Raw genomic sequence first — 55,004 nt, 5'->3', positions numbered from 1 at the left:
GTTAAAACACGTACTGCTCCAATCCGCCGGCTGGCTGTTGTTTTTGAGCCTGCTGATGGGACTCGCCCTGCTGTTACCGGCGAGTACGTTCGACTCCGAGTCGAAGAATTTTATTTTCCTGATTGGCGCCGTCGGTATCTGGCGCTACTCGATGGGTGCTACGCATTTCTTTCGCGGCATGCTGTTCCTGTACGTGGTCTACCCACACCTGCGCCGCAAAGTGCGCAAGCTGGGCAAAGCCGCCGACCCATCCCATGTATTCCTGATGGTCACAAGCTTTCGTATCGACGCGCTGACAACCGCCCAGGTGTACAGCTCGGTGATTCGCGAGGCCATCGAATGCGGCTTCCCGACCACCGTGGTCTGCTCGTTGGTGGAAATGAGCGATGAGCTGCTGGTGAAAAGCCTGTGGGAACGCATGAACCCGCCGGACCATGTGAAGCTTGATTTTGTGCGCATCGCCGGCACCGGCAAGCGCGACGGTCTGGCCTTTGGCTTTCGCGCCATCTCCCGCCACCTGCCGGATGACCGTGCCGTGGTTGCGGTGATCGATGGCGACACCGTGCTCGCCGAAGGCGTGGTTCGCAAGACCGTGCCGTGGTTCCAGCTGTTCGGCAATGTCGGCGGCCTGACCACCAACGAGTTCTGCGAAGTGCGCGGCGGCTACATCATGAGCGAATGGCACAAGCTGCGCTTCGCCCAACGCCACATCAACATGTGCTCCATGGCCCTGTCCAAGCGCGTGCTGACCATGACCGGGCGCATGTCGGTGTTCCGTGCCAGCGTGGTCACCGACCCGGGCTTTATCGCCGACGTGGAAAGCGACTCGCTGCAACACTGGCGCCTGGGCCGTTTCAAGTTTTTGACCGGCGATGACAAATCCAGCTGGTTCAGCCTGATGCGCCTGGGCTACGACACGTTCTACGTGCCGGACGCTGCCATCAACACCGTGGAACACCCGCCGGAAAAGAGCTTTATCAAAGCCAGCCGCAAACTGATGTTCCGCTGGTACGGCAACAACCTGCGCCAGAACTCGCGTGCCCTGGGCCTGGGCGTACGCCGGCTCGGCCTGTTCACCAGCGTGGTGCTGTTCGACCAGCGTGTGTCGATGTGGACCTCCCTGCTCGGCCTGACCGTGGCAATCATCGCCACCTTCAAATACGGCGGCGCATTCATCCTCGCGTACCTGCTGTGGATCGGCATCACCCGCCTGATTCTGACCCTGCTGCTGTCGTGCTCCGGTCACAAGATCGGCCCGGCCTACCCGGTGATTCTCTATTACAACCAGATCATGGGCGCGCTGGTGAAGATCTACGTGTTCTTCCGCCTTGATCAACAGTCCTGGACCCGCCAGGACACCAAACTGACCCGCGATTTGGCCAGCTTTCAACGTTGGTTCAACACCTGGTCGTCTCGGACCATGACCTTCTCCGCCGGCAGCATTTTCGTCGCCGTGTTGCTGATGATGGTCTGACCCTGCCAAGCCTGAATTAACTAGGAACTACACACCATGAATAGCCAAGTAAACGCCAACGTTGTCCACGAATCCGAAGCCCAGCGCCAACATGCCCGGGTGAAAATCCCGGCCAAGCTGCGCTTTTTCAACACCGACCGCACCCAGACCGAAGCACGGGTGATCGACCTGTCCGCCGGCGGCCTGGCGTTCACCGCTACCCAGCCGTTGACCGTCGGTGAAGTGCACAAGGGCCGCCTGCAATTTGTCATCGATAACCTCGGCCTGGCGATGGACGTAGAGCTGCAGATTCGCTCCTACGACCGCCAGACCGGCCGCACCGGTTGCCAGTTCCAGAACCTGGACGCCCAGGATATTTCCACCCTGCGCCACCTGATCACCTCGCACTTGTCCGGCGACATCGTGACCATGGGCGACGTGCTGGCGACCCTGCAGCGCGACAACTTCACCAAGGCGCGCAAGGTCAAGGACGGCGGCAGCAACATGAGCGCCGCGGGCCGCCTGCGCGCCGTGGTGTTCAGCGCAGGTATCTTCATCGTCGGCCTGGCAGCGTTCGGTTTCGTCCTCAAATCCATTTACGGCATGTACTTCGTCAGCCACGCTCAGGCTGGCCTCGTCAGCGTGCCAGGCATGAACGTGACCATGCCGCGCGACGGCACCGTGCAAAGCCTGCTCAAAGGTGACGCGGTTGCCGCCAAAGGCGCGCCACTGGCGACCTTCAGCACCAGCATGCTCGATGTGCTCAAGGGCCATCTGGACGAAGACCAACTGCAACCGGCCAAGGTCGAAGAGCTGTTCGGCAAGCAAATGACCGGCACCCTGACCTCGCCTTGCGATTGCGTGGTGGCCCAGCAACTGGTCGCCGACGGTCAGTACGCCAGCAAAGGCGATGTGATCTTCCAACTGGTGCCACGCGGCAGCCTGGCCAATGTGGAAGCGCGCTTCACCTACCGCCAGTTCGCCGACGTTCGCCCAGGCACACCAGTAAGCTTCCAGGTTGCCGACGAAGAACAGATCCGCACCGGCACCATCGTCAGCAGCACCAGCCTGAACAGCGCCGACTTGTCCTCCGACATCCGCGTGCAGATCAAGCCGGATGCGCCGCTGGACAGCACCTACGCCGGTCGCCCGGTAGAAGTGACCAGCGACCGTGGCCCATCGCTGAACTGGCTGATCGATAAAGCCATGGCTCACGGCCTGTAAGCGAGGACATGCCTGTGAACCCTATTTCAAAAACAGCATTGACCCATGTGGGAGCCGGGCTCGCCCGCGATGCAGGCGACTCGGTTTTTCAGATGCACCGAGGTGACGCCATCGCAGGCAAACCAGCTCCCACACAAAGCAGATTTCACTCTGCCTCTGCGCTCTGCGCGCTGGCATTGGCGGTGAGCCTGGCCGGTTGCGCCGGCCTGCCCGACCAGCGCTTGGCCAACGAAGCCTTGAAACGTGGCGACACGGTGACCGCCCAGCAGAACTATCAGCAGCTGGCAGACCTGGGTTACAGCGAGGCCCAAGTGGGCCTGGCCGATATCCAGGTGACCACCCGTGACCCCGAGCAAATCCGCCAGGCCGAAGCCACCTACCGCGCGGCCGCCGATACCTCGCCACGCGCCCAGGCCCGCCTGGGTCGCCTGCTGGTGGCCAAGCCCGGTGCCACAGAGGCCGAGCAACACGAGGCCGAAGGCCTGCTGAAAAAAGCCTTTGCCAATGGCGAAGGCAATACCCTGATTCCGCTGGCGATGCTGTACCTGCAGTACCCGCACAGCTTCCCCAACGTGAATGCTCAACAGCAGATCAGCAAATGGCAGGCCGCGGGTTACCCGGAAGCAGGTCTGGCCCAAGTGCTGCTGTATCGCACCCAGGACACCTACGACCAGCATCTGGATGACGTGGAGCGCATCTGCAAAGCCGCGCTGAACACCACCGACATCTGCTACGTCGAGCTGGCCACGGTCTACCAGAAAAAAGCCGAGCCGGAAAAACAGGCCGAACTGCTCAAGCAGATGGAAGCCGGCTACAGCCGTGGCACCGTCACCGCGCAGCGTGTCGACAGCGTGGCCCGCGTGTTGGGCGATGCGACTTTGGGCAAGACCGACGAAAAAACCGCGCAAGCCCTGCTGGAAAAAATCGCCCCCGGCTACCCGGCATCCTGGGTCAGCCTGGCGCAACTGCTCTACGACTTCCCCGAACTGGGCGACGTCGATCAGATGATGAAGTACCTGGACAACGGCCGCGCCGCCGACCAGCCGCGCGCCGAGCTGTTGCTGGGCAAGCTCTATTACGAAGGCAAGTGGGTCCCGGCAGATGCCAAGGCCGCCGAAGCGCATTTCGAGAAAGCCGTGGGCAAGGAAGTGGCCGCCGATTACTACCTCGGCCAGATCTACCGCCGTGGCTACCTGGGCAAGGTCTATTCGCAAAAAGCCCTCGACCATTTGCTGACGGCTGCGCGCAACGGCCAGAACAGCGCCGACTTCGCCATCGCGCAATTGTTTTCCCAAGGCAAGGGCACCAAGCCCGACCCATTGAACGCCTACGTCTTCAGCCAGTTGGCTAAAGCCCAGGACACGCCAGAGGCCAATGACTTGGCCACGCAGCTCGAAGCCCCGCTCACGCCAGAGCAACGCGCCGAAGGCCAACGCCTGGTGCAACAGGAACTGGCCGCGCGCGGCACCCTGGCCCAGAGCACGCTGCAACTGCACGCCCTGCAAGAAGAAGACGGCGAGGAATCCCTATGAAGCTCAATCCATTCGTCAAGGCCGGCATCGGCCTGACCTTCGCCCTGCTGTGGTCGTGCCCGACCCTGGCCGCGCTGACCGAAGCAAAGAACTTCGGCCTGGAAGTCAAAGCCACCGCGCAATCGGAAGATGACCGCGACCTCGGCACGCAGAAAGGCGGCGACGTCAACGGCATCGGCCTTGACCTGCGCCCGTGGATCTACGGCGAAAGCGGCGCGTGGAGCGCCTACGCCATGGGCCAGGCGGTCGTGTCGAGCGACATCATCGAGACCGACACGCTGCAACAGTCCTCCGATGACACAACCGAACAATCGAGCAATGACGACCGCAAGGCCAAGAAGAACTACCTGGCCCTGCGCGAGTTCTGGGTCGGCTACAGCGGCTTTACGCCCTACCCCGGCGAGATCCTCAAGTTCGGCCGCCAGCGCCTGCGCAATGACGACGGCCAATGGCGCGACACCAACATCGAAGCGCTGAACTGGACCTTCGACACCACGTTGCTCAAGGCCAACGTCGGCGCTGCCGAACGCTTCAGCGAATACCGCACCGACCTCAAGGAACTGTCGCCCAAGGACAAGGACCGCCAGCACTTCTACGCTGACGCCGCCTACCAGTGGACGCCGGGGCAGTGGATCGGCCTGCGCGGTCACCACACCCATGACGACGGCAAGCTCGACTACGCCGAACCGGGCGTGGCCACCGACCCGTTGGACAAACGCGAGAATGGCGACCTGACCTGGCTCGGCATCGAAGCCAACAGCGACGCCTACAACTGGCGCAACACCAACACTGTCAACTACTGGGCCAGCGTCACCGGCATGAAAGGCGACCGCGACACGGTCAACGCCCTAAACAAAGACGGGACCCGCCCAACCGAAGCCAAGCGCAGCGATGACGTGAGTGGCTGGGCCACGGACCTGGGTGTGCGCCTGCGTCTGGACCCGCAATGGCAAGTCGGCGCGGCCTACTCCCGCGCGAGTGCCAACTACGAGCAGAACGGCCTGCAAAGCAACCGTTCGAACTGGACCGGCACCCAGTCCCGCGTGCACCGCTTCGGCGAGGCGTTTCGTGGCGAGATGAACAACATGCAGTCCATGAGCCTGTTCGGTTCCTGGCAGCTGCGCGAGGACTATGACGCCAGCCTGGTCTATCACAAATTCTGGCGCGTGGACGGTAACAAGCCGGTGGGCAGCAACGGCATCGATGCCGTGCAGAACAACACCGATGACGTGACCGGCGCGATCCTGTCCAGCACTTCCCTGCCGCTTGAAGACGGCAAGAAAGACCTGGGCCAGGAGATGGACCTGGTGGTCACCAAGTACTTCAAGAAAGGCCTGCTGCCGGCCGCGCTCAGTCAGTCGATCGACGAACCGTCGGCGCTGGTGCGCTTGCGTGCCGGCGTGTTCAAGCCGGGTGATGCCTATGGCAGCCAGGTCGACTCGTACATGCATCGCGCCTTTGTCGACGTGATCTGGAAGTTCTGATGGGAGCCTGCGCAATGATTCCTCAAAAATTGCTGGTTGCCGCGATGCTGATGGCCAGTGCCACAGCCTTCGCCGACACCCCGCAGCAGGGCAAGGCGCCGACTATCGCCAAAGAACTGCAACAGGCCAAGACCTACACCATCTCCAGCCCGCCGACCGCGCCGCTGGAAATGGCCAAGCCTGCCCTGCCGGACCTGTCGGGCTACACCGCCGCGGCGATGGAAAAGAAGATCGTCAGAAGCAAGCCCGGCAAAATCAGCATCCGCCGCATGATGCAGGAAGACGCGCTCAAGGACTTTATCGGCGGCGATAACAAGATGGCCGAATGGGTGGTGCGCCAGCACGGCATTCCCCAGGCGATCTTTGTCGACGACGGCTACCTGAACCTCAAGGACCTGCTCGGCAAAGTGCCCAAGCAGTACTTCAGCGAAACCTCACCGGGTGTGTTTCTGGCCAAGCTGCCAATCGTGGTCGGGCGCAAGGGCATTCTGGAAATCGACAAGAAGACCCAGGAGCTGCGCCTGTCCCAGCAAGCCGGTTCGTTCCTGATCAACGACGGTCAGCTGTTTGTGCGTGACACCAAGATCACCGGTTGGAACGAAAAGACCAATGGCCCGGCGCTGTTTCAGTCGCCCAAGGAGTTCCGCCCGTTCCTGCTGGCCTGGGGCGGCACCGAGACTTACGTCGCCAACAGCAAGATGGCCAGCTTCGGCTACGCCAACAGTAAGTCGTACGGGGTGAGTATTTCCCAGTACACGCCGAACATGGCCAAGGTGCTCAAGCGCCCTGAGCCGACCGGCTGGATCGTCGATTCCGAGTTCTCGGACATGTGGTACGGCTTCTACTGCTACGAAACCACCGGCTTTGTGCTCAAGGGCAATACCTACAAAGACAACATCGTCTACGGCATTGACCCGCACGACCGTTCCCACGGCCTGATCATTGCGGACAACACCGTCTACGGCACCAAGAAGAAGCACGGCATCATCATTTCCCGGGAAGTGAACGACAGCTTCATCTTCAACAACCGCAGCTACGACAACAAGCTGTCGGGCCTGGTGATCGACCGTAACAGCGTCAACAACCTGATCGCCGACAACGAGATCTACCGCAACCACACCGACGGCATCACGCTCTATGAGAGCGCTGACAACCTGCTGTGGGGCAACAAGGTGATCAGCAACCGTCGCCACGGCATTCGCATCCGTAACAGCGTGAACATCCGCCTGTACGAGAACACCTCGATGGCCAACGGGCTGACCGGCGTGTACGGCCACATCAAGGATTTGACCGACACCGACCGTGACATCGCCCTCGACCCGTTCGACGCCAAGGTCTCGCTGATCGTGGTCGGCGGTGAATTGGCGGGTAACGGCAGCGGGCCGCTGTCCATTGACTCGCCCTTGAGTGTCGAGCTGTACCGCGTGTCGATGCTGGCGCCGACCAAATCCAGCGGCATCAGCTTCAACGGCGTGCTGGGTGATCGGCAGGAAGAAATTCTCGACCTGTTGGTGCGCCAACAGAAAGCCGTGCTGATCGACCCTGTCGAACGCCAGACCGAAATGCAGGACTGAGGATGACCCTTATGCACCCACACATGATCAAACTGCTGAGCCTCTCGGGTCTGACCCTCGGCCTGCTGGCGGCCAGCCAAGGCGTACGCGCCGATGACGTCAAGGCGCCGACCTTTACCGCCGAACCGTGCTGCAGCCTGTGCCCCGCGGCCCATGACGCGAAGAACTACACCACGCGCTATCAGCAGAACTTCACCACCCTGATACAAGCCCAGGGCGACTGGCTGTTCCGTACCCAGGAAGACCTGCGCACCGAATTTGACACCAGCCCCGCCGGCTACAAACGCATGCAACAGCTGCACGATGCGTTCAAGGCCAAGGGTGTGGAATTGGTGGTGGTCTACCAGCCGACCCGTGGCCTGGTGAACCGCAACAAGCTCAACCCCGAAGAGAAAGCCAAGTTCGATTTCGACAAGGCACTGGGCAACTACAAAACCATGCTCGGCCGTTTTGCCAAGATGGGCTACGTGGTGCCGGACTTGTCGCCGCTGACCAACGAGCAACTGCCGGATGAACTGCCGGCCCACGATTTCTACTTCCGCGGCGACCAACACTGGACGCCCTACGGTGCCCAGCGCACCGCGAAAATCGTCGGTGCCAAAGTGCGTGCGATGCCTGAGTTTGCGGATATTCCCAAGCGCGAATTCGAAACCAAGCGCTCCGGACGCATGGGTAAGACCGGCACCCTGCACAACATGGCCGGGCAACTGTGCGGCACCAGCTACGCGATCCAGTACATGGACCAGTTCACTACCGAGCCCAAAGGCGAAGCCGGTGACGGCGACCTGTTCGGCGATTCGGGCAACCCGCAGATCACCCTGGTCGGCACCAGCCACAGCGGCAAGAACTACAACTTCGCCGGCTTCCTCGAGCAGGAAATCGGCGCCGACATCCTCAACGTCGCTTTCCCCGGCGGTGGCCTCGAAGGCTCGATGATCCAGTACCTGGGCAGCGATGAATTCCAGAAAACCCCGCCGAAAATTCTGATCTGGGAATTCTCGCCGCTGTACCGCCTCGACCAGGAGACCATCTACCGCCAGATGATGTCGCTGCTCGACAACGGCTGCGAAGGCAAGACCGCGCAGATGAGCGCCAGCACCACGCTCAAACCCGGCAAGAACGAATTGCTGGTCAACAGTTCGAACAAAGACCTGCGTAACAGCAGTCACCAGGTCGACATCCGCTTCGCCGACCCGTCGGTGAAAACCCTGCAAGCCACCCTCTGGTACATGAACGGGCGCCACGAGGACATCAAGATCGAGAAACCCGAAACATCCGATACAGACGGGCGTTTCGCCTTTGAACTGCGCACCGATGAAGACTGGGCCTCGCAGAACTTGCTGGCCGTGGAAGTGCAGGGTCCCGAAGCGGGCGCTGCTGCGCAGAAAGTCGAAGCGAAAATTTGCACACGCAACGTATTCCCTAGCGGCGGTCAGAAGACTGCTTCGCTGCCGTGAAGTAAGTGCGCAATGAGGTTACCTATGCAGAAGTTATTGATTCCAACGCTGCTTGGCCTGGCGATGTTCGCCGGTTCAGTCAACGCCGCCGCGCCACTGCGTCCACCTCGGGGCTATTTCGCCCCGGTGGAAGCGTTCAAGACCGGCGACTTCAAGAATGACTGCGACGCCATGCCGGCGCCGTACACCGGCTCGCTGCAATTTCGCAGCAAGTACGAAGGTTCGGACAAAGCCCGTTCCACCTTGAATGTGCAGTCCGAAAAAGCCTTTCGCGACAGCACGGCCGACATCACCAAGCTGGAAAAAGACACCAGCAAGCGCGTGATGCAGTTCATGCGCGACGGTCGTCCGCAGCAGCTGGAATGCACGCTCAACTGGCTGACCAGCTGGGCCAAGGCGGATGCGTTGATGTCCAAGGACTTCAACCACACCGGCAAGTCCATGCGCAAATGGGCGCTGGGCAGCATGGCCTCGGCCTATGTGCGCCTGAAGTTCTCCGACTCCCACCCGTTGGCCAACCACCAGCAGGAGTCGCAGGTGATCGAAGCCTGGTTCAACAAGCTGGCCGATCAGGTGGTGAGCGATTGGGACAACCTGCCGCTGGAAAAAACCAACAACCACTCCTACTGGGCCGCCTGGTCGGTGATGGCAACCTCCGTCGCCACCAACCGTCGCGACCTGTTTGATTGGGCCGTGAAGGAATACAAAGTCGGCGCCAACCAGGTCGATGACCAGGGCTTTTTGCCCAACGAATTGAAGCGCCAGCAGCGGGCTCTGTCGTACCACAACTACGCATTGCCGCCGCTGTCGATGATCGCAAGCTTTGCCTTGGTCAACGGCGTGGATCTGCGCCAGGAAAACAACGGCGCGCTCAAACGCCTGGGCGACAAAGTGCTGGCCGGGGTGAAAGACCCGGAGATCTTCGAGAAGAAGAACGGCAAAGAGCAGGACATGAAGGACCTCAAGGAAGACATGAAATTTGCCTGGCTTGAACCCTTCTGCACCCTCTACACCTGCGCCCCGGATGTGCTCGAACGCAAGCATGGCATGCAGCCGTTCAAGACCTTCCGACTCGGCGGTGACCTGACCAAGGTCTACGACCCGACGCATGAAAAGGGCAACAAAGGAATCTGACGCAACGCGGTTGGAAAGGTGGGAGGGGCAAGCCCCCTCCCACAGTTTGAGCCGGTTTCGTCAGTAGGAATGTTGTACGGCCTCCCCCGAAATCGTGGGGGGGTTTGGGGGGGCTCTGGCCCTTGACTGTCTGTTAAACATGGAGAGATCGGGATGGTTTTCTCGTCCAATGTGTTCCTGTTTCTGTTCTTGCCGATCTTTCTCGGCTTGTACTACTTGAGCGGGCAACGCTATCGCAACCTGCTGCTGCTGATTGCCAGCTACGTGTTCTACGCCTGGTGGCGAGTGGACTTCCTGGCGCTGTTTGCCGCTGTAACGCTGTGGAATTACTGGATCGGCCTCAAGGTCGGTGCGGCAGGCGTACGCACCAAGCCGGCCCAGCGCTGGCTGCTGTTGGGCGTGGCGGTCGACCTGTGCATCCTCGGCTACTTCAAGTACGCCAACTTCGGTGTCGACAGCATCAACGTGATGATGAAGTCGGTGGGTCTGGAGCCGTTCATCCTTACCCACGTGTTGTTGCCGATCGGCATCTCGTTCTACATCTTCGAGTCCATCAGCTACATCATCGACGTGTACCGCGGCGACACCCCGGCCACCCGCAACCTCATCGACTTTGCGGCGTTCGTGGCGATCTTCCCGCACCTGATTGCCGGCCCGGTGTTGCGCTTTCGCGACCTGGCCGACCAGTTCAACAACCGCACGCACACCCTCGACAAGTTCTCCGAGGGCTGCACGCGGTTCATGCAGGGTTTCATCAAGAAGGTCTTTATCGCCGACACCCTGGCGGTGGTCGCCGACCATTGCTTCGCCCTGCAAAACCCCACCACGGGCGATGCCTGGCTGGGTGCGCTGGCGTACACCGCGCAGCTGTACTTCGACTTCTCCGGCTACAGCGACATGGCCATCGGCCTGGGCTTGATGATGGGTTTTCGCTTCATGGAAAACTTCAAGCAGCCGTACATCAGCCAGTCGATCACCGAGTTCTGGCGTCGCTGGCACATCAGCCTGTCCACCTGGCTGCGTGACTACCTGTACATCACCCTGGGCGGCAACCGTAAAGGCACGCTGATCACCTACCGCAACCTGTTCCTGACCATGCTGCTCGGTGGCCTGTGGCACGGCGCGAACATCACCTACATCGTGTGGGGTGCCTGGCACGGCATGTGGCTGGCGATTGAAAAAGCCATCGGCCTCAACACCGCGCCGCGCAGCTTCAACGTGGTGCGCTGGGCCTTCACCTTCCTGCTGGTAGTGATGGGCTGGGTGATCTTCCGCTCAGAGAACCTGCACGTCGCCGGCCGTATGTACGGCGCAATGTTCAGCTTTGGCGAATGGTCGCTGTCGGAACTCAACCGCGCCAGCCTCACCGGCCTGCAAGTGGCAACCCTGGTGGTGGCGTACGCAACGTTGGCGTTCTTCGGCCTGCGCGATTTCTACACCAACCGCCCTGCCGAGAAAGCCAAGCCGGCCGACCCGAGCCTGATCAAGGCCGTGCCGGGCGACAACCCGGGCAGCATCCACCAGCCAGGTTTCACCGTCGGCCAGGACGCCGCCGTGCAGCCGGCCTACTGGACCGCTGACTGGCCACGCTACGCCATGCGCGGCGCTGTACTGCTGCTGTTCGTGGCGTCAATCCTGAAACTGTCGGCGCAGAGTTTCTCGCCGTTCCTTTACTTCCAATTCTGAGGGGAGCCGACCATGACCCGTTCATTCCGCGTCCTCTATATCGCGCTGTTCCTGCTGGTGCTGCTGGCCCTGGGCGCCTGGTCGATGCGCAGCTTCTTCGGCTTCAGCACCAACGCCGACGCGACCGTGCTTAACGGCCGCTGGACCAAGGCCGTCGAAACACACTACGACGACCAGTTCCCGATCAAGCGCATCGGCACCAACCTGTGGGCCGCGCTGGACTACAAGCTGTTCAACGAAGGCCGCCCTGGCGTAGTGCTGGGCCGTGATCACTGGTTGTACAGCGACGAGGAGTTCAACCCCATCGTCAACGAAGACCAGAACCTTGAGGGCAACTACGCGCTGGTCGAAGGCGTGCGCCAGAAGCTCAAGGCTCAGGGCATTCAATTGGTCATGGCGATTGTGCCGGCCAAGGTGCGCCTGTACCCGGAACACCTGGGCGAAGTGAAACCGGCGAGCATCCACGCCAACCTGTATCAGGACTTCCATGCCCGTGTCGCCGCCGACAAGATCATCGCGCCCGACCTGCTAGGCCCGCTGCAACAGGCCAAGCTGGGCGGCACGCAAGTGTTCCTGCGCACCGACACCCACTGGACCCCGGACGGCGCTGAAATTGCCGCCAAGCAACTGGCCAAGGTGATCAGCGAAAAGGCTCCGCTCAGCGGTGAGCCGCAGCGCTTCGTCACCGAAGCGGAAAAAACCGAGCCGCACAAAGGCGACCTGCGTCTGTTCCTGCCGCTGGACCCGCTGTTCGAAAACCTGATGCCGCCCAAAGAGCCGCTGCAAAAACGCGTGACGCACCTGGCTGAAAACAAAGGCGACGACGGCCTGTTCAGCGACAGCGAAACCCCAGTGGCACTGGTCGGCACCAGCTACAGCGCCAACCCCAACTGGAACTTCGTCGGCGCCCTCAAGCAAGCCTTGCACAGCGACGTCATCAACTACTCCGAAGACGGCCACGGCCCGATTCTGCCGATGCTCAGCTACCTCAAAAGCGACGACTTCAAGAACAGCCCGCCACAGGTGCTGATCTGGGAGTTCCCTGAACGTTATCTGCCCGTCAACAACGAAATCGGTGATGCCGACCCGCAGTGGGTTGCGCAGCTTAAACAAGCCGGTTCGCGCCAACAGAACATGGCACTGAACACCCCAGCTAAAACCCAAAAATCCGAGACGCCCGACCGGGCGCAAAACTGAAAGAGAGGTAACTCACATGACTTTCACTACTACTCCGCGTCGTCTCGCCAAGACCCTGGCCATTGCTGCCGGCTTGAGCTTCGTATCGATGTCCGCCTTCGCCGGGGGCGACGCCGCCCTTTACGGCCCAACTGCGCCGAAAGGCTCAAGCTTTGTACGTGTGTACAACGCCAGCAACCAGGAAGTCAGCGCCACCGTCGGCGCCACCAACCTGAGCGACGTTGCGCCGCTGGCCAGCAGTGACTTCAGCTTCATGCCGGGCGGCGACTACAGCGCCAAGGTCGGCAGCCAGACCGTGCCGGTCAAACTCGCCGCCGACCACTACTACACCCTGGTCAACAGCGGCAGCGGCCAGCCCCAACTGATCGAAGAACCGCCGTTCAAGAACAAGCAGAAATCCCTGGTGCGCGTGCAGAACCTCAGCGACAAGGCCCTGACCCTGAAAACCGCCGACGGCAAGACCGACGTGGTCAAGTCGGTGGCCGCCAAAGGCCGTGGCGAGCGTGAAATCAACCCGGTGAAGGTGAGCCTGGCCCTGTATGACGGCGACAAAAAGGTCGGCGACGTGAAACCAGTGGCCCTGGAGCGCGGTGAAGCGGCGGTGCTGTATGTGACCGGTTCCGGTTCGAGCATTTCGCCAGTCTGGGTAAAACGCCCGGTATCGACCCGCTGATTAGATTCTTGAACTGACCCATGCCCCCTGTGGGAGCCGGGCTTGCCCGCGATGGCATCACTGCGGTGTAACTAAAACACCGAGTCGTCTGCATCGCAGGCAAGCCAGCTCCCACAAGGACCAGGGTGTCAGTTCAGACCGAGACAAAAACAAGAGTGAAACGACAAACCTTCGTAGCTCTGACCCAAATTGATTCAAGGAGAAACACATGATCCCAGTAATCCTTTCCGGTGGTAGCGGCTCACGTCTTTGGCCGCTTTCCCGCAAACAGTTCCCTAAGCAATTCCTGGCCCTGACCGGCGAGCACACGCTGTTCCAGCAAACCCTGGAGCGTCTGGTGTTCGAAGGCATGGACTCACCGATCGTGGTCTGCAATAAGGACCACCGTTTTATCGTCAACGAGCAACTGAGCACGCGTAAGCTCGAATGCCAGCGCATCCTGATGGAGCCGTTCGGTCGCAACACTGCGCCGGCCGTGGCCCTGACGGCGATGATGCTGGTCAACGAAGGCCGCGACGAGCTGATGCTGGTGCTGCCGGCCGACCACGTGATCGACGACCAGAAAGCCCTGCAACGCGCCCTGGCCCTGGCCACCGTGGCGGCCGAGCGTGGCGAGATGGTGCTGTTCGGCGTACCGGCCACCCGTCCGGAAACCGGTTATGGCTACATCAAGTCCACCAACGATTCGCTGCTGCCCGAAGGCGTGAGCCGCGTTGAACAGTTCGTCGAAAAACCCAATGAAAAACGCGCGGTCGAGTTCGTCAAAAGCGGCGGTTACTTCTGGAACAGCGGCATGTTTCTGTTCCGCGCCAGCCGCTTCCTCGAAGAGCTGAAAAAACACGATCCGGACATCTACGACACCTGCCTGTTGACCCTGGAACGTAGCGAGCAGACCGCAGACACCGTGACCTTCGACGAAGCCACCTTCGCCTGCTGCCCGGACAATTCCATCGACTACGCCGTGATGGAAAAAACCCAGCGCGCGTGCGTGGTACCGCTGAGTGCCGGCTGGAGCGACGTGGGTTGCTGGGCCTCGCTGTGGGCGGTCAACGATAAAGACATCCACGGTAACGTCAGCAAAGGCGACGTGGTGATCCAGGACAGCCGCAACTGCATGATTCACGGCAACGGCAAGCTGGTGTCGGTGATCGGCCTGGACAACATCGTGGTGGTGGAAACCAAGGACGCGATGATGATTGCCCACAAGGACAAGGTCCAGGGCGTCAAGCAGATGGTCAGCACCCTCAACGACCAGGGCCGCAGCGAAACCCAGAACCACTGCGAAGTCTATCGTCCGTGGGGCTCTTACGACTCGGTGGACATGGGCGGTCGCTTCCAGGTCAAGCACATCTCGGTCAAGCCGGGCGCGTGCCTGTCCCTGCAAATGCACCACCACCGCGCCGAGCACTGGATCGTGGTCAGCGGCACGGCCGAAGTCACCTGTGACGAGAACGTGTTCCTGCTCTGCGAGAACCAGTCCACCTACATCCCGATCGCCTCGGTGCACCGCCTGCGCAACCCGGGCAAGATCCCGTTGGAAATCATCGAAGTGCAATCGGGCAGCTACCTGGGCGAAGACGATATCGAGCGCTTCGAAGATATCTACGGGCGCTCCACGCCGGTTGAACGTGGCGTGTCGGTGAAAACTATCGCGCAGTAATACAGTCGTAGAAAGAAGCCCTCACCCAGCCCATTGCGTCCCCTATCCGCAGTGGGTTGGGTGGGGGCTTTTTTTGTGGGGTTTTGGGTGTTGCTGAAGGCCTCTTCGCAGGCAAGCCAGCTCCCACAGTTGACCGCATTCCAACGGATGTACCCGGTTAACTGTGGGAGCTGGCTTGCCTGCGATGGGCCGAGACCAGTTTGGTCTTGGTCGAGAGGCTTGCATCGAAGGGTTGCAGGCGGATTCTTCTGCTCAGTAAGTCAGTCATCGGGGGCAAGCCCCCCTCCCACCTTTTGATTTGTGAATGCAGTCGAAGGTGGGAGCTGGCTTGCCTGCGATGGCGTCCGCCCAGTCAACACTTATCTCAAGCTCGCCAATCCCACCTACGCTTAAGTTAGGATGCTCGTTCCCTATTCGAGGTGGTCTCCATGTTCTTCGGCGTTCTCCTGATCATCACCTGGCTGATCCTGCTGCTGCGCTACCCGGCCAAGGCGTTGCCGGTGTCGCTGGCCGCCGCTGTCGGCCTGGGCTGTGTGGCGATTTGGGTGGTGTGGCTGGACAGCCGCGAAGCCTCGCAACTGTCGCGCCTGGAACTGCGCATCAGCTATGCGCCGCAGGAATGCCCGCCAGACCGGCCGCTGAAACTGGTCCTGAGCAACGGCAACGACGTACCGCTGACCGAACTGCGCTGGCGCGTTGCAGCGTATGCACCGGGCGACTCCGTCAACCTGGCCGACAATGTCTACGCCGCTCCACGCTATCGCGGCCCCGGCGAGTTGCAGGCCGGCGCCACCTGGGACGACTGCCTGCCCACACCACCGCTGCGCCCCGGCTACCGCCCGCAAACCCTGGAATTTCGCGCCGAGCACCTGCAAGGCAGTTTCTCGGACTGACAAAGGATTGATTCATGCCCACTGTACTGATCACCGGCTGCTCCAGCGGCATCGGCCGCGCCCTGGCCGATGCCTTCAAAACCGCAGGCCATGAAGTGTGGGCCAGCGCCCGCCAGCCTGATGATGTGAGCGCCCTGGCTGCCGCCGGTTTCAAGGCCGTGCAACTGGACGTCAACGACGCCATGGCGCTCAAGGCGCTCGCCGAACAGATCGGCGGGCTGGACGTGCTGATCAACAATGCCGGCTACGGCGCCATGGGCCCGCTGCTCGACGGCGGCACCGAGGCCATGCAACGCCAGTTCGAAACCAATGTGTTTTCCATCGTCGGCGTGACCCAGGCGCTGTTTCCTGCCCTGCGCCGAGCCAAAGGCCTGGTGGTGAACATCGGCAGCGTCTCCGGCGTATTGGTGACACCGTTTGCCGGCGCCTACTGCGCCTCGAAAGCGGCAGTGCACGCGTTGAGCGACGCACTGCGCATGGAGCTGGCGCCATTTGGTGTGCGCGTGATGGAAGTGCAGCCGGGTGCTATCGACACGCATTTTGCGAAAAACGCCGGCGCCCAGGCCGAGCTGTTGATCAACGAAAAGTCACCGTGGTGGCCGTTGCGCGAAGGCATTCGTGCGCGCTCCCAGGCCTCGCAGAACAACCCGACCTCGGCCGAGCAATTCGCGGCGCAGGTATTAAAGGCCGTGCAACAGCCAACGCCGCCACGGCTGCTGCGCGCGGGCAATGGCTGCCGGGCGCTGCCACTGATGGCGGCCTTGGTGCCCAAGGCCCTGTTGGAAAAAGTCTTGAAGAAGCGCTTCGGCCTGTCGGGCTCGCTCTAGCCTTTCATGAAATCAATAAACGCCCGCACCTTCAGCGGCAAATGCCGCGTGTCCGGGTACATCGCATAAATCCCCTGTGGCGCAAAACGATGGTCCGCCAACAAGCGCACCAAGCGCCCCGCCGCCAGGTCATCCTGCACCAACCATTGCGGCAGCACCGCCACACCGTGGCCGCGCACGGCAAACGCCTGAAGCACGGCCGCACTGTCGGCCACCAGCGCAGTCGGGCCGGCGCGGTATTGATGCTCACCACCGGCCGGGTCGGTCAGGCTCAGTTCGGTCAAACGGCCATGGCCCAGCTTGGGCACCTGCTCCAACGCATCCAGCGTTTGAACCTCGGCAAACTCGGGCGCTGCCACTGCAAACACCTCAAAGGTCGACAACTGCACCGCACGGTGATTGGAGTCGAGCAGACGTCCCAGTCGAATCGCCACATCAAAGCGTTCCGAGATCAAATCGGCGTGGGTCGAGGAGGTGGATAAGTGAATGTTCAGGTCCGGGTGCAAGCGCCGAAAGGCCTCGATTGCAGGGGCAACCACCGCCAGCGCGTATTCGACTGTGGTGGTGATGCGCAACGTGCCTTTGAGCTGGGCATGTTCGGAGCGCGCCTCTTCCACCGCCAGGCGCGCTTCTTCAAGCATGCGTGTGCAGCGCAGATAAAAACGCTCGCCGGCATCGGTCAGCGCCAGTTGGCGGGTATTGCGGGTCAGCAGGGTCACGCCCAGCTCTGCTTCCAGGCGCTTGAGGTTGAAGCTGACCACGGCGCGGGTCTGGCCCAGCAAATCGGCCGCAGCGGTAAGCGAACCGGCTTCTACCACAGCCTTGAAGGTGTCGAATCGGTCCAGGCTGACCATCGGCCGCGCCCTCCTTTGTCAAAATATTTTTGACAAACTAACAGGCAAACCGGCGTAGCCCAAATCCTGCAAGCGGCCTACCCTGCGCGCTTCATTCGCAGGATCGCGTCCATGACCTACCGCTCGAAAGTCGCCTGGATCTTTTTATTCGGCTTTGCCCTGGACCTGGTGAACATGTTTGTCGCCACGGTCGCCTACCCGGACATCGCCCGCGAGCTGCACGCCTCGGTCACACAATTGGCCTGGATCAGCAATGCCTACATGCTTGGGTTGACCGTGATCATTCCCCTGAGCGTTTGGCTGGCGGCACTGATGGGCGAGCGAACACTGATCGCGGCGAGCCTGCTTTTATTCGCGGGGGCTTCGCTGATGGTCGGCCAGGCGAGTTCTATCGAAACCCTGATTGGCTGGCGGGCGCTGCAAGGCTTGGGCGGCGGACTGCTGATTCCCGTGGGCCAGGCCATGGCCTATCGGCATTTTCCAGCGGCAGAACGCAGCCAGTTGACGGCGCGGGTGATGTCGGTGGCGCTGCTGGTGCCGGCGCTGTCGCCGGCCCTGGGTGGGTTGATCGTCGACAGCCTGTCGTGGCGCTGGATCTTCTATGTCAACCTGCCGCTGGCGTTGATCACGTTGCTGCTGGCACTGCTGTGGATAAAACCTGACGCGCCTGCCACGGTGCGCCCGGCCCTGGACGTGGGCAGCATCTTCACGCAGATCCGTAGCCCGATGCTGCGCGTGGCGATGTTGGTCTATCTGTTCATCCCTGGCGTCTTTATCGGCACCAGCCTGATCGCCATCCTTTACTTGCGCGGCCTGGGCTACGACGCCACACGCACCGGCGCATTGATGTTGCCGTGGGCACTGGCATCAGCAATGGCGATTTACCTCAGCAAAAAACTGTTTAACCGTTGCGGCCCAAAACCGCTGTTGCTGGCGGGCATGGCCCTGCAATGCATCGGCATCCTGCTGCTGAACCAGCCGGCCTCAGTAATTCTTGCCTACGCTTTGATGGGCCTGGGCGGCAGCCTGTGCAGCAGCACCGCGCAGACCCTGGCGTTTCTCGACATTCCCGCCGAGCACATGGGCGACGCCAGCGCGTTGTGGAATATCAATCGACAAGTGAGTTTTTGCCTCGGCGCGGCGGCACTCAGTGCGTTGTTGTCGGCCTTGGATTCCTTCGCCATAACCTTCACGATAGCGGCAGCCCTGACACTGCTGCCCCTTTTTGCAGTGCTGCGCCTGGACGCTTCCAGAGTACGGACACTGCTTCACCCAGCCAACGAGCCCAGCCATGATTGATTACAGCGATTTTTTTGAGGAAGTGATCCAGACCCACGTCGAGATCGAGCAATGGTTTGCCGGCGTTGCGCCTGAAGGCACACTGGAAACCTTGCTGGCGCGCTTCTCACCCGAGTTCAGCATGGTCGCACCCGCCACCGGCACGCGGGTAAATGCGGCCGGGGTGGAAGCACTGTTCACGCGCCTTGGCGGTATGCGCCCGGGCTTGAAAATCACCTTGAGCGAGATGACCGGAATCGACCGCCATGCACGCGGCGCCACGGTGACTTACCGCGAACATCAGGTTGATGACAGCGGCACGCAGACTGATCGACGCGCCACCGTGGTGTTCGAGAAGCAGGCCAGCGGGGCGTTGCTGTGGCGCCATTTGCACGAAACCTTCATCAAGGCCTAACACGGTCAAATGTGGGAGCTGGCTTGCCTGCGATAGCGGTGGGTCAGCCATACATACTTCAACTGACAGTCCGCCATCGCAGGCAAGCCAGCTCCCACACAAGCCAGTTGCCACAGTTTAGTGTTGTGTTGGGTTGACGATCACCGTGCAAGTAATGCCCGCTGCCAACAGCACGCCCTCCGGCACTTCATCAATGTGAATGCGCACCGGCACGCGCTGGGCCAGGCGCACCCAGTTGAAGGTCGGGTTCACATCGGCGATCAGTTCGCGGCTCTCGGGGTTGTCACGGTCGTAGATGCCGCGCGAGATGCTTTCCACATGGCCCTTAAGGGTCTCGCCGCTCATCAATTGCATATCAGCTTTGTCACCGACTTTGACGTGGGGCAACTTGGTTTCTTCAAAGAAGCCATACACCCAGAACGAATTCATATCGACCACGGCCATTTTTGCTTCGCCGATGCGCGCGTAGTCGCCCCGGTGCACGTTGAGGTTGGTGACGTAACCATCCACCGCCGCCACCACTTGAGTGCGTTTCAAATTCAGCTCAGCCGCTTCCAGTTGCGCCAGTGCGTGCTGGTAATCGGCCAACGCCGAGTCGGCGATGTTGCTCGCGTCGTCGCGGTTTTCCTTGGAGATCACCAGGGCGTCGAGGTCGGCGCGGCGGTGGGCGTTGACCTTGCGCATCTCCCAAGTGGCCTTGCGCGAAGCCACCAGCGATTGCGCCTGCTTGACCGCGATGCGGTAGTGCTCGGGGTCGATCTGCATCAGCAGGTCGCCCTTTTTCACCAACTGGTTGTCACGCACCGGTACGTCTACCACTTCGCCGGTGACGTCGGCCGCCACGTTGATGATGTCGGCGCGCACGCGGCCATCGCGGGTCCACGGCGTCTCCATGTAGTGCACCCACAATGTGCGGCCAATCCAGATCGCCAAAGCCAGTACCAGCAAGGTCGCGAGCAGGCTGAAAAACTTTTTCATCGGGGCATTCTCAACGGTAGACGGTCAGCGCCAGGGCGCCGAACAAGCAAACGAACAGGCTCAGGCGCAGCAACGCCGGGTGCCAGAAAAAACGGTACAGGTCGAACCCGGCCAGGAAGCGGTCCAAGGCCCAGGCCAGCCCTGCGGCGATAAAAAACATCAGGGTCATGGTCGGCATGTAGACGCCGTGGAATGCGATTTCACGAGGCATTCGGGGATCCTTTGAGGGCGGCCAGGGGCGATTGCGGGTCCAGCAACGACGTGCGGATAAAGTGCAGGTAGCTTTTCACCCGGCGCAACGCCGAGGTGTCGAAGTGCGGGGCGAAGGGTTCATCGGTGGCCTGCACGCGGCTGATCGCATGGTCGACGGCAATCAACCCGCGCTCCAGGTTGCTGGCGCTCGGTTGCAGGAACAGCCGCACCAGCGAGCGGCCCATCACGCGGATCGCCTGGCGCCAGGGTTGCGACTCGGCATACGCCGGGTGCACCGGCAATATCGCCTGCTCCTTGCGCAACTCGATGATCGCGTGGCCGACTTCCAGCACCACAAACATCCAGCGCAGCAAGTCGCGTTGCACGTGCGGCTGGCCGACGGCGAGGCCGTAGGCCTGGTGCAGCAGGTCGCGGGTGCGGCTTTCAAAACTCGACGCCAGGCCCTTGAGCTTGCCGCTGATCGCGTACACCACCTGCTCGCGCAGGTCCTGCTCCAGGCGGCGCCACAACCAGCGGCTGTTCGGCGGCAGGATAATCGCGCCAGCTGCCGCGCACACCAGCATGCCAATGACCATGGCGATGTAGTCATTGATAAAGCTGTAAGGGTTGTAGACCGTCAGGTTGTCCGGCACCGAGCCGGTGCTGAAAAAGATCAGCAAGCCCACGCCGATGCCGGCGTATCGCGGGCGGGAGGCGAGGAACGAGCCGAAGATAATCACCGGCGCAAGCATCACGCACAGCAGCGGGAAGCCGTCGATCCACGGGAACACAAAGAACATTTCGACAAAGCCCACCAACGCGCCGATCAAGGTGCCGCAAGCCATCTGGAAGGCCATGCGTTTCGGGTTGGGCGTGGCGGCGGACAGGCCGACGGTGGCGGCGGCGATCAGGGTCATGGTCGCGCCGCTGGGCCAGGCGGTGGCCACCCAGTAACTGCCCAGCACGATCAGGATAAAGGACGCGCGAATCCCCGAAGCGGCGCAGGCCAGCCAGTTGGTTTTCGGCGTGTAGGCTTCGCTCCACTGCTCGCGCTCATGGCTGTGATCGGCCAGTGATGCGTGGGTCTGCGCGTAGTTGTGCAGGTCATCGACAAAGCGGTAAAGCAGCTCGTAGGCGGTATGAAAATCCAGCTGCTCGGCTTCACTCGGATTGCCTTGCTGAAAATTCGCACGCAGGCTGCGCACCTTGGCGGGCAGTCCATCCTTATAGGCGCTCAATTGATTGACCAGGCGCGCCGCATCGGGGCTGGTGAGCGCACGGCCGGAGAAACCGTCAAGGACTTCCGCCAGGTCTTGCAGGCCCGGTTTGATTGCCGCGGCGATGTGATCGGCTGCATCCGTGCGCAGCCGCTCAAGCAACTGGTGCAAGGCGTTGAAGCGCGTGGTGATGCTCATGAATTCGCTGTTGAGGCGACTCAGCCGGCCATTGCGCCGCCGCATGTGCGGGTCTTCAAATACGGTGACGCTGCGCAGCCCTTCCAGGCCCACGGCCTCGGCGATAAAGCGCACATTGCTGGCCTCGAACTCGTCACGCTGGCTGCGCCCACGCAGGCCGTCGGTGACAAACAGCGCGAACACGCCGAAGCGCTGGTACAAGGCGTTGCGCATCGCGGCGCTGCTGGTTTGTGGCAGGATCGCGGCGCTGACCAACGTCGAGCACAGTATCCCCAAAGAGATTTCCAGCACCCGCCACACCGCCGCCATAAAGGCCCCGTCCGGGTGGGCCAGCGCGGGCAAACCGACCATCGCCGCGGTGTAGCCTGCCAGCACAAACCCATAGGCGCGAAAGTTGCGATTACGCGTCGCACCGGCCGTGCAAATGCCCACCCAGATCGCCAACGCGCCGAGGAACAATTCGGTGTTCTGCGCAAACAAGGCGATCAACAAGACCATCACCGCCGACCCCGTCAGGGTGCCGAGGAAGCGGTAAAAACTCTTGGCGAAGACCTGGCCGCTCTGCGGTTGCATCACGATAAACACGGTGATCATCGCAGTGCGCGGTTGCGGCAGTTCCAGGCGCATCGCCAGCCACAACGTGAGGAACGCGGCGATCAGCACCTTGAAGATATAGACCCAGGTCACGCCATCGCTGCGTGCCCAGTCGAAAAAACCACGGCGCCACTCCAGGGAGTGCAACCAGCGCAGCGGTGCAGGCAAGGGTGTCATCAAATCCTACTCAGTGATCAAACACGGCAAGCGCCGTCGGGGTCTTGCTCGGGAGGGTCTTGGTGTCTGGCGGCACATCGTTGCCGGCGCCGAGCCCGCCGCCCAGGGCGGTGACCAGTTCTGCGTGGGCACTCAGGCGTGCGGCTTGCACCTGTTGTTCGATTTGCTGCTGGTGGAACAGCAAGGTCTGGGCGTTCAGCACGTTGAGGTAATCGGTGAGGCCGCGCTGGTAGGCGATCATCGCGATGTCGTAGGTTTTCTGCGCAGAGGCCACGGACTGCGCGGCGAAGGACGCCTGCTTGTCCATCGATTCGCGGCGGATCAACTGGTCGCTGATGCCCTTGAGCGCGTTGACCAGCGTCTGGTTGTACTTGGCCACGGCCAGGTCATAACCGGCGCTGGCTTCGCCCAGTTGCCCACGCAAACGACCGCCGTCGAAGATCGGCAAGGTGATCGCCGGGCCGACGTTGTAGTTGAATTTCTTGCCCGCCAGAAACTCCAGCAGGCCGCCGCCGGTGGCCATGTAGCCAAGGCTGCCGACCAGGTCGACGTTGGGGTAGAAGCCGGCGTGCGCGACGTCAATGCCACGGGCTTGCGCGGCGACCTGCCACCGACCGGCGACCACATCCGGGCGCTGGCCAAGCAATTGCGCCGGCAGGCTCGACGGCAATTTCAGCGGCGCGGCGAGGGACAAACTCGGACGTTGCAGTTGTGCACCCTCGCCCGGACCTTTGCCCGCCAAAGCAGCCAGTTGGTTGCGGCTCAGGGCGATGTCCTCGTCGAGCGCGTCGAGCTGGCGATGGGTCTCCGGCAACGGCGTTTCGGCCTGGCTGACGTCCAAGTGCGTACCGATCCCGGCGTTCAGGCGTTTATTGGCCAGGTCGAGAATCTGCTGCTGCTGGGCCAGGGTGGCGGCGACGATGTCGCGGTTGGCGTACTGCAAGGACAACTGGATGTAGGCGCGCACCACGTTGTTCTGCAATTCGAGCTGGGCCTGGCGCGCTTCGGCGGCGCTCATATGCGCCAGGTCGACAGCGCGCTCGCTGGCGTTGCTTTCGCTGCCCCACAGGTCGAGGGCATAGCTCAGGCCCAGGGACGAATTGTTGTCCCAGGTGGTTGTTCCACTCAACTCGCCGGGGCCGTAGAACTGATCCTTCGGCCAGTTGTGGCGTTTGAGGGTGGTGTCACTGTTGATCTGCAACGACTCGGCCGACTCGGCGATGCCGGCCATGGCCCGCGCCTCACGCACCCGCGCGGCGGCCATGGCCAGGCTCGGGCTGTTTTGCGTGGCAAGTTGCACCCACTGATTGAGTTGCGGATCGCCATAGGCTTGCCACCATTGCGTGGTGGGCCAGTGGGCGTCGTGGGCGGCGCTCTGGATGGCTTCGTCGGTGGCCAGGTTATTGGCGTTGAGGGCCCGGCCTTGGGGGGCGATTCCTCCGGTTCCGATGCAGCCGCTGATTGCTAACGATAAGGCCCAAACACTGAGAGTCTTCAGCTCTCTGATGATGCGACGCGGCACGGCAAGCGTATTCCTGAGGTGGTGTTGCGCAAGAGGTGGCGCAATTCTAGGGGGCGCCATGGGGAACGATAAGCTGGCATTCCTGTGAATCTTTGTTACCGTTCAAGCGATAATCCGTTGGTAGGGATCACTGGACGGCGTAACTTTCTGTCACAATTTGCTATCTCCCCTGAGAACACTCCATGGACACTTTGCAAAACATGCGCGCGTTCAGTTGCGTGGCCGAAGCTGGCAGCTTCACCGCCGCCGCCGTGCAACTGGACACCACCACGGCCAACGTCTCGCGCGCGGTCTCCAACCTGGAAGCCCATCTGCAAACCCGCTTGCTCAACCGCACCACCCGCCGCATCGCACTGACCGAAGCCGGTAAACGCTATTTGCTGCGTTGCGAGCAGATCCTCGCCTACGTGGAAGAAGCCGAAGCCGAAGCCAGCGACGCGCACGCGCGGCCGGCCGGGCAGTTGAAAGTGCACACCATGACCGGGATCGGCCAGCATTTCGTGATTGACGCCATTGCCCGCTACCGCCGTACGCATCCCGACGTGACATTCGACCTGACCCTGGCCAACCGCGTGCCGGACTTGCTCGATGAGGGCTACGACGTGTCGATCGTGCTGGCCAGTGAATTGCCGGACTCGGGGTTTGTGTCCCAGCGGCTGGGCATTACCTACAGCATCGCGTGTGCGTCGCCGGATTACGTCAAGACCAAGGGCTGCGCACAACGGCCGCAGGATTTGCTCAACCATGCGTGCCTGCGGTTGGTGAGCCCGGTGATCCAGCTGGATAAATGGACCTTCAACGGGCCGGAAGGCCAGGAAAGTGTGGCGATCAATACGTCGCCGTTTCTGGTCAATTCGGCGGACGCGATGAAAACGGCGATCACCAGTGGCATGGGCGTGGGTTTGTTGCCGGTGTATGCGGCTATCGAGGGGTTGCGTAACGGCACGCTGGTGCGGGTGATGCCTAACTACCGTTCGCAAGAGCTGAACTTGTATGCCATCTACCCGTCGCGCCAGTACCTGGATGCGAAGATCAAGACGTGGGTTGAATATCTGCGCGGGTCGTTGCCCGAGATTCTGGCGGCGCATCAGGCGGAATTGGTGGCGTATGAGTTGAGTGGGAGCCTTAGCGGGGCGCGGTTGGCTAACTGACTGGGCTTTGGGGTTGGGCTTTGGGCTTTGGGCTTTGGGCTTTGGGGGCATATCCGTTATTTGGGTGATGGCGGGTATGGGTTCCGCTCTTACAGCGGGTCACTTTTGAAAAGAGCCCAAAAGTAACCAAAAGGCTCTTGCCCCACCACTCGGCACCTCGCTTAGGCTCGGTGTGCCCTCACTCCGGCTTGAATCCGTGGGCCGCCGTGACGGGCCATCCATGGCCCAACACGGCTAACCCGGCGTCCTGCCGGGTTACCCACGGATTCAAGCCTGCGTTCGGCCAGCGTGGTTTAACGGGGCGCCTAAGATCAAAGTCAAAAGCAGATCAAGATCAAAAGCAGAGCACGGCGGCCTAGTAGCCGACCTGAGTGGTTAGATCAAAAGCGAAAGCGAGGCGGCCTGACAGCCGACCTGATTCTGGAAGCTGAACTCAATCAAATGTGGGAGCTGGCTTGCCTGCGATGGCATCAACCCGGTGTACCTGATAGACCGCGGTGCCTGCATCGCAGGCAAGCCAGCTCCCACAGAAAAGCAAAAGCACTGTGATGCTGGCAGCTGAACTCGGTCAACTTTTGGGAGCGGGCTTGCTCGCGAAGGCGGTGTGCCAGTGACACATGAGCTGACTGATCCACCGCATTCGCGGGCAAGCCCGCTCCCACATTTGGAGCTCAGTGCATCAGATAGAGGTGTGTTGCTGTGCTGTTGCCCTGCTTTTGCTTCAACCACTCAGGTCGGCTACTAGGCCGCCGTGCTCTGCTTTTGATCTTGATTTTGATCTGACAGGCCCCGTCAACCACGCTGGCCGAACGCAGGCTTGAATCCGTGGGTAACCCGGCAGGACGCCGGGTTAGCCGCGTTGGGCCATGGATGGCCCGTCGCGGCGGCCCACGGATTCAAGCCGGAGTGAGGGAATGCCGAGCCTAGGCGAGGTGCCGAGTGGTGGGGCAAAGACCTTTTGGTTACTTTTGGGGCGTTTGCCAAAAGTGACCCGCTGTAAGAGCGGAACCACCAGCCGCCGTTACCGCAGCAACGGATATGTCCCCCCCTCCCACAGCACAAACCAAACCCCACCCCTCACTTCATACTCGTAAACGCAAGCTTCACACCAATCGCAATCAAAACCGCCCCCATGGTCCGATCAAACCAATGCCCCATCCTCGCAAATCCCGCGCGTACCCGCTGCTGACTGAACAACATAGCCACCAGGCAAAACCACAACGCCGTCGCCACCGCCAGGTACACACCGTATCCAGCCTGGATCGCCAGCGGCGTGTGCGGGTTGATCACCACCGTAAACAGCGACAGAAAAAACAGCGTGGCCTTGGGGTTCAAACCATTGGTCACAAACCCCGCAGTAAACGCCGCGCGCGGAGTGCGCTCACCCACTTCAGGCTGCAACTCACCCTCGGCAACCGGCTTGGCCGGCTGCGCGCGCAACGCTTTGAAACCGATGTACAGCAAGTACGCCGCCGCCGCCCACTTCAGCGCGTTAAACAGCACGATGGACTGCGACACGATCAAACCGATCCCCAGCAGCGAGTAGCCCACGTGCAGGAAAATCGCCGAGCCCACCCCCAGCGCGGTCCAGGTGCCGGCGCGACGGCCATGGGTCACACTCTCGCGCACCACAACAGCGAAATCCGGGCCGGGGCTGGCCACCGCCAATAAGTGAATCAAGGCTACGGTCAAAAACTCGGCGGCGTACATGCTCACTCCATTAAGTAACTGATTATTTCATCTGATAGGCTCGGCAGATTACGCCTTCGAACCCTGTCGCAAAAGGTACAGTTGATGACGAACAATCGCCGCGCCGTCTTCCTTGATCACCCGTCCCTGGACCTTGGGGACCTGGACCTCAGCGAATTGCGCAACAGCTTCAGCGACCTGCAACTTTACGCGCACACCACGCCGCAGAATGTGGTCGAGCGCCTGCAAGGCGCCCAAGTGGTCATCAGCAACAAGATCGCGCTGAATACCGAAACGCTGCAAGCCTGCCCCGAACTCAAGCTGATCCTGGTCTCGGCCACCGGCACCAACAACGTCGACCTCGCCGCCGCCCGCGCCCATGGCATTACGGTGAGCAACTGCCAGGGCTACGGTACGCCGTCGGTGGCGCAGCACACGATCATGCTGTTGCTGAATCTGGCGACACGCCTGAACGACTACCAACGCGACGTCAGCGCGGGCAAATGGCAACAAGCCAAGCAGTTCTGCCTGCTGGACTACCCGATTGTCGAGCTGGAGGGCAAAACCCTCGGCCTGCTCGGCCATGGCGAACTGGGCAGCGCCGTCGCGCGCCTGGCCGAAGCCTTCGGCATGCGCGTGGTGCTCGGCGCGATTCCGGGCCGCCCTGCCCGCGCTGACCGCGTGCCCCTGGATGAACTGCTCGCGCAAGTCGACGCGCTGACCCTGCACTGCCCGCTCAATGAACACACCCGCGACTTTATCGGCGCCCGCGAATTGGCACTGCTCAAGCCCGGCGCGTTTATCGTCAACACCGCACGCGGTGGCTTGATCAACGAACAAGCCCTGGCGGATGCGTTGCGCAGCGGCCATCTGGGCGGTGCGGCCACCGATGTGCTGAGCGTGGAGCCACCGGTCAATGGCAACCCGCTGCTGGCCGGCGACATTCCTCGCTTGATCGTGACGCCCCACAACGCCTGGGGCAGTCGCGAAGCGCGGCAGCGCATCGTTGGCCAACTGGCGGAAAACGCCCGCGGCTTTTTCAACGGCACCCCGCTGCGCGTCGTCAGTTGATAAACTGCGCCCCTTTTCAAGGAGCAGACCATGGATCCGCGCAGTGAAGTACTGCTTCGTCAGGCCGAACTTTTTCAAGGCAACCTGCTGCTGGTAGGTTTGCCCGCCGACGATTTGCTCGGCCGCCTGCCCAATGCCCACGGCTGGAGCTGGCATGCCGGCGACCAGGCGGCGCTCGATGCGCGCTTCCCCGAGCGCAGCCATTTCGGCGTAAACGCGCCCGAGCGCGATTTTGATGCGGCGGTGATTTTCCTGCCCAAGTCCAAGGACCTCACCGACTACCTGCTCAACGCCGTGGCCGCACGCCTGCCTGGCGCCGAGCTGTTTCTGGTCGGCGAGAAAAAAGGCGGTATCGAAAGCGCCGCCAAGCAGATGATTCCGTTCGGCAAGCCCCGCAAGCTCGACAACGCGCGACACTGCCAGCTGTGGCAGGTCACCGTGGCCAATGCCCCGCAAGCGGTCGAACTGGAAAGCCTGGCGCAGGTGTTTGACGTGCCGCTGGCCGAAGGACCGCTCAAGGTTATGAGCCTGCCGGGCGTGTTCAGCCACGGTCGCCTGGATCGCGGCACCGAGCTGTTGCTTGCACACCTGGACAAGCTGCCCAGCGGGCACTTGCTCGACTTTGGCTGCGGCGCGGGCGTGCTGGGCGCTGCGGTCAAGCGTCGCTACCCGCACAACACGGTGACAATGCTTGACGTGGATGCGTTCGCCGCCGCCAGCAGCCGCCTGACCTTGGCGGCCAATGGCCTGGAAGCCGAGGTGTTGACCGGTGACGGCATCGACGCCGCGCCGATGGGTTTAAACGCGATTTTGAGCAACCCGCCGTTCCATGTCGGCGTGCACACTGACTATTTCGCCACGGAAAACTTGCTGCGAAAAGCGGCGAAACACCTCGCAAAAGGCGGCGAACTGCGCTTGGTGGCCAACAGTTTCCTCAAGTACCAACCGCTGATCGAAGAGCACTTGGGCGTGTGTGCAATCAAGGCCGAAGGCAATGGTTTTCGCATTTATCGTGCCAAACGCGGCTGATGGCTTTTTGAAAAAGAAGGCTTGCCGAATGGGTTTTGCCTAGGCAGAATCCGCTCCGTCCTAGGGGAGTAGTCTCCCACGAGCGCCATGCTCGTCCGGCATACGTCAACATACTTGGTCAGCAGACCATGGCGTATGCGACCCAGGAGTCCGCACAGACGGACCGGGGTTTGACAAGACCTATGACACGCACACCTTACCCGGGGCGGGAAGGCTGTACGTGTCATAGCCGTGTCGACCCGCCCCTGGAAACTTACCTGATGCTGGATTCATTACTCGTTCCTACCGCAATCGTTGCCCTGGCCGAAATCGGCGACAAGACGCAACTGCTCGCGCTCATCCTTGCTGCTCGCTTCCGCAAGCCCTGGCCCATCATCGCCGGCATCGTCGCCGCGACCCTGGCCAACCATGCGGCCGCCGGTGCCGTGGGGGCCTGGTTCGGCAGCTTCTTCTCGGATGCGGTGTTGCACTGGATCCTCGCCGCGAGCTTCTGCGCCACGGCGCTGTGGACCCTGGTGCCGGACAAACTTGACGACGACGAAGCCAGTACCACGCGTAAATTCGGGCCGTTCCTGACCACGCTGATTGCGTTCTTCCTCGCCGAAATCGGTGACAAGACGCAGATCGCCACGGTGATGCTGGCCGCGCAATACCCTGAGCTGTGGCTAGTGATTATCGGCACCACCCTGGGCATGCTGATTGCCAACGTGCCGGTGGTTCTGGCGGGGAATTTTGCCGCGGAAAAACTGCCGTTGACCTTGATTCGTCGACTGGCGGCTACGGCGTTCTTCGTTCTGGCGGTGGTGGCGGTGTACAAGGCCATGCAAAGCAGCGGCTGGATCTAGACCTGTAACCCCAATCCGATGTGAGCGCTGACTTGCCTGCGATAGCATCAACTCGGTATTTCTGAATGACCGAGCCGCCTGCATCGCAGGCAAGCCAGCTCCCACATGGGTCCGCGTTAACTCAGGATTTTTTGGCCTGCTGGTAAAGCGGCATTACTTTCGGAATCGCCGCCTGCAACGAGGCGATTCGGCTGTCGGAGGCCGGGTGTGTGCTCATGAACTCCGGCGGCGCACCTTCCGAAGCCTTGGCCATCTTGTTCCACAACGTGATGGCCGCGTTCGGGTTGTAGCCGGCTCGGGCCGAGAGTTCCAGGCCGATCAGGTCGGCTTCGTTTTCATTGGCGCGGCTGTTGGGCAGCGTCATGCCGTAGTTGGCCACCGTATCGGCCAGCGCCAGGCTGTCCTGGCCCAGGCCGAACAAGGCACCGGCGCCCTGCTTGGCCATCTCGATGCCGTAGGCCTTGGACATGGCTTCACGGCCATGTTCGCGCAAGGCGTGAGCGATTTCATGGCCCATCACCGCGGCCAGTTCGTCATCGGTGAGCTTGAGGTTGTCGATCAACGCGCTGTACACAAAGATCTTGCCGCCAGGCCCGCAATTGGCGTTCATCTCATCGCTTTTGATCAGGTTCACTTCCCACTTCCACTGCGCCGCATCCGGGCGAAAGGTCGGCGCCTGGGCGATCAGTCGATTGGCGATGGCCTGCACGCGCTTGGCGTTGGCACTGGTCTTGTCGAGCATGCCTTTGCCGCTCGCCTCACCCAGCGTCTGCTGGTAGGACTGGGCATACATCTGGTCGACTTCCTGACTCGACAACATGCTGAACATGTACTGCTTGCGCTCTACCCCGACGGCGCCGCCGCTGGTGGTGTTTACCGACTGGCAACCCGCCAGCAGCATTGCCGCAACCAAACCACTTACCGCCAATGACTTCTTCATGAACACGCTCCCTGAAAACATGGCGCGTATCCTAGGCGCTCATGTGTATCGGCGCCAGATACAACAGACGTGTAACCGCTAACTTTCAGATACATCCCACATACCCACAGCGGCGGCCACCAGTCCATTTGCGACATTCGGCACTATTTCGCCCGCCAAGCCTTAAGCCTCCCGAGCCCGTGGCCGATACACAAAGGCAGCCCACCTGCCCTTGCGCCCGGAGCGTTCATGAAATTCAAGTCGATTCAGTTTTCTGTCGCAGCACTGACCGGCGCCATTGTGCTGAGTGTGGTCGCTGTCCTGGTGCTTTACGCGGTGTTCGCCGGCGCGCGCACCCAGGAACTGGTGCAGCAACGCACCCAGGCGCAGTTCGAGCAGATCATAGAGCAACGGCTCACCGCCCTGGCGCAAACCCAGGCCACGTTGATCCAGCGTGAATTGGAAGCGCCATTGGTGACCGCCAAAGGCCTGGCCACAGCCAACGCCCTGCTCGGCATGAAAGACGCCAAGGGCGAACCGGCCTTGCAAGTGGGCCGCGAACAACTGATCAACCTGCTGCACGAAACCGTGGTGCGCAACCCGAAAATCCTCGGCGCCTATATCGGCTGGGAGCCCAATGCGATCGACCACAACGACGCCGCCTACGTGAATACGCCGATCGTCGGCATGGCCGCCGACGGGCGCTTCCTGCCGTGGTGGTACCGCAACGCCGATGGCAGCCTGGGCCTGGATAAACTCGCCGACGTCAACGACCAGAACATCCTCGCCACCGGCGTGCGCGCCAGTGAGTACTACCTGTGCTCCAAAGAAAGCAAGAAGCCCTGCGCCATCGACCCTGCGCCTTACAAGGTCGGCAATGCGATGGTAATGCTGGCCTCGTTTATCGAACCGATCATGATCGACGGTACCTTCCAGGGCATCGTCGGCGCCGACCTGTCGGTGAACTTCATCCAGGACATGCTCACCCGCGCCGACCAGAACCTCTACAACGGCGCTGGCGAAATGGCGCTGATTTCCAACAATGGTCGCCTGGTGGCCTACACCAAGGACGCGAGCAAGCTGGGCGAAAAAGCCACTGACTTGCTCGACAGCAACGAGCTGGCCAATCTCGGCCAGTTGAAAGTCGGCGAAGTGCGCTACGACATCGACAAGGAACACGGGCACATCGAGCTGTTCCTGCCCTTCAACATCGGCCAGGCCGACGCACGCTGGACGTTGATGCTGCAACTGCCACTGAGCGCGGTGATGGCCGATTCGCAAAAACTGCAAAGCGACCTGCAAGCCCAGCGCAAGACCGACACCTTCGGCATGGCCATGGTGGGCCTGTTGATTGCCGGCATCGGTTTGCTGGTGATCTGGCTGGTGGGCCACGGCATCGCCCGCCCACTCAAGCAAATGGTGGCCATGCTCAATGACATCGCACAGGGCGAAGGCGACCTGACGCGCCGCCTGACCAGTGACCGCGCCGACGAACTGGGCGCGATTGCCACTGGCTTCAATACCTTCCTGATCAAGCTGCAGGGCATGATCACCCAGGTGGTGAGTTCGGTGCAGAAGGTCAGCGATTCGTCGGAGCACACCGCCGACATCGCCATTCGCACCAACCAGGGCGTGCACAAACAGATGGTCGAGATCGACCAGGTGGCCACCGCCGTGCATGAGATGACGGCCACCGCCCAGGACGTGGCGCGCAACGCCACCCAGGCCGCGCAAGCCGCCAGCCACGCTGACCAGGCCGCAAGCCAGGGCATGCGCATCGTGCGCGACACCTCAACGTCTATCGGCGCATTGGCGCAGGAAATCGGTAAAGCGGTGGACGTGGTGCAAACCCTGGCCAAGGACAGCGAGAACATCAACGCGATCCTCACAGCGATTCGCGGGATTGCCGAGCAGACCAACCTGCTGGCCCTCAACGCCGCCATCGAGGCAGCGCGGGCCGGCGAGCAAGGCCGTGGTTTCGCGGTGGTGGCCGATGAAGTGCGTAACCTGGCACAGAAGACGCAGAAGGCCACCGAAGAAATCCAGACCATGATCCAGCAGTTGCAACAAGGCACGCGCGATGTGGTGAAGGTGATGGAAGACAGCCAGAACCGCACCGATGAAAGCGTGCAGCATGCGGCGAAGGCGGCCGAGGCGCTGGAGACAATTACTCAGGCGGTGTCGGTGATCAACGACATGAACACCCAGATCGCCAGCGCCGCCGAGGAGCAGAGCGCGGTGGCCGAGGACATCAATCGCAATGTGATCAATATCGGCCAGGTGGCCAATGAAGTGGCGGGCGGCGCGGATGAATCGAGCGCAGCCAGTGCGGAGTTGACCAAGCTGGCGGAGCAGCAGCGGCGCTTGATCAATCAGTTTAAGGTTTAGGGATTTGTGGCGGGTTTGAGGCCGCCATCGCAGGCAAGCCAGCTCCCACATTTGGATGGGTGAATACCGTCAAATGTGGGAGCTGGCTTGCCTGCGAAGGGGCCAGTGGCTCCAACCTCAACCCGGGGTCAGGCACTCCGGCCCATTCAGCTTCGGATCATTGACCATATTGGCCAACACCCGCTCGCGCAACGCAGCCGGCTCACTGGCCAGCAAACCCTGCAACACAGGCAACGGCGTTTGTGGATCCAGCCACGCCTCCTGCCCCGCCGCATCCAGAATCAACGGCCGCCGCTGACTCTGCGCCGCCTGGGTCACCACCGCGGTGCTCAGCCACACCTGCTCCTGCACCGGATACGCTTCCCAGATCGCCGCAAAAAACAGGGTCGAGCCCTCGCCCGGCGTCAGCCAGTACGGGCGCTTGCGCTGGGTGCCGCGCCATTCGTAAAACCCGTTGGCGGGCAGCAGGCAGCGGCGCTGGCGAAAGGCTTCGCGGAACATCGGCTGTTCGGCCAGGGTTTCGGCGCGGGCGTGGGCCGGGGTGCGGGAAAGGTCAGTCAGCCAGGGCGGCGTCAGGCCCCAGCGCGCGCGCGCCAGGGTGCGCTGGCCTTCGCTCAAGCGCTGAATCAGCACCGAATCATTCGGGGAGATGTTCCACTGCGCCTGCTGGTCGGCCGGGAATCCCGGCAAGGCAGCAAACGTAGGGTTCCAGCGAAACAGGGCATAACGTCCACACATGGGGCAACACGACTCTTGGGTAAACCGACCGACAGCCTAACAGACCAATACGTCGGGAAAGCTGTCGGGTTCGTCGCCAGGCAGCGGTTGCGCGCCGATGTAGGCCGTAATCAGCTCACGGGCGTAAACGGCCTGGTCGTTGTCTACCTCCAGGCCCAGCAGGCCGAAAATCGGCAATTCGCCGGTACCACCGAGTAAATGGCGCCCCACCAGGTGCGCCTCGATCCCCTCGCTGGCGAGCATTTGTTGCAGCAACTCGCCTTCCATCAGGTTTTCCGGTTCATAGATTCGCTGCATGGGCGTACCTGTTACTCGTTTTCGCTGCGGACCGTGAGCATCCATTCGTCACCGTGTACCTGCAGATCAAAGATTATCGGCCGGCAACACACCGGGCAGTCTTCAATGTATGACTGATCGCCGCCGGAAAGGTCCAGCACGGCCTCAGCCGGCTCACCACAATAAGGACAATCGTACGACTCGGTTTCCAGCATCGCGGTCTCCCAGGTGACTTGTGCGTATAATCGCCGGTCTATTTACAGGGCTATTCACGGCAGAGCCAATATTACGGCCGCACCCTGATACTTCCTTTACTTACACTAGCCGTTTCTAACAAGAGAGCATGATGGGCGAATTCGATACCATCCGACCTTACAACGACAGCGAAGTCCCGGCAGTGCTGGCACGTCTGTTCAGTGACAAGGCCTTTCTGGACATCCTGACCCACTTCCGCTTCCCGCGCTTTGCCGGCGCCCTGGGCTGGCTGCTCAAGCCGATGATCGCCCGCAAGCTGCGCCGCGAGTTCGCCGGTGTCACCACCGTGGCCACGCTGCAGGACAAAGTCGAATATTACGTCGACCACACCATTGACCGCGCAACCGATGGCGTTACCTATACCGGCGTCGAACAGCTTAAGTCGGGCACCGCCTACCTGTTTCTGGCCAACCACCGCGACATCGTGATGGACCCCGCCTTCGTCAACTACGCCGTGTACCACGCCGGCCTGCCGACGCCGCGCATTGCCATTGGCGACAACCTGCTGCAAAAGCCGTTTGTCAGCGACCTGATGCGCCTGAACAAGAGCTTCATCGTGCACCGCTCGATCACCGGGCGAAAGGAAAAAATGGCGGCGTACAACCTGCTGTCGGCGTACATCAACCATTCGATCCGCAACGACTGTCAGTCGATCTGGATCGCCCAGGCCGAAGGCCGCGCCAAGGATGGCGATGATCGCACCGAATCGGCGATCCTCAAGATGTTTCACGTCAGCCGCAAGGATGAGCCGTTTGCCGAGGTGATCCAGTCGCTGAACCTGACGCCGGTGTCGATCAGCTACGAATACGACCCCTGCGACACGGCCAAGGCCCGTGAACTGTATATCCGCGCCACCACCGGCACCTACAGCAAGGCGCCGGGCGAGGATGATGTGAGCATCGCTCTGGGCATCACCGGCTACAAGGGCCGTGTGCATGTGAATTTTGCGCCGCCGATCACCGAGCGTTTCGAGGACACCAAGCTGCTGGCGGTGGAAATGGACCGGCAGATTCTCGGCGGCTATCGCCTGTTCCCGGTGCATTACCTGGCGTACGCGCAGTGGAGCGACGCCGACCCGCAATTGAAGGTACCGACGGCGGCCGAGGTGTTCCCGGCCGATGAGCTGGCCAAGGCGCAAGCGGAGTGGGAGCGGCGCTTGAGTGAGTGCCCGGCCGAGCATCGCCCGTACCTGGTGGTGCAGTACGCGACGCCGGTGAGGAATCAATATCGGGTTAAAGCCGGAATTCCACTGTAAACACCGAAGCAAAATGTGGGAGCGGGCTTGCTCGCGAAAGCGGTGGTTCAGTCAAGCATGTATCGACTCAGACCCTGCATTCGCGGGCAAGCCCGCTCCCACATTTGTTTTGTGGTGTTTTTTAGAGGTGGGTGCTGAGCCAGGACGTGGCCAGCGCCAGCCCAAGGCAGGCAAACCCGACGCGGTAAGCCAGACGATGCGCCCGTTCGGTGCGCACATCCAGAAACAACATCGGCTGGTCAATCGCGCGATCTTCGCTTTGCGCGGTCAGATCGGCCAGTGCGCGCTGCTCGCGCAAACGGGTAATGAACAGCAGCGCTGCGCCTGGGCAGGCCACCAGTAGAGCCACAACATTGATCAGCAGTGCAGGCAGCGCCATCGCAAACCTCAGTCGTACAGTGTGCTGGTATCAATTCAGATACAAACCTGAGTGATATCGGCCTCCTGCCGCTGAAACGTTCCGTCCCCCAAGTACGATTAATGTATCCATTAATTTACAGCGTCACCTGAACGTCACCTTAACAAGCCACTCTGTTGCCCTTCGAACATCCGGGAGCTTGTCATGCTGCATGCGCAAAACCAGGATCGGCTGTATTTGATCGCCCCAAACGATGAGCAAGAGGCGCTGGTTGGCGCACTGGCCTTCAATGTCCAGGATCGCCACTGGCTGGTGTATTGCGCGCTGGGCGGGCACCAGCACGCCGACCTGCCGGAGCTGGACCTGCTCACCGGCGTGAGTGTGCTGGACTTTTATGTCGAAACCGCGGCATGAAAGCGACAGACGTAAAAAAACCGGGCTCATCGCTGAGCCCGGTTTTTTTATGCAGGGTTACTGCGCGCTGAGCAGTTGGCCGATGCTTGGGTCTTTGAACAGGCGAGTCAGGGCGTCGCTGAGGACGTCGCTGACCAGCTTGGTGTTGGTCTCCTGGTTGGGCGACATGCCGAAACGCTGATTCAGCGATGCGCCGTAGCGGCCACTGTAGCGACGGGTGCCAGCACTGACGTCGGACTTGAACGTCGCGCCAATGGAAGCTTCAGTCACGTACAAGCCTTCTTTGGGCGACTGGTATTTCAGTTCGGCCAGGGTGATGGTCAGCTGAGGCGCGCCCGGCGAGTTGGCGGGTGTGAAGCCCAACAGGCGCACGGCGGCTTCGGCCTGGGCCTGCAGCTTGGGCAGCACGTCTTGACCGGTGACCGAAATAAGCGCGGTCTCAGGGTACAGCCCGCCACGCGAACCCAGCGTCGGCGACGGACGACCGTCCACTACACGCACCGATACCGGCTGGCCGTGACCGACAGGCGCCAGCTGCGCGGTGACTTTAGGTTGCGGGCTGAGTTGTTGCGGGCTGTTGGCGCAGCCAACCAGGGTCAAACTGGTCACAGTGATCAAACCGAACAACAGGCGTTGCAACATACTCATTTCTCCAGGACTAGATGCAAACAGGGCGCCAGTATAACGGTGCATGCGCGCCACTCACCAGCCATCCTGAACGGCAGCTGAAGGCATGCTCAAATTACAATTTCGCATAAATCCGTCATTCCAATGTCATGCCACACTGGCAACCTTCAAGCATGTAACGCAACAGGTACAAAGCCATGCGCCTTCTCAAGTCATTGTTCATGCAACACACCCGTCATCGCCACTATGCGCTGCTTGATGCGCACGGCCATTGCCTGGCGTTCAAGCAGTGCAGCCTGCCGCCTGTCGGCGAAGGTTGGGTAGAAGTGTCGGAGACTCACCTGGGCTGGATGCACCGCCCGCTACCGGCAAGCGCGCGGGTCAGCCCGAAGGTTACGCACGCACAACCGCGGCATGCGTTGGCCTCCTGACCAAGACACGAATAAAAGTCATAAAACACGCCCATTTCCCCGGCGTTCTTCGCTACAATCTCCCCCCGATTATAAGGACGTCTCCTGATCGGGCCTCGCAGCATCGTTAATGCCTCGGTATTAACCCAACAATCGCCCACAGAGAGCCGCCCACACAGATCGAGTGAAGCTGGCGCGCTTGCTGTTTCTTTGCAACCCACCCGCCTTACCGAATCTGCCAGAGCTGCCATTGCGCTCGGCCACTTGAGTTGTTTGCCCGTTTTGCCGCGTGTCGGCAGAGGTTTGCGGGCCAGGTGCCAGGCTGGGGCAGCCCTTTTTTGAGGTTCACGTCTTCAAAAGAGCGTGAAAAAACGGGTTTTCACAACTTCACAAGAGTGTGGCGAGCAAATGAATAGTTTGGCGTTTGTACAAGCACCATCAGCGTCTGGAACAGCCCAACCACACAGGACCGAGCACTCCTCAAACACCGGAGTTTGAGCCTGTCCGCTACGGATTGGTTGCACAAATCGCACGCTTTGACCATAAGTCGAATTGCCACAGGCGCCTATGAATGCGTTCATAGGCAGATTAGCCGGCAGGAAGCGTGTGCTGAAGTTGCAAAGAATTGCGAATCGGACATGGCGATCCTGGCCATGGGTAACCTGGGGCAACACGTGAACCGCCCCGTCACTCCTGGCAGCCATGCCGTCAATTTGGTGCTGCAGATTTTGGAGACGCGTTAAATGGCGCATAACGAAGCAGTCGACGTAGTACTGGTAGGGGCCGGCATCATGAGTGCCACCCTGGCCGTACTGCTCAAAGAGCTCGACCCCGGCCTCAAGCTGGAAGTCGTTGAGCTGATGGATTCGGGTGCCGCGGAAAGTTCCAACCCGTGGAACAACGCCGGTACCGGTCACGCCGGGCTGTGTGAGCTGAACTACACGCCGCAGGCCGCCGATGGCTCCATCGACATCAAGAAAGCCGTGCACATCAACACCCAGTTCGAGGTGTCGAAGCAGTTCTGGGCGTACCTGACCAAAAAAGGCACCTTTGGCTCGTCCAAATCCTTCATCAGCCCGGTGCCGCACCTGAGCTTCGTGCAGGGCGACAAAGGCGTGTCCTTCCTCAAGAAGCGCTTTGAAACCCTCAGCCAGCACCACGCGTTCTCGGACATGCACTACACCGAAGACCGCAGCGAGATGGCCGAGTGGATGCCGCTGATGATGCCGGGCCGCCCGCTCGACGAAAAAATCGCTGCCACCCGCGTGATGAATGGCACCGACGTCAACTTCGGTGCCCTGACCAATCAACTGCTGTCGCACCTGACCAGCGCACCGGATGCGCAGGTCAAGTACTGCAAGCGCGTCACTGGCCTCAAGCGCAACGGCGCGGGCTGGACCGTGAGCATCAAGGACGTCAACAGCGGCAACAGCCGTGAAGTCGACGCCAAGTTCGTGTTCCTCGGCGCCGGTGGCGCGGCCCTGCCGCTGCTGCAAGCCTCGGGCATCGAGGAAAGCAAAGGCTTCGGCGGCTTCCCGGTCAGCGGCCAGTGGCTGCGTTGCGACAACCCGGAGGTGGTCAAGCACCACCAGGCCAAGGTCTACAGCCAGGCCGCCGTGGGTTCGCCGCCGATGTCCGTGCCGCACCTGGACACCCGTGTGGTCGATGGCAAGAAATCCCTGCTGTTCGGGCCATACGCCGGTTTTACCACCAAGTTCCTCAAGCACGGCTCGTTCCTGGACCTGCCAATGTCGATTCGCGCCGGCAACATCGGCCCGATGCTGGCCGTGGCTCGCGACAACATGGACCTGACCAAGTACCTGGTCAGCGAAGTGCGCCAATCCATGGAGCAACGCCTGGAATCCCTGCGCCGCTTCTACCCTGAGGCGAAAGCCGAAGACTGGCGCCTGGAAGTCGCCGGCCAACGGGTGCAGATCATCAAGAAAGACCCGAAAAAAGGCGGCGTGCTGCAATTTGGCACCGAGCTGGTTGCGGCCAAAGACGGCTCGTTGGCCGCCCTGCTGGGCGCGTCTCCAGGTGCTTCGGTGACCGTGTCGATCATGCTGGAACTGATCGAGCGCTGCTTCCCGCAAAAGGCTGCGGGCGAGTGGGCGGCCAAACTGCACGAGATCTTCCCGGCGCGCGAAAAAGTCCTGGAGACCGATGCCGAGCTGTATCGCAAGATCAATACGCAGAACAACATCAGCCTGGAACTGGTTGAGCAAAGCAACGAAGCCGAAAGCTACGCATAAGGCGTTGACGCAATAAAAAACGCCCCGCTCTCGGCATGAGAATGGGGCGTTTTTTTAGGTCTCGGGCACTCAGCTGCGAGCGGCGTTGATCAACTCGATGTACTCATCGGCGTTGCGCTGATCCTTGATCAGGTCAACGAAGGTCTGGCCATGCTCGTCCTTGCCATCCAGATCCAGGCCCGCTTCCTTGAAAAAGCCCAGGAACCGCGCGAAGTCGTCGATACGCAAGCCACGGTAGGCTTTGATCAGTTTGTGCAGGGACGGTGAAGTCGCGTCAACCGGCTCGAAGTCCAGGAACAACTTGATCTGGTCGTCGCCAATCTCGTCACCAATCACCTGTTTCTTATCTTTACGCATTACCGACTCCAGCCTGCAGACATTTACACGGGAAACGCAGTTTACCTGCGGCACACACGCTTCGGAAGCGACCAAGAACCTATGTGGGAGCTGGCTTGCCTGCGATGGCGGTGCATTAGTGACAGTTGGGCCCACTGACCCGCCACCATCGCAGCATAAAAGGCCGCCACATCCCCTGTGGTAAGCGGGCTTGCCCCACTCACCACAAAAGCTCGCCTGCTACAGATTTTGTGTTCGCCAGCAGTTATGTAGATACCTGCGGTCTCACTATTTAGCGCGAAGGGCGCCGGTGTGCAGGTCCGCCCAAATGTGCCCGTTGGCATAGCTGAGGAACTGCACATACACCGTGTCGTTGCGCAGCAGGTCAACGATCACGCGGTACTGGGCCACCGGGTAAGACAAGGTCAGGGTCTTACTGCTCTCATCGAACACCGGCTTTTTCAGGCTTTTGCTTTCGGCATCAAAATTGAGCACCACCTGGGCGATGGTCGCGCCTTTGTTCAAGGATTTGCCCTTGAGGCGAATCATCAGCGGCGACGTCACAGGGATCGGCTGCTGGGTCGATTGACGCTGATTGCCGACCACCACCGCGTATTCGGTGATTTGCAGCAGTTGCTGCTGGTCGGGGGTTTCGGCGCGCGCAGTCAGGTCGTCCGGCGGCAGGAATTGGCTGTGCATCGGTGCCGGAGCCGCCGCCAACGGCAAACTGAAGGTCAACGCCAGGACGGCGCAGGTGCGGATCAACAGGCTCATGGGCGGCTCCGAGAGAGATGGCCGAGCACTGTAGCTCAATCGAACTGGGCGAGCATCCAGCGTCGATACTCGGCAACGCCGGCATCGCCTTCGTGTGGCGCCCAGTCAGCCAACTCGCCCTCGCCTACGGGTCGATACGGCCCGGCCTTGCATTCAAACAACACGCTGTCGGGCTCCAGCACCACCAAGCCGTGAAATACACCGGGCGGCAGGTCGACACCGGCACACTCGCCGCCCGCCTGCAGGACGCGCTTGGCGATCACCTCACCGGTTTCGCTGAAAACCAGCAGGCCCAGGGTGCCCTTGAGCACCATCAGGGTCTCTGCCTTGTCCGCACTCAGGTGCCGATGCGGCGGCACATAGGTGTCGGGTTGCATGCCGACGGCCAGGCGATGGCAAGGCTCCTCCATCTGATGAAAGTTATGATGGTGCCGGCCACGGGGGCTGGCGGCCGCTTTCTCGGCCAGTTCGCTGAACAGTGTCTGATCAAGAAAGCGGACCATGGCTTACATCCCTTTGACGGCGAAGATCCCATTGGCATTACGCCAGTAGCCTTTGTAGTCCATGCCGTAACCGAAAATGTAGCGGTCGATGCATGGCAGACCGACGTAATCGGCTTTCAGGTCCGGGCGTGCCTTGCGGTCATGGTCTTTGTCGATCAGCACGGCGGTGTGCACTTTGCGCGCGCCGGCGTGTTTGCAGAAGTCGATGATCGCGCCCAGGGTGTGCCCTTCATCAAGGATGTCGTCGATGATCAGCACGTCGCGGTCGATGAACGAGACTTCCGGCTTGGCTTTCCAGAACAGGTCGCCGCCGCTGGTTTCGTTGCGATAACGGGTGGCGTGCAGGTAGGAGGCTTCCAGCGGGAATTGCAGGTGAGTCAGCAATTTGCCGGCGAAGATCAGGCCACCGTTCATCACGCAGAAGACCACCGGGTTGGTGTCAGCCATTTCGCGGGTGATGTGCGCGCCGACCTTGGCGATCGCCTCTTCGACTTGCGCTTCGGTGTACAGGCAGTCAGCCTCGTGCATGATTTGACGGATATGCTCGAGATCAGCGGACATGGCGCTCTCCAAGGGGGTGCTGTGGCAAGAAAAGCGGGCAAAGGTACGCATGTGAGGCGCAACGTTCAAGCCTTAATGGACTAACGTACTAGATGTCTATAGGACAACACCCTCGGATAGATTAATCTAGGCCGGTTTTTTTGCCCGCCGCCGGAGCTTTTCCCATGCCCACTCGCGAGATCCGCCACCCGCTGATCAGACACAAACTCGGCCTTATGCGCCGTGCCGACATTAGCACGAAGAACTTCCGTGAGCTTGCTCAGGAAGTCGGAGCGCTGCTCACTTACGAAGCAACCAAAGATTTGCCCCTGGAAACCTACGAGATTCCTGGTTGGGCCGGCCCCGTCCAGGTCGAGAAAATTGCCGGTAAGAAAATCACCGTGGTGCCAATCCTGCGCGCCGGTATCGGCATGCTTGAAGGCGTCCTCAGCCTGATCCCGGGCGCCAAAGTCAGCGCCGTCGGCGTGGCCCGTAATGAGGAAACCTTGCAGGCCCACACCTACCTGGAAAAACTCGTTCCGGAAATCAACGAGCGCCTGGCGATGATCATCGACCCGATGCTCGCCACCGGCAGTTCCATGGTCGCCACCATCGACCTGCTGAAAAAAGCCGGCTGCAAAGACATCCGCGCCATGGTGCTGGTGGCTGCGCCCGAAGGCATTGCTGCCGTCGAGAAGGCCCATCCGGACGTGCAGATCTACACCGCGTCCATCGATGAGCGCCTGAACGAACACGGCTACATCATTCCAGGCCTGGGCGATGCCGGTGACAAGATCTTCGGCACCAAGCAGAAGGACGCGTGAGCATGCAGGATGATTTCAACGACCCGCTTTGGCGCCAGATCCTGTCTGGCGCACAGATGCTCTTCGTAGCATTTGGCGCGTTGGTGTTGATGCCGCTGATCACAGGTCTTGATCCAAACGTCGCACTGTTTACCGCTGGCCTGGGCACGTTGCTGTTCCAGGTGGTGACAGGGCGGCAGGTGCCGGTATTCCTGGCATCGAGTTTTGCGTTTATCACCCCGATCATTCTCGCCAAGGGCCAGTTCGGCCTCGCGGCGACCATGGGTGGGGTGATGGCGGCCGGTTTCGTTTATACCTTCCTCGGCCTGGCTGTGAAGGTCAAAGGCACCGGCTTTATCGACCGGCTGCTGCCGCCCGTGGTCATCGGCCCGGTGATCATTTCCATCGGCCTGGCCATGGCCCCGATTGCCGCCAACATGGCGATGGGCAAAGCCGGCGATGGCAGCGAGCTGATCCATTACCAGACGGCGATGCTGATCTCGATGCCAGCGCTGCTGACCACGTTGATCGTGGCGGTGTTCGGCAAAGGCATATTCCGCCTGGTGCCGATCATTACCGGTGTGCTGGTGGGCTTTGCCATGTCGTTCTACTTTGGTGTGGTCGACACGGCGAAGATCGCCGCTGCACCCTGGTTCGCCCTGCCCCACTTCACCGCGCCGGAGTTCAACTGGCAGGCGATTCTGTTCATCGTCCCGGTGGCCCTGGCCCCGGCGATCGAGCATATCGGCGGTGTGATCGCGGTGGGCAGCGTGACCGGTCGCGACTACCTGAAGAAACCTGGCCTGCATCGCACGCTGTTGGGTGACGGCATTGCCACCACGGCCGCCGGCCTGTTTGGCGGCCCGCCGAACACCACCTACGCCGAAGTGACCGGCGCGGTGATGCTGACCAAGAACTACAACCCGAAAATCATGACCTGGGCGGCGGTATTTGCCATCAGCCTGGCGTTTATCGGCAAGTTCGGCGCACTGCTGCAGAGCATCCCGGTGCCGGTGATGGGCGGCATTCTGTGCCTGCTGTTCGGCTCGATTGCGGCGGTGGGCATGAACACGCTGATCCGCCACAAGATCGACCTCGGCGAGGCGCGCAATCTGGTGATTGTGTCGGTGACCCTGGTGTTCGGGATTGGCGGTGTGCTGGTCGGCACCGGCACCGGTCCGGATGATTTCGGCCTCAAGGGCATTGCCCTGTGCGCGGTGGTAGCGATTGGTTTGAACCTGCTGCTGCCGGGCAATGATGGCTGGAAGAACAAGAAGCCGGATGAGCCGTTGCTCTAACTGCCAACGCAAAACGAATGTGGGAGCGGGCTTGCTCGCGAATGCAGTGTGTCATTGAGCACATCAGTGACTGAACCACTGCATTCGCGAGCAAGCCAGCTCCCACATTTTTTTATCTTCAGTGTGGCTTAGAGCTCGCCCAATGCATCAATCAGCGCCTGGTTCTGCTCCGGCGTACCGATGCTGATCCGCAGGAACTGGGCAATCCGCTCCTGTTTGAAGTGCCGCACAATCACCCCTTGCTCACGCAACTTGGCTGCCAGGCCGGCAGCGTCGTGCCGTGGGTGACGAGCAAAGATGAAGTTGGCCGCCGATGGCAACACTTCAAAGCCCTTGGCTTGCAACTGCGCGACCACCTTGTCGCGGCTGTCGATCACCTGTTTGCAGGTCTTCTCGAAATATTCACGGTCGTCGAACGCCGCCGCCGCGCCGACAATCGCCAGGCGATCCAGCGGGTAGGAGTTGAAGCTGTTCTTGACCCGCTCCAGCGCCTCGATCAGGTCCGGGTGGCCCACGGCCAGGCCCACACGCAAACCGGCCAATGAGCGCGACTTGGACAGGGTCTGAGTCACCAGCAGGTTCGGGTAACGGTCCACCAGGCTGATAGCGGTTTCGCCGCCAAAGTCGATATAGGCTTCATCGACGACCACTACCGAATCCGGGCTGGCCTTGACGATTTGCTCCACCGCGTCCAGCGCCAGCACGCAGCCGGTGGGCGCGTTCGGGTTGGGGAAGATGATCCCGCCATTGGGCTTGGCGTAGTCGGCCACACGAATCTGGAACTGCTCGTCCAGCGGCACCGGGTCGGACTTGATGCCATACAGGCCGCAGTAAACCGGATAGAAGCTGTAGCTGATGTCCGGAAACAGCAGCGGTAAATCGTGCTGGAGCAGACCGTGGAAGATGTGCGCCAGGACTTCATCGGAACCGTTGCCGAGAAAGACCTTGCCGGCGTCGATTCCGTAATACCTGGCCACCGCCTGCTTGAGCAGGTCGCTGTTGGGGTCTGGGTACAGGCGCAAGTTGTCGTTCAACTCGGCCTGCATCGCCGCGAGCGCCTTGGGCGATGGGCCGTAGGGGTTCTCGTTGGTGTTGAGCTTGACCAGCTTGGTCAGCTTGGGTTGCTCGCCGGGCACGTACGGCACCAGGTTCTTGACGAAGGGGCTCCAGAATTTGCTCATGTCTCAGTTCCCCTTCTTGTCTTCAAGGATGCGATATTCGGCGCTGCGAGCGTGCGCGCTCAGCGATTCACCGCGGGCCAGTACCGAGGCGGTCTTGCCCAGCTCGGAAGCGCCTTGTGGCGAGCAGAAGATGATCGAGGAGCGCTTCTGGAAGTCATACACGCCGAGCGGCGACGAGAAACGCGCGGTGCCGGAGGTCGGCAGCACGTGGTTCGGGCCGGCGCAGTAGTCGCCCAGGGCTTCACTGGTGTGGCGGCCCATGAAGATCGCGCCAGCGTGGCGAATCGACGGCAGCCAGGCTTGTGGGTCGGCCACGGACAACTCCAGGTGCTCCGGCGCGATGCGGTTGGCCACCTCAATGGCCTGCGCCATGTCGCGCACCAGGATCAGCGCGCCACGGCCATTGATCGACTTCTCGATGATCTCGGCGCGTTCCATGGTCGGCAGCAGCTTGTCGATGCTGGCGGCGACCCTGTCGAGGAACTCGGCATCGGGGCTGACGAGGATCGCCTGGGCATCCTCGTCATGCTCGGCCTGGGAGAACAGGTCCATGGCGATCCAGTCCGGGTCGGTCTGGCCGTCACACACCACCAGGATTTCCGAAGGGCCGGCAATCATGTCGATACCGACCTGGCCGAACACGTGCCGCTTGGCGGTGGCGACATAGATGTTGCCTGGGCCGACCACTTTGTCGACCTTCGGCACGCTTTCGGTGCCATAGGCCAGGGCCGCGACAGCTTGAGCGCCGCCGATGGTGAACACGCGGTCAACCCCGGCGATGCACGCGGCAGCCAGCACCAGCTCGTTGATTTCGCCGCGCGGCGTTGGCACGACCATGACCACTTCGGTCACGCCCGCCACTTTGGCCGGGATAGCGTTCATCAACACCGACGACGGGTACGAGGCTTTACCGCCCGGCACGTACAGCCCAGCGCGGTCCAGCGGCGTGACCTTCTGGCCCAGCACAGTGCCGTCGGCCTCGGTGTAGCTCCAGGAATCCTGTTTCTGTTTTTCGTGGTAGCTGCGTACGCGTGCCGCTGCGACTTCCAGGGCTTCACGCTGCGGCGCGGTGATGCGCGTCAGCGCCAGCTCAAGGCGTTCGCGCGGCAGGATCAGATCGGACATCGACGCGACGTCGAGGCCGTCGAACTGACGGGTGAAGTCCACCAGCGCTGCATCACCGCGCTCGCGCACGGCCTTGATGATGTCGAGCACCCGCTGGTTGACCGAGTCGTCGGACACGCTTTCCCAGCTCAGCAGATGATCCAGATGATGGGCGAAATCCGGGTCGGCAGCGTTGAGTCGGGCAATTGCAGTGGACGTGGTCATAGCGAGGGCCTCAATAGAATTGGCAAAAACTCAGGCGCCCTAAACTAGCAGTCGTTTCCGCTTGGGCACCTGAGAATTCTGGCTATGAGGCGGATAGACGGGCGCGACCTACGGCCGCGCAGGTGAGTCAACCGCGGTGTCGAGACTCCACTGCCTTGCGCAGGGTGTCGATCAACGCCTGGATTCGGGCGTGTTGCATTTTCATCGAAGCTTTGTTGACGATCAGTCGCGAGCTGATGTCGGCAATGAAATCCTGAGGCTCAAGACCGTTGGCACGCAGCGTGTTGCCGGTGTCGACTACGTCGATGATCTTGTCGGCCAGGCCGATCAGCGGTGCCAGCTCCATCGAGCCGTAAAGCTTGATGATGTCGACCTGGCGACCTTGCTCGGCATAGTAACGCTTGGCAACGTTGACGAACTTGGTCGCCACGCGCAGGCGGCCTTTGGGCTCGACGTCACCGACACGGCCGGCGGTCATCAGCTTGCACAGGGCGATGCGCAGGTCCAGCGGCTCGTACAGGCCCTGGCCGCCGTATTCCATCAACACGTCTTTGCCCGCGACACCGAGGTCGGCTGCGCCATGTTCAACGTAAGTCGGCACGTCAGTGGCACGCACGATCAGCAGGCGAACGTCGTCCTGGGTCGTGGGGATGATCAGCTTGCGGCTCTTGTCCGGATTCTCGGTCGGCACGATGCCCGCTTCAGCCAGAAGCGGCAAAGTGTCGTCAAGGATGCGGCCCTTGGACAGTGCGATGGTCAACATGGGAAACGTCAGTCCTTCATCAGGCTATTGCTGTCCGGTCGCAATCGGCGCCAGACACAGATCGAGGCCATTACAGCCTCGATTTGAAACAAGTTCAGCAGGGACACGCTCAGTTAACAGCAAAACACCATCCCGTGGCGAGCGGGCTTGTCCAGCGCTGGACTGCATAGCGTCCCGTTTTGGGGTCGCTACGCGGGCGGTGCGACGACTCGACAAGCCCGCTCGCCACAGTGACGGTGTTTACAGCTATTGGAACTAGCCCGGTACGCGGCGGATCTTGGCGCCGAGCATCTGCAGTTTTTCTTCGATGCACTCGTAACCACGGTCTATGTGGTAGATGCGGTCGATCAGGGTGTCGCCGTCAGCGCACAGCGCCGAGATGACCAGGCTGGCCGACGCACGCAGATCGGTGGCCATCACTGGCGCGCCCTTGAGCTTGTCGATACCGGTGACGATGGCCGTGTTGCCTTCGACCTGGATCTTGGCGCCCATGCGGTGCAGTTCATACACGTGCATGAAGCGGTTTTCGAAGATGGTTTCGATCACGGCACCGGTGCCTTCGGCAATCGCGTTCAAGGAAATGAACTGCGCTTGCATGTCGGTCGGGAACGCCGGGTAAGGAGCGGTCCGCACGTTGACGGCTTTAGGCCGCTTGCCGTGCATGTTCAGCTCGATCCAGTCGGCACCGGTGGTGATTTCAGCACCGGCTTCCTTGAGTTTTTCCAGGACGGCTTCAAGGATGGTCGGATCGGTGTCCTTGACCTTGACGCGACCACCCGTAACGGCAGCCGCCACCAGGTAGGTGCCGGTCTCGATTCGGTCCGGCATCACTTTGTAAGTGGCCGAGTGCAGACGCTTAACACCGTCGATGGTGATGGTGTCAGTGCCGGCGCCGGTGATGTTGGCACCCATGGCGATCAGGAAGTTGGCCAGGTCGACGACTTCCGGCTCGCGCGCGGCGTTTTGCAGGACGCTGCGGCCGTTGGCCAGAGCGGCGGCCATCATGATGTTCTCGGTACCGGTCACGCTGACGGTATCAAAGAAGAAGTTGGCACCACGCAGGCCACCTTCCGGTGCCTTGGCCTTGATGTAGCCGCCTTCGACGTCGATGGTTGCGCCCATGGCTTCAAGGCCACGGATGTGCAGGTCGACCGGACGCGAACCAATGGCGCAACCACCAGGCAGTGCCACTTCGGCCTCACCGAAACGGGCAACCATCGGGCCCAGCACCAGGATCGACGCGCGCATGGTTTTCACCAGCTCGTACGGAGCGATCAGGGTCTTGATGGTGCGCGGGTCGATTTCGACGGACAGTTTTTCGTCGATCACAGGCTCAATGCCCATGCGACCGAACAGTTCGATCATGGTGGTGATGTCGTGCAAGTGCGGCAGGTTGGCCACAGTTACCGGGCCATCGCACAGCAGGGTCGCTGCCAGAATCGGCAAGGCGGAGTTTTTCGCACCGGAAATGCGGATCTCGCCATCAAGGCGGGCACCGCCGGTAATAATCAATTTATCCATAAGAATCTCGACGCCTTGGGGGCTCAGGTGCGCTCGGCCCAGGCCGCGCGGCTGAAAAATTTCATAGTGACCGCGTGGATGCTGCCATCGGTGATCCACGGGTTTAAATGGGCATAGATCTGCTGTTGACGCTTGACCGGGCTCAGTGCCGCCAGTTCATCGCTAATCACGTTCAGCTGGAAATTGCAGCCTTCGCCTTCAACTTCTACGTTCGTTTCGGGCAGCTTTCCTTCAAGGAAGCTTTTAACTTCTAGGGCCTGCATGCTCAACCTCTATCGGCGCCCAGTGCGCACGGGTCGCACATCATACAAAAAAGCCCCGCGCCTGCGAACCCCGCATAGCAGGACTCTGACGGGGGGCTTCCTTGATATTGGCTATTAAGGATGCGCCAGAAGCTCGGTCAGACCGGAAACCTCGGCAATTTCGCGCATATCCTCAGGCAACGCACGGATGCTGACCGGTTTTTTGACCGCCTCGGCATCCCGCATGAAGCACAGCAACAATGACAAACCGACGCTGCTGGACTTGGTCACTGCCGAGCAATCCAGCACCAGCGCAGGCGCGTTGCTGCTGTTGATCAGCGCCTGGCCCTGCTTGCGCAGGTCAGGCCCGGAGCGGTAATCAAGCACGCCGCTCAGGAATAATTCGCCGGCGTCACCAAGCCGAACAGCCGACTCGGTCATTGCGCAGGCTTCCCGGCAGCTTGTTTGTCGGTTTCTTCCTTGGCCTTGGCGACTTCACCGGCCCAACCATTGATGGTCTTGTCCAGGTCGTTGCCATTGCGCTGCATGGCGTCAGCGAACTGATCGCGGAACAGCTTGCCAATGTTGATGCCATTGATGATCACGTTGCGCAGTTTCCACTCGCCTTTGACCTTCTCCAGCGTGTACTGCACAGGGTAGACGGCGCCGTTGGTGCCCTTGACGGTCATGTTGACGCTGGTGCGATCACCTGACTCATCCCCGGCCGGAGCAACGGTGATCCCCTGGTTGTTGTATTCCAGCAGGGCATTACCGTAGAACTGGAACAGGCCCTTTTTGAAGTTTTCCTGGAAGGTCTGCATCTGCGCAGGCGTTGCCTTGCGCGAATACTTGACCGTCATGATGCTGCGGGAAATGCCTTCGGCATCAACCACTGGCCCAACAATGGTGTTGAGCGCATCGTAGAACTTGCTTGGGTCTTGCTTGTACTGCTCTTTGTTGGCGGTCAGGTCAGCCAACATTTTGTTGGTCGTGTCCTGCACCAGATCGTGCGCAGAACCCGCCGCGTTGGCCATCAGGGGCAGCGCTGCAAGCAGCACCAGCAGGCCACGTCGCAAGGTAGAGATCATGAACAGATTCCTCATTTGGCGTCTTTATTGACCGTATTGAGCAGGAATTTACCGATCAAGTCTTCAAGCACCAGCGACGACTGTGTGTCGTGGATTGTCGAACCATCCTTGAGCAGGGCTGTTTCCCCGCCCACGCTGACGCCGATGTACTTCTCGCCCAGCAGACCCGCAGTGAGAATAGATGCAGTGGAGTCAGTCGGCAGATTATCTACCTTCTTGTCTACCTGCATGGTCACTCGCCCGGTGAAGCTGTCGCGATCCAGATCGATTGCCGTGACCTTGCCGATGGTTACACCGGCCATGGTCACTTTAGCTCTGACAGTCAAACCGGCGATATTGTCGAAGTAAGCGTAAAGTTTATAAGTATCGGCGGTCGGGCTGGCCGAAAGGCCACTGACTCGCAGGGCCAGCAAGAGTAAAGCCAGGATGCCAGCCAGCAAGAAAAGGCCGACACCGATTTCCACAGTGCGGTTTTGCATCAGAAATCTCCAAACATCAAGGCGGTCAAAATGAAGTCAAGGCCCAGTACCGCCAGCGAGGCGTACACAACGGTCTTGGTGGTGGCGCGACTGATCCCTTCTGAAGTGGGCTCACAGTCATAGCCTTGGAATACGGCGATCCACGTCACTACAAAGGCGAAAACGATGCTTTTGATGATGCCATTGAGCACGTCGCCGCTGAAGGTCACGCTGTTTTGCATGTTGCCCCAGTACGAGCCGTCATAGACGCCCAACCAGTCGACCGCTACCCACGAACCGCCCCAGATGCCCACCACGCTGAAAATCATCGCCAGCAGTGGCAGGGAAATGAAGCCGGCCCACAGGCGCGGGGCAACAATGTACTTGAGTGGGTCCACGCCGATCATTTCCAGGCTGGACAACTGCTCGGTGGACTTCATGTTGCCGATCTCGGCAGTCAGCGCAGAACCTGCGCGCCCGGCAAACAGCAAGGCGGTGACCACCGGGCCCAGCTCACGCAACAGCGTCAGGGCGACCATCTGCCCCACTGCCTGCTCCGAGCCGTAGCTGGAGAGGATATTGAACCCCTGCAACGCCAGCACCATGCCGATGAAAATCCCGGAAACCACGATGATCACCAGGGACATCACGCCTACTGAGTGCAGTTGCTTTAGCAGCAGGCCAAAGCCGCCCCCTATGCCGCCGCGACCGAGCAACGCGTGAAACAGGAAAATCGTCGAACGCCCAAGCACTTCGACCATGTCGATGCCCGAGCGACCGAAAAGGCGAACCTTTTCGATGAGAGATGTCTTGCGCATCAGCGCTTCCCCAGAAGATCTGAGCGGTAGTCCGCTGCCGGAAAATGAAAAGGCACCGGGCCATCGGGATCGCCGGTCATGAATTGGCGAATGCGCGGGTTGTCAGCGTTCATCAGCTCTTCAGGCGTGCCCTGCCCCAACACCTGGCCATCGCCTACCACATAGAGGTAGTCGGCGATGCTCGCGGTTTCAGCCAGGTCGTGGGACACCACGATACTGGTGATGCCGAGCGCATCGTTGAGCAGGCGGATCAGCCGCACCAGCACACCCATGGCAATGGGGTCCTGACCGACGAAGGGCTCGTCATACATGAGGATCTGCGGATCGAGAGCAATGGCACGCGCCAACGCGACACGGCGCTTCATGCCACCGGACAATTCGTCAGGCATCAGGTCGATGGCACCGCGAAGGCCCACGGCCTGCAGTTTCAGCAACACGATGTCACGAATCATTTCATCGGACAGCTGGGTATGCACCCGCAGCGGAAACGCCACGTTTTCGAAAACATCGAGGTCGGTGAACAAGGCACCGCTCTGGAACAGCACGCCCATATGCTTGCGGGCATCGAACAGATCGCTGCGCGACAGTGTCGGCAGGTTCTGACCGTTGACCCACACTTCGCCGGCGCTAGGGCGCAATTGCATGCCCATCAGGCGCAACAGGGTGGTCTTGCCGCAACCGGAAGGCCCCATGATGCCCGTGACTTTACCGCGGGGAATGCGAATATCGACGTTATTGAAGATGCTGCGCGTCCCGCGCTTGAAGGTAAGGCCCTTCAGCTCGACCGCGTAGGCGTTATCGGCACTCATCTAATCTCCTTGGGATGCAGCCTTTCACTCAGACACCATGTTTGCGACATTCGTTTGCAATGGGTGCGCAATAGTTTGCAACAGGTGCGCATTCATTAGTCACATGGGTTGGGCGGACCGAACTGGCGGCGAACTATATCACTGGTGGTACAGAGCCCCCAAGGCCGGAACAGCGCTCGTTCAGATTCGGGACAGGGAAAAACCTTGCTGGGCATGATTCTCGTGCACTAGCAGAATAAACCCTGACGAACTTGCGTGAGGGAATTGATCATTACCGCTATAATCGCCGACTTTTCGTCAGGCTATACGATTTCAGACATGAGCCAATCCAGCGACCTTATTCAATCCGCACAACGCACCATCCGCCTCGAGCTAGAAGCCGTAGAGGGCTTGCTGGCCCATATCGACGCGGATTTCGTACGTGCCTGCGAGATGATTCTGGCCAGCAAAGGCCGCGTTGTCGTGGTTGGCATGGGCAAGTCAGGCCACGTCGGCAACAAGATTGCCGCCACGCTGGCCAGCACCGGAACCACGGCTTTTTTCGTACACCCGGCCGAAGCCAGCCACGGCGACATGGGCATGATCACCAAGGATGACATCATCCTGGCCTTGTCGAACTCCGGCACCACCAACGAAATCGTGACCCTGCTGCCGCTGATCAAGCGCCTGGGCATCAAGATGGTCAGCATTACCGGCAACCCGGATTCGACGCTGGCCAAGGCCGCGGAAGTGAACTTGAATGTTCACGTAGCCCACGAAGCCTGCCCGCTGAACCTGGCGCCGACGTCCTCGACCACCGCCGCACTGGTCATGGGCGATGCCTTGGCCGTGGCGCTCTTGGAAGCTCGCGGTTTTACAGCTGAAGATTTCGCGTTTTCGCATCCAGGCGGCGCTCTCGGCCGTCGCCTGTTGCTGAAAGTGGAAAATGTCATGCATTCGGGGGATGAACTGCCCCACGTCCAGCGCGGCACCCTATTAAAGGACGCGCTGATGGAAATGACCCTCAAGCGCCTGGGCATGACTGTCATTCTGGAGTCCGACGGGCGTCTGGCCGGCGTTTTCACTGACGGTGACCTGCGCCGCACGCTGGACCGCAATCTCGACATTCAAACGGCTACGATCGATGAAGTCATGACCCCTCACGGCAAGACCGCACGCCCGGAAATGCTCGCGGCCGAAGCGTTGAAGATCATGGAAGACCACAAGATTCTTGCGCTGGTAGTCGTCGACGGCGACGATCACCCGGTTGGCGCCCTGAACATGCACGACTTGCTGCGTGCGGGAGTGATGTAAATGACCAGCGACCTGCTGCAACGCGGTAAAAACATCAAACTGGCAATTTTCGACGTCGATGGTGTGCTGACCGACGGCCGCCTGTACTTCCTCGAAGATGGCAGTGAATTCAAGACGTTCAACACCCTCGATGGCCAAGGCATCAAAATGTTGATGGCCGCGGGCGTGCAAACTGCAATTATCAGCGGTCGAAAAACACCGGTTGTGGAACGCCGTGCACAAAACCTGGGTATTCCTCACCTGTATCAGGGCCGTGAGGATAAACTGGTGGTTCTGGACGAGCTTCTTGGCCAACTCAACCTAAGCTATGAGCAGGTCGCCTATTTGGGCGATGACCTGCCTGACCTCCCGGTTATCCGCCGCGTAGGCCTGGGTATGGCCGTCGCCAATGCGGCGACTTTTGTTCGCGAGCACGCCCATGGCATCACCATAGCCCGTGGCGGCGAAGGTGCCGCCCGCGAGTTCTGCGAATTGATCCTGCGTGCCCAGGGCAGCCTTGAAGCGGCACACGCCGCCTACTTATAGAGCGTTTTATGCTGAGCAAAAAGATTCGCAATTTCCTGCTGTTCGGGGTCATCGCCGCACTGTTTCTGGCGGTAGGCTACTGGAATATCAGCCCCGAACGCTTTCTCGACAAGCCTGTTGCGCAGGTTGACGGAGGCGCCATCGACTATTACGCAACCAACGCCTACAGCGTGCAGTTCCTGCCGGATGGCAAGGTTCAGTATGAAATGACCTCGGACAAAGTCGAGCACCTGAAGTCGTCCGAAGTCACGTTGCTGACCAACCCGGACATGAACCTGTACCGCGGCACTGAGTTCCCTTGGCATGTCACCAGCAAGCATGGCGAGGTCAACCCGGACGGCACTCAAGTAGAACTGATCGACTCGGTACGTGTTGCACGTACTGACGATAAGAACCGCGACACTATTATTACCAGCAGTCGCATGACCGTTTTCCCACAACAGCAATATGCGCAGACCGAGCAAGACGTTAGAATCGACGGCGCTGGCGGTGTATCGACTGGCAAGGGAATGAAAGCGTATTTGAAAGAAAGCAGGATACACCTGCTATCGAACGTAAGAGGACAGTATGAGGCTCGTTAAAACCCTCCCTATTTTGCTCGGTCTGGGCGCAGCACTGGGAAGCGTGAGCGCCTGGGCTCTGCCGAACGATAGCCAGCAACCGATCCACATTCAGGCTGACGATGCGCAGCTGGATGACAAGCAAGGCGTTGCAACCTACACCGGTGCCGTGATCATCACCCAAGGGTCGATGAAAATTACCGGCAACACGGTGACGCTCACGCGTACGCCTGCGGGTGACATCGACGTGGTGACTTCGGTGGGTAA

At 60.7% G+C, this 55,004-nt stretch carries 56 protein-coding genes, 1 pseudogene and 1 riboswitch (2 of these 58 running past the window's edge); of the genes and pseudogenes, 31 read left to right on the top strand and 26 right to left on the bottom strand.

What is annotated here, in order from left to right; genetic code table 11:
* From alg8 to ACP7B3_RS19135, 13 genes are all read left to right on the top strand, one after another.
* A protein-coding gene (gene alg8, locus ACP7B3_RS19195; protein WP_178119688.1) for a mannuronan synthase crosses the window boundary here: on the top strand, positions 1-1,474 show its 3' portion. The gene continues 8 nt to the left of window position 1, outside the view; only the last 1,474 of its 1,482 coding nucleotides appear in the window; the start codon falls outside the window, past its left edge; its stop codon occupies positions 1,472-1,474.
* Between the two features lie 36 nt (positions 1,475-1,510).
* A complete protein-coding gene (locus ACP7B3_RS19190; RefSeq protein WP_145161270.1) occupies positions 1,511-2,677 on the top strand; it encodes an alginate biosynthesis protein Alg44 in 1,167 nt (388 codons plus the stop codon).
* A 92-nt stretch (positions 2,678-2,769) separates the two neighbouring features.
* The gene (gene algK, locus ACP7B3_RS19185) at positions 2,770-4,209 is read left to right on the top strand and encodes an alginate biosynthesis TPR repeat lipoprotein AlgK (RefSeq protein WP_426180232.1); all 1,440 of its coding nucleotides are present in this window, start codon (positions 2,770-2,772) and stop codon (positions 4,207-4,209) included.
* Positions 4,206-5,693 carry an alginate export family protein gene (locus ACP7B3_RS19180; RefSeq protein ID WP_145161268.1) on the top strand — a complete coding sequence of 496 codons (1,488 nt, stop codon included), beginning with the start codon at positions 4,206-4,208 and terminating at the stop codon, positions 5,691-5,693. Before algK ends, ACP7B3_RS19180 begins: the two co-directional genes overlap by 4 nt.
* Positions 5,693-7,267: a mannuronan 5-epimerase AlgG gene (gene algG / locus ACP7B3_RS19175; RefSeq protein WP_242194603.1), complete on the top strand. Its 1,575-nt coding sequence runs from the start codon at positions 5,693-5,695 to the stop codon at positions 7,265-7,267. The genes ACP7B3_RS19180 and algG overlap by 1 nt, the downstream gene beginning before the upstream one ends.
* A gap of 11 nt (positions 7,268-7,278) precedes the next feature.
* Positions 7,279-8,724 (top strand): alginate O-acetyltransferase, encoded by a 1,446-nt coding sequence (locus tag ACP7B3_RS19170; protein ID WP_426180467.1) that lies wholly within the window; start codon positions 7,279-7,281, stop codon positions 8,722-8,724.
* Positions 8,725-8,748: 24 nt separating this feature from the next.
* Complete coding sequence (locus tag ACP7B3_RS19165; RefSeq protein WP_426180230.1) at positions 8,749-9,858, top strand: mannuronate-specific alginate lyase; 1,110 nt, start codon at positions 8,749-8,751, stop codon at positions 9,856-9,858.
* A gap of 153 nt (positions 9,859-10,011) precedes the next feature.
* Positions 10,012-11,544: an MBOAT family O-acyltransferase gene (locus ACP7B3_RS19160; RefSeq protein WP_262206501.1), complete on the top strand. Its 1,533-nt coding sequence runs from the start codon at positions 10,012-10,014 to the stop codon at positions 11,542-11,544.
* Positions 11,545-11,556: 12 nt separating this feature from the next.
* On the top strand, positions 11,557-12,741 hold the full coding sequence (locus ACP7B3_RS19155) for an alginate O-acetyltransferase (protein ID WP_262206499.1): 1,185 nt from the start codon (positions 11,557-11,559) through the stop codon (positions 12,739-12,741).
* A gap of 16 nt (positions 12,742-12,757) precedes the next feature.
* Positions 12,758-13,414: an alginate O-acetyltransferase AlgF gene (locus ACP7B3_RS19150; protein ID WP_053254501.1), complete on the top strand. Its 657-nt coding sequence runs from the start codon at positions 12,758-12,760 to the stop codon at positions 13,412-13,414.
* Between the two features lie 208 nt (positions 13,415-13,622).
* Positions 13,623-15,074 carry a mannose-1-phosphate guanylyltransferase/mannose-6-phosphate isomerase gene (locus ACP7B3_RS19145; RefSeq protein ID WP_119738428.1) on the top strand — a complete coding sequence of 484 codons (1,452 nt, stop codon included), beginning with the start codon at positions 13,623-13,625 and terminating at the stop codon, positions 15,072-15,074.
* A 428-nt stretch (positions 15,075-15,502) separates the two neighbouring features.
* Positions 15,503-15,967 carry a multidrug transporter gene (locus tag ACP7B3_RS19140; protein ID WP_106579538.1) on the top strand — a complete coding sequence of 155 codons (465 nt, stop codon included), beginning with the start codon at positions 15,503-15,505 and terminating at the stop codon, positions 15,965-15,967.
* Between the two features lie 14 nt (positions 15,968-15,981).
* Positions 15,982-16,794, top strand: a complete 813-nt coding sequence (locus tag ACP7B3_RS19135; protein WP_145161259.1) for an SDR family oxidoreductase — start codon at positions 15,982-15,984, stop codon at positions 16,792-16,794.
* Here the strand turns inward: ACP7B3_RS19135 and ACP7B3_RS19130 are convergent.
* Complete coding sequence (locus ACP7B3_RS19130) at positions 16,791-17,648, bottom strand: LysR substrate-binding domain-containing protein (protein ID WP_426180226.1); 858 nt, start codon at positions 17,646-17,648, stop codon at positions 16,791-16,793. The two genes, ACP7B3_RS19135 and ACP7B3_RS19130, sit on opposite strands and share 4 nt — an antisense overlap.
* A gap of 111 nt (positions 17,649-17,759) precedes the next feature.
* On the opposite strand from ACP7B3_RS19130, the gene ACP7B3_RS19125 reads away from it, so the two are divergent.
* On the top strand, positions 17,760-18,947 hold the full coding sequence (locus tag ACP7B3_RS19125) for an MFS transporter (RefSeq protein ID WP_426180224.1): 1,188 nt from the start codon (positions 17,760-17,762) through the stop codon (positions 18,945-18,947).
* Positions 18,940-19,341: a DUF4440 domain-containing protein gene (locus ACP7B3_RS19120; protein WP_426180222.1), complete on the top strand. Its 402-nt coding sequence runs from the start codon at positions 18,940-18,942 to the stop codon at positions 19,339-19,341. The genes ACP7B3_RS19125 and ACP7B3_RS19120 overlap by 8 nt, the downstream gene beginning before the upstream one ends.
* A 117-nt stretch (positions 19,342-19,458) precedes the next feature.
* On the opposite strand, the gene ACP7B3_RS19115 is transcribed toward ACP7B3_RS19120, so the two are convergent.
* From ACP7B3_RS19115 to ACP7B3_RS19100, 4 genes are read right to left on the bottom strand one after another with little or no spacing between them, the layout of a single operon-like run.
* Positions 19,459-20,319: an efflux RND transporter periplasmic adaptor subunit gene (locus tag ACP7B3_RS19115; RefSeq protein ID WP_404486977.1), complete on the bottom strand. Its 861-nt coding sequence runs from the start codon at positions 20,317-20,319 to the stop codon at positions 19,459-19,461.
* A gap of 10 nt (positions 20,320-20,329) precedes the next feature.
* Positions 20,330-20,530: a DUF1656 domain-containing protein gene (locus tag ACP7B3_RS19110; RefSeq protein WP_119738415.1), complete on the bottom strand. Its 201-nt coding sequence runs from the start codon at positions 20,528-20,530 to the stop codon at positions 20,330-20,332.
* The gene (locus ACP7B3_RS19105) at positions 20,520-22,697 is read right to left on the bottom strand and encodes an FUSC family protein (RefSeq protein ID WP_426180220.1); all 2,178 of its coding nucleotides are present in this window, start codon (positions 22,695-22,697) and stop codon (positions 20,520-20,522) included. The genes ACP7B3_RS19110 and ACP7B3_RS19105 overlap by 11 nt, the downstream gene beginning before the upstream one ends.
* 10 nt (positions 22,698-22,707) lie before the next feature.
* Positions 22,708-24,219 (bottom strand): efflux transporter outer membrane subunit, encoded by a 1,512-nt coding sequence (locus ACP7B3_RS19100; RefSeq protein WP_426180218.1) that lies wholly within the window; start codon positions 24,217-24,219, stop codon positions 22,708-22,710.
* Between the two features lie 182 nt (positions 24,220-24,401).
* Here ACP7B3_RS19100 and ACP7B3_RS19095 point away from each other — a divergent pair, with 182 nt between their 5' ends.
* Positions 24,402-25,370, top strand: coding sequence for a LysR family transcriptional regulator (locus ACP7B3_RS19095; protein ID WP_122719937.1), 969 nt, complete (start codon positions 24,402-24,404; stop codon positions 25,368-25,370).
* Positions 25,371-26,447: 1,077 nt separating this feature from the next.
* Here ACP7B3_RS19095 and ACP7B3_RS19090 read toward each other — a convergent pair.
* Positions 26,448-27,080 (bottom strand): LysE family translocator, encoded by a 633-nt coding sequence (locus ACP7B3_RS19090; protein WP_145165138.1) that lies wholly within the window; start codon positions 27,078-27,080, stop codon positions 26,448-26,450.
* A gap of 84 nt (positions 27,081-27,164) precedes the next feature.
* On the opposite strand from ACP7B3_RS19090, the gene ACP7B3_RS19085 reads away from it, so the two are divergent.
* From ACP7B3_RS19085 to ACP7B3_RS19075, 3 genes are all read left to right on the top strand, one after another.
* Positions 27,165-28,130, top strand: coding sequence for a 2-hydroxyacid dehydrogenase (locus tag ACP7B3_RS19085; protein ID WP_124416452.1), 966 nt, complete (start codon positions 27,165-27,167; stop codon positions 28,128-28,130).
* A 30-nt stretch (positions 28,131-28,160) separates the two neighbouring features.
* Positions 28,161-29,159, top strand: a complete 999-nt coding sequence (locus tag ACP7B3_RS19080; protein ID WP_426180215.1) for a methyltransferase — start codon at positions 28,161-28,163, stop codon at positions 29,157-29,159.
* 50 nt (positions 29,160-29,209) lie between these two features.
* A riboswitch (yybP-ykoY riboswitch) is annotated at positions 29,210-29,331 on the top strand.
* A gap of 88 nt (positions 29,332-29,419) precedes the next feature.
* On the top strand, positions 29,420-30,004 hold the full coding sequence (locus ACP7B3_RS19075) for a TMEM165/GDT1 family protein (RefSeq protein WP_016974259.1): 585 nt from the start codon (positions 29,420-29,422) through the stop codon (positions 30,002-30,004).
* A gap of 121 nt (positions 30,005-30,125) precedes the next feature.
* Here ACP7B3_RS19075 and ACP7B3_RS19070 read toward each other — a convergent pair whose 3' ends face one another.
* Positions 30,126-30,944, bottom strand: a complete 819-nt coding sequence (locus ACP7B3_RS19070) for a M48 family metallopeptidase (RefSeq protein WP_145165144.1) — start codon at positions 30,942-30,944, stop codon at positions 30,126-30,128.
* 228 nt (positions 30,945-31,172) lie between these two features.
* On the opposite strand from ACP7B3_RS19070, the pseudogene ACP7B3_RS19065 reads away from it, so the two are divergent.
* Both ACP7B3_RS19065 and ACP7B3_RS19060 read left to right on the top strand, forming a co-directional pair.
* Positions 31,173-32,453 (top strand): annotated as a pseudogene (locus ACP7B3_RS19065) (HAMP domain-containing protein); the annotation flags it as partial.
* Between the two features lie 15 nt (positions 32,454-32,468).
* On the top strand, positions 32,469-33,311 hold the full coding sequence (locus ACP7B3_RS19060) for a methyl-accepting chemotaxis protein (RefSeq protein ID WP_426180465.1): 843 nt from the start codon (positions 32,469-32,471) through the stop codon (positions 33,309-33,311).
* A gap of 117 nt (positions 33,312-33,428) precedes the next feature.
* On the opposite strand, the gene ACP7B3_RS19055 is transcribed toward ACP7B3_RS19060, so the two are convergent.
* The 3 genes from ACP7B3_RS19055 to ACP7B3_RS19045 are packed head-to-tail and all read right to left on the bottom strand — an operon-like array spanning position 33,429 to position 34,540.
* Positions 33,429-34,049 (bottom strand): SOS response-associated peptidase, encoded by a 621-nt coding sequence (locus tag ACP7B3_RS19055; RefSeq protein ID WP_262206924.1) that lies wholly within the window; start codon positions 34,047-34,049, stop codon positions 33,429-33,431.
* 36 nt (positions 34,050-34,085) lie between these two features.
* Positions 34,086-34,346, bottom strand: a complete 261-nt coding sequence (locus ACP7B3_RS19050) for a putative signal transducing protein (protein ID WP_106578701.1) — start codon at positions 34,344-34,346, stop codon at positions 34,086-34,088.
* 11 nt (positions 34,347-34,357) lie between these two features.
* Positions 34,358-34,540, bottom strand: a complete 183-nt coding sequence (locus ACP7B3_RS19045) for a CPXCG motif-containing cysteine-rich protein (protein WP_145165150.1) — start codon at positions 34,538-34,540, stop codon at positions 34,358-34,360.
* Positions 34,541-34,671: 131 nt separating this feature from the next.
* Between ACP7B3_RS19045 and ACP7B3_RS19040 the strand changes: the two genes are divergently transcribed.
* Positions 34,672-35,835 (top strand): 1-acyl-sn-glycerol-3-phosphate acyltransferase, encoded by a 1,164-nt coding sequence (locus tag ACP7B3_RS19040; RefSeq protein WP_426180211.1) that lies wholly within the window; start codon positions 34,672-34,674, stop codon positions 35,833-35,835.
* Positions 35,836-35,956: 121 nt separating this feature from the next.
* Here ACP7B3_RS19040 and ACP7B3_RS19035 read toward each other — a convergent pair whose 3' ends face one another.
* Positions 35,957-36,214 (bottom strand): hypothetical protein, encoded by a 258-nt coding sequence (locus tag ACP7B3_RS19035; protein WP_145165154.1) that lies wholly within the window; start codon positions 36,212-36,214, stop codon positions 35,957-35,959.
* Positions 36,215-36,397: 183 nt separating this feature from the next.
* On the opposite strand from ACP7B3_RS19035, the gene ACP7B3_RS19030 reads away from it, so the two are divergent.
* Positions 36,398-36,607 carry a hypothetical protein gene (locus ACP7B3_RS19030; RefSeq protein WP_106578697.1) on the top strand — a complete coding sequence of 70 codons (210 nt, stop codon included), beginning with the start codon at positions 36,398-36,400 and terminating at the stop codon, positions 36,605-36,607.
* Positions 36,608-36,664: 57 nt separating this feature from the next.
* Here ACP7B3_RS19030 and ACP7B3_RS19025 read toward each other — a convergent pair whose 3' ends face one another.
* Positions 36,665-37,249 carry a YajG family lipoprotein gene (locus ACP7B3_RS19025; protein WP_064450736.1) on the bottom strand — a complete coding sequence of 195 codons (585 nt, stop codon included), beginning with the start codon at positions 37,247-37,249 and terminating at the stop codon, positions 36,665-36,667.
* A 182-nt stretch (positions 37,250-37,431) separates the two neighbouring features.
* Here ACP7B3_RS19025 and ACP7B3_RS19020 point away from each other — a divergent pair, with 182 nt between their 5' ends.
* Both ACP7B3_RS19020 and mqo read left to right on the top strand, forming a co-directional pair.
* Complete coding sequence (locus ACP7B3_RS19020) at positions 37,432-37,665, top strand: hypothetical protein (protein WP_426180208.1); 234 nt, start codon at positions 37,432-37,434, stop codon at positions 37,663-37,665.
* Positions 37,666-38,387: 722 nt separating this feature from the next.
* Complete coding sequence (gene mqo, locus ACP7B3_RS19015; RefSeq protein ID WP_106578695.1) at positions 38,388-39,896, top strand: malate dehydrogenase (quinone); 1,509 nt, start codon at positions 38,388-38,390, stop codon at positions 39,894-39,896.
* Positions 39,897-39,965: 69 nt separating this feature from the next.
* Here the strand turns inward: mqo and ACP7B3_RS19010 are convergent, their stop codons facing one another.
* The 4 genes from ACP7B3_RS19010 to ACP7B3_RS18995 form a co-directional block, all read right to left on the bottom strand.
* Positions 39,966-40,253: a PA4642 family protein gene (locus ACP7B3_RS19010; protein WP_145165158.1), complete on the bottom strand. Its 288-nt coding sequence runs from the start codon at positions 40,251-40,253 to the stop codon at positions 39,966-39,968.
* A 267-nt stretch (positions 40,254-40,520) separates the two neighbouring features.
* Positions 40,521-41,006 (bottom strand): hypothetical protein, encoded by a 486-nt coding sequence (locus ACP7B3_RS19005; protein WP_426180206.1) that lies wholly within the window; start codon positions 41,004-41,006, stop codon positions 40,521-40,523.
* Positions 41,007-41,041: 35 nt separating this feature from the next.
* Positions 41,042-41,509, bottom strand: coding sequence for a WbuC family cupin fold metalloprotein (locus ACP7B3_RS19000; protein WP_426180204.1), 468 nt, complete (start codon positions 41,507-41,509; stop codon positions 41,042-41,044).
* A gap of 3 nt (positions 41,510-41,512) precedes the next feature.
* The gene (locus ACP7B3_RS18995; RefSeq protein ID WP_078046900.1) at positions 41,513-42,070 is read right to left on the bottom strand and encodes a hypoxanthine-guanine phosphoribosyltransferase; all 558 of its coding nucleotides are present in this window, start codon (positions 42,068-42,070) and stop codon (positions 41,513-41,515) included.
* A gap of 164 nt (positions 42,071-42,234) precedes the next feature.
* On the opposite strand from ACP7B3_RS18995, the gene upp reads away from it, so the two are divergent.
* Both upp and ACP7B3_RS18985 read left to right on the top strand, forming a co-directional pair.
* Entirely contained in the window at positions 42,235-42,873 is a 639-nt protein-coding gene (upp, locus tag ACP7B3_RS18990; protein ID WP_017138223.1) for a uracil phosphoribosyltransferase, read from the top strand.
* A 2-nt stretch (positions 42,874-42,875) separates the two neighbouring features.
* Positions 42,876-44,150, top strand: coding sequence for a uracil-xanthine permease family protein (locus ACP7B3_RS18985; protein WP_426180201.1), 1,275 nt, complete (start codon positions 42,876-42,878; stop codon positions 44,148-44,150).
* 128 nt (positions 44,151-44,278) lie between these two features.
* Here the strand turns inward: ACP7B3_RS18985 and hisC are convergent, their stop codons facing one another.
* From hisC to ACP7B3_RS18935, 10 genes are all read right to left on the bottom strand, one after another.
* Positions 44,279-45,331: a histidinol-phosphate transaminase gene (hisC, locus tag ACP7B3_RS18980; protein ID WP_426180199.1), complete on the bottom strand. Its 1,053-nt coding sequence runs from the start codon at positions 45,329-45,331 to the stop codon at positions 44,279-44,281.
* Between the two features lie 3 nt (positions 45,332-45,334).
* Positions 45,335-46,660, bottom strand: a complete 1,326-nt coding sequence (hisD, locus tag ACP7B3_RS18975; protein WP_426180197.1) for a histidinol dehydrogenase — start codon at positions 46,658-46,660, stop codon at positions 45,335-45,337.
* A gap of 127 nt (positions 46,661-46,787) precedes the next feature.
* The gene (gene hisG, locus ACP7B3_RS18970; protein ID WP_003188599.1) at positions 46,788-47,423 is read right to left on the bottom strand and encodes an ATP phosphoribosyltransferase; all 636 of its coding nucleotides are present in this window, start codon (positions 47,421-47,423) and stop codon (positions 46,788-46,790) included.
* A gap of 255 nt (positions 47,424-47,678) precedes the next feature.
* The gene (gene murA / locus ACP7B3_RS18965) at positions 47,679-48,944 is read right to left on the bottom strand and encodes a UDP-N-acetylglucosamine 1-carboxyvinyltransferase (RefSeq protein ID WP_106578687.1); all 1,266 of its coding nucleotides are present in this window, start codon (positions 48,942-48,944) and stop codon (positions 47,679-47,681) included.
* A 23-nt stretch (positions 48,945-48,967) separates the two neighbouring features.
* The gene (locus ACP7B3_RS18960) at positions 48,968-49,207 is read right to left on the bottom strand and encodes a BolA family protein (RefSeq protein WP_008434291.1); all 240 of its coding nucleotides are present in this window, start codon (positions 49,205-49,207) and stop codon (positions 48,968-48,970) included.
* Between the two features lie 114 nt (positions 49,208-49,321).
* Positions 49,322-49,627: an STAS domain-containing protein gene (locus tag ACP7B3_RS18955; RefSeq protein WP_106578686.1), complete on the bottom strand. Its 306-nt coding sequence runs from the start codon at positions 49,625-49,627 to the stop codon at positions 49,322-49,324.
* Positions 49,624-50,274 (bottom strand): MlaC/ttg2D family ABC transporter substrate-binding protein, encoded by a 651-nt coding sequence (locus tag ACP7B3_RS18950; protein WP_119736621.1) that lies wholly within the window; start codon positions 50,272-50,274, stop codon positions 49,624-49,626. Before ACP7B3_RS18950 ends, ACP7B3_RS18955 begins: the two co-directional genes overlap by 4 nt.
* Before the next feature lie 11 nt (positions 50,275-50,285).
* A complete protein-coding gene (gene mlaD, locus ACP7B3_RS18945; RefSeq protein WP_005784855.1) occupies positions 50,286-50,753 on the bottom strand; it encodes an outer membrane lipid asymmetry maintenance protein MlaD in 468 nt (155 codons plus the stop codon).
* Complete coding sequence (gene mlaE / locus ACP7B3_RS18940; protein WP_106578684.1) at positions 50,753-51,550, bottom strand: lipid asymmetry maintenance ABC transporter permease subunit MlaE; 798 nt, start codon at positions 51,548-51,550, stop codon at positions 50,753-50,755. The genes mlaD and mlaE overlap by 1 nt, the downstream gene beginning before the upstream one ends.
* Positions 51,550-52,359 (bottom strand): ATP-binding cassette domain-containing protein, encoded by an 810-nt coding sequence (locus ACP7B3_RS18935; protein ID WP_003171811.1) that lies wholly within the window; start codon positions 52,357-52,359, stop codon positions 51,550-51,552. The genes mlaE and ACP7B3_RS18935 overlap by 1 nt, the downstream gene beginning before the upstream one ends.
* A gap of 318 nt (positions 52,360-52,677) precedes the next feature.
* On the opposite strand from ACP7B3_RS18935, the gene ACP7B3_RS18930 reads away from it, so the two are divergent.
* The 4 genes in view from ACP7B3_RS18930 to lptA are tightly spaced (at most 8 nt apart) and all read left to right on the top strand, a layout consistent with a single transcriptional unit that may run on beyond the window.
* Entirely contained in the window at positions 52,678-53,652 is a 975-nt protein-coding gene (locus ACP7B3_RS18930; protein WP_106578683.1) for a KpsF/GutQ family sugar-phosphate isomerase, read from the top strand.
* On the top strand, positions 53,653-54,177 hold the full coding sequence (locus ACP7B3_RS18925; RefSeq protein WP_090409411.1) for a KdsC family phosphatase: 525 nt from the start codon (positions 53,653-53,655) through the stop codon (positions 54,175-54,177). It abuts the gene before it with no gap.
* Between the two features lie 8 nt (positions 54,178-54,185).
* The gene (gene lptC, locus ACP7B3_RS18920) at positions 54,186-54,758 is read left to right on the top strand and encodes an LPS export ABC transporter periplasmic protein LptC (RefSeq protein WP_145165173.1); all 573 of its coding nucleotides are present in this window, start codon (positions 54,186-54,188) and stop codon (positions 54,756-54,758) included.
* Positions 54,745-55,004: the 5' end (the start) of a lipopolysaccharide transport periplasmic protein LptA gene (gene lptA, locus ACP7B3_RS18915; protein ID WP_145165175.1), read on the top strand. Its footprint extends 316 nt past the window's final position; only the first 260 of its 576 coding nucleotides appear in the window; it begins with the start codon at positions 54,745-54,747; its stop codon lies off the right edge, out of view. Before lptC ends, lptA begins: the two co-directional genes overlap by 14 nt.

This window comes from Pseudomonas sp. TWRC1-2 (assembly GCF_049896685.1).
Taxonomy (GTDB): domain Bacteria; phylum Pseudomonadota; class Gammaproteobacteria; order Pseudomonadales; family Pseudomonadaceae; genus Aquipseudomonas.
The sequence above is the reverse complement of the archived record's forward strand: the minus strand, read 5'-3'. Positions and strand labels throughout refer to the sequence as shown.

Excerpts from the sequence above, each read along its gene's own strand:
- ACP7B3_RS19190 (WP_145161270.1), top strand. The coding sequence starts at position 1,511 with ATGAATAGCCAAGTAAACGCCAACGTTGTCCACGAATCCGAAGCCCAG.
- algK (WP_426180232.1), top strand. The coding sequence starts at position 2,770 with ATGCACCGAGGTGACGCCATCGCAGGCAAACCAGCTCCCACACAAAGC.
- ACP7B3_RS19180 (WP_145161268.1), top strand. The coding sequence starts at position 4,206 with ATGAAGCTCAATCCATTCGTCAAGGCCGGCATCGGCCTGACCTTCGCC.
- algG (WP_242194603.1), top strand. The coding sequence starts at position 5,693 with ATGGGAGCCTGCGCAATGATTCCTCAAAAATTGCTGGTTGCCGCGATG.
- ACP7B3_RS19170 (WP_426180467.1), top strand. The coding sequence starts at position 7,279 with ATGCACCCACACATGATCAAACTGCTGAGCCTCTCGGGTCTGACCCTC.
- ACP7B3_RS19165 (WP_426180230.1), top strand. The coding sequence starts at position 8,749 with ATGCAGAAGTTATTGATTCCAACGCTGCTTGGCCTGGCGATGTTCGCC.
- ACP7B3_RS19160 (WP_262206501.1), top strand. The coding sequence starts at position 10,012 with ATGGTTTTCTCGTCCAATGTGTTCCTGTTTCTGTTCTTGCCGATCTTT.
- ACP7B3_RS19155 (WP_262206499.1), top strand. The coding sequence starts at position 11,557 with ATGACCCGTTCATTCCGCGTCCTCTATATCGCGCTGTTCCTGCTGGTG.
- ACP7B3_RS19150 (WP_053254501.1), top strand. The coding sequence starts at position 12,758 with ATGACTTTCACTACTACTCCGCGTCGTCTCGCCAAGACCCTGGCCATT.
- ACP7B3_RS19145 (WP_119738428.1), top strand. The coding sequence starts at position 13,623 with ATGATCCCAGTAATCCTTTCCGGTGGTAGCGGCTCACGTCTTTGGCCG.
- ACP7B3_RS19140 (WP_106579538.1), top strand. The coding sequence starts at position 15,503 with ATGTTCTTCGGCGTTCTCCTGATCATCACCTGGCTGATCCTGCTGCTG.
- ACP7B3_RS19135 (WP_145161259.1), top strand. The coding sequence starts at position 15,982 with ATGCCCACTGTACTGATCACCGGCTGCTCCAGCGGCATCGGCCGCGCC.
- ACP7B3_RS19130 (WP_426180226.1), bottom strand. The coding sequence starts at position 17,648 with ATGGTCAGCCTGGACCGATTCGACACCTTCAAGGCTGTGGTAGAAGCC.
- ACP7B3_RS19125 (WP_426180224.1), top strand. The coding sequence starts at position 17,760 with ATGACCTACCGCTCGAAAGTCGCCTGGATCTTTTTATTCGGCTTTGCC.
- ACP7B3_RS19120 (WP_426180222.1), top strand. The coding sequence starts at position 18,940 with ATGATTGATTACAGCGATTTTTTTGAGGAAGTGATCCAGACCCACGTC.
- ACP7B3_RS19115 (WP_404486977.1), bottom strand. The coding sequence starts at position 20,319 with ATGAAAAAGTTTTTCAGCCTGCTCGCGACCTTGCTGGTACTGGCTTTG.
- ACP7B3_RS19110 (WP_119738415.1), bottom strand. The coding sequence starts at position 20,530 with ATGCCTCGTGAAATCGCATTCCACGGCGTCTACATGCCGACCATGACC.
- ACP7B3_RS19105 (WP_426180220.1), bottom strand. The coding sequence starts at position 22,697 with ATGACACCCTTGCCTGCACCGCTGCGCTGGTTGCACTCCCTGGAGTGG.
- ACP7B3_RS19095 (WP_122719937.1), top strand. The coding sequence starts at position 24,402 with ATGGACACTTTGCAAAACATGCGCGCGTTCAGTTGCGTGGCCGAAGCT.
- ACP7B3_RS19090 (WP_145165138.1), bottom strand. The coding sequence starts at position 27,080 with ATGTACGCCGCCGAGTTTTTGACCGTAGCCTTGATTCACTTATTGGCG.
- ACP7B3_RS19085 (WP_124416452.1), top strand. The coding sequence starts at position 27,165 with ATGACGAACAATCGCCGCGCCGTCTTCCTTGATCACCCGTCCCTGGAC.
- ACP7B3_RS19080 (WP_426180215.1), top strand. The coding sequence starts at position 28,161 with ATGGATCCGCGCAGTGAAGTACTGCTTCGTCAGGCCGAACTTTTTCAA.
- ACP7B3_RS19075 (WP_016974259.1), top strand. The coding sequence starts at position 29,420 with ATGCTGGATTCATTACTCGTTCCTACCGCAATCGTTGCCCTGGCCGAA.
- ACP7B3_RS19070 (WP_145165144.1), bottom strand. The coding sequence starts at position 30,944 with ATGAAGAAGTCATTGGCGGTAAGTGGTTTGGTTGCGGCAATGCTGCTG.
- ACP7B3_RS19060 (WP_426180465.1), top strand. The coding sequence starts at position 32,469 with ATGATCACCCAGGTGGTGAGTTCGGTGCAGAAGGTCAGCGATTCGTCG.
- ACP7B3_RS19055 (WP_262206924.1), bottom strand. The coding sequence starts at position 34,049 with ATGTGTGGACGTTATGCCCTGTTTCGCTGGAACCCTACGTTTGCTGCC.
- ACP7B3_RS19050 (WP_106578701.1), bottom strand. The coding sequence starts at position 34,346 with ATGCAGCGAATCTATGAACCGGAAAACCTGATGGAAGGCGAGTTGCTG.
- ACP7B3_RS19045 (WP_145165150.1), bottom strand. The coding sequence starts at position 34,540 with ATGCTGGAAACCGAGTCGTACGATTGTCCTTATTGTGGTGAGCCGGCT.
- ACP7B3_RS19040 (WP_426180211.1), top strand. The coding sequence starts at position 34,672 with ATGGGCGAATTCGATACCATCCGACCTTACAACGACAGCGAAGTCCCG.
- ACP7B3_RS19035 (WP_145165154.1), bottom strand. The coding sequence starts at position 36,214 with ATGGCGCTGCCTGCACTGCTGATCAATGTTGTGGCTCTACTGGTGGCC.
- ACP7B3_RS19030 (WP_106578697.1), top strand. The coding sequence starts at position 36,398 with ATGCTGCATGCGCAAAACCAGGATCGGCTGTATTTGATCGCCCCAAAC.
- ACP7B3_RS19025 (WP_064450736.1), bottom strand. The coding sequence starts at position 37,249 with ATGTTGCAACGCCTGTTGTTCGGTTTGATCACTGTGACCAGTTTGACC.
- ACP7B3_RS19020 (WP_426180208.1), top strand. The coding sequence starts at position 37,432 with ATGCGCCTTCTCAAGTCATTGTTCATGCAACACACCCGTCATCGCCAC.
- mqo (WP_106578695.1), top strand. The coding sequence starts at position 38,388 with ATGGCGCATAACGAAGCAGTCGACGTAGTACTGGTAGGGGCCGGCATC.
- ACP7B3_RS19010 (WP_145165158.1), bottom strand. The coding sequence starts at position 40,253 with ATGCGTAAAGATAAGAAACAGGTGATTGGTGACGAGATTGGCGACGAC.
- ACP7B3_RS19005 (WP_426180206.1), bottom strand. The coding sequence starts at position 41,006 with ATGAGCCTGTTGATCCGCACCTGCGCCGTCCTGGCGTTGACCTTCAGT.
- ACP7B3_RS19000 (WP_426180204.1), bottom strand. The coding sequence starts at position 41,509 with ATGGTCCGCTTTCTTGATCAGACACTGTTCAGCGAACTGGCCGAGAAA.
- ACP7B3_RS18995 (WP_078046900.1), bottom strand. The coding sequence starts at position 42,070 with ATGTCCGCTGATCTCGAGCATATCCGTCAAATCATGCACGAGGCTGAC.
- upp (WP_017138223.1), top strand. The coding sequence starts at position 42,235 with ATGCCCACTCGCGAGATCCGCCACCCGCTGATCAGACACAAACTCGGC.
- ACP7B3_RS18985 (WP_426180201.1), top strand. The coding sequence starts at position 42,876 with ATGCAGGATGATTTCAACGACCCGCTTTGGCGCCAGATCCTGTCTGGC.
- hisC (WP_426180199.1), bottom strand. The coding sequence starts at position 45,331 with ATGAGCAAATTCTGGAGCCCCTTCGTCAAGAACCTGGTGCCGTACGTG.
- hisD (WP_426180197.1), bottom strand. The coding sequence starts at position 46,660 with ATGACCACGTCCACTGCAATTGCCCGACTCAACGCTGCCGACCCGGAT.
- hisG (WP_003188599.1), bottom strand. The coding sequence starts at position 47,423 with ATGTTGACCATCGCACTGTCCAAGGGCCGCATCCTTGACGACACTTTG.
- murA (WP_106578687.1), bottom strand. The coding sequence starts at position 48,944 with ATGGATAAATTGATTATTACCGGCGGTGCCCGCCTTGATGGCGAGATC.
- ACP7B3_RS18960 (WP_008434291.1), bottom strand. The coding sequence starts at position 49,207 with ATGCAGGCCCTAGAAGTTAAAAGCTTCCTTGAAGGAAAGCTGCCCGAA.
- ACP7B3_RS18955 (WP_106578686.1), bottom strand. The coding sequence starts at position 49,627 with ATGACCGAGTCGGCTGTTCGGCTTGGTGACGCCGGCGAATTATTCCTG.
- ACP7B3_RS18950 (WP_119736621.1), bottom strand. The coding sequence starts at position 50,274 with ATGATCTCTACCTTGCGACGTGGCCTGCTGGTGCTGCTTGCAGCGCTG.
- mlaD (WP_005784855.1), bottom strand. The coding sequence starts at position 50,753 with ATGCAAAACCGCACTGTGGAAATCGGTGTCGGCCTTTTCTTGCTGGCT.
- mlaE (WP_106578684.1), bottom strand. The coding sequence starts at position 51,550 with ATGCGCAAGACATCTCTCATCGAAAAGGTTCGCCTTTTCGGTCGCTCG.
- ACP7B3_RS18935 (WP_003171811.1), bottom strand. The coding sequence starts at position 52,359 with ATGAGTGCCGATAACGCCTACGCGGTCGAGCTGAAGGGCCTTACCTTC.
- ACP7B3_RS18930 (WP_106578683.1), top strand. The coding sequence starts at position 52,678 with ATGAGCCAATCCAGCGACCTTATTCAATCCGCACAACGCACCATCCGC.
- ACP7B3_RS18925 (WP_090409411.1), top strand. The coding sequence starts at position 53,653 with ATGACCAGCGACCTGCTGCAACGCGGTAAAAACATCAAACTGGCAATT.
- lptC (WP_145165173.1), top strand. The coding sequence starts at position 54,186 with ATGCTGAGCAAAAAGATTCGCAATTTCCTGCTGTTCGGGGTCATCGCC.